The sequence below is a fragment of the Actinoplanes sp. NPDC051470 genome (assembly GCF_040682035.1).
In the GTDB taxonomy this organism is placed as follows: Bacteria; Actinomycetota; Actinomycetes; order Mycobacteriales; family Micromonosporaceae; genus Actinoplanes.
This window is the reverse complement of the sequence record NZ_JBFBAA010000038.1, coordinates 1-54937: the sequence shown is the minus strand read 5'-3', so window position 1 is coordinate 54937 and position 54937 is coordinate 1. Positions and strand designations below refer to the sequence as shown.

62 protein-coding genes and 1 tRNA gene (1 of these 63 cut by a window edge) are annotated in these 54937 nt (G+C 71.7%); 36 read left to right on the top strand and 27 right to left on the bottom strand.

Going from position 1 to position 54937, the window contains the following annotated elements; all coding sequences use genetic code 11:
- From AB0M54_RS41410 to AB0M54_RS41395, 4 genes are all read right to left on the bottom strand, one after another.
- Positions 1–473: the 5' portion of an aminoglycoside phosphotransferase family protein gene (locus tag AB0M54_RS41410; protein WP_364477679.1), read on the bottom strand. 481 nt of this gene lie to the left of the window's left edge; the window shows 473 of its 954 coding nt (coding positions 1–473); the start codon lies at positions 471–473; its stop codon lies off the left edge, out of view.
- A gap of 11 nt (positions 474–484) precedes the next feature.
- Entirely contained in the window at positions 485–937 is a 453-nt protein-coding gene (locus AB0M54_RS41405; RefSeq protein ID WP_364316742.1) for a DUF1990 domain-containing protein, read from the bottom strand.
- Positions 938–1075: 138 nt separating this feature from the next.
- On the bottom strand, positions 1076–2989 hold the full coding sequence (locus AB0M54_RS41400) for an N-acetylmuramoyl-L-alanine amidase (protein ID WP_364477676.1): 1914 nt from the start codon (positions 2987–2989) through the stop codon (positions 1076–1078).
- Positions 2990–3116: 127 nt separating this feature from the next.
- Positions 3117–4001, bottom strand: a complete 885-nt coding sequence (locus AB0M54_RS41395; protein ID WP_364316748.1) for an NADP-dependent oxidoreductase — start codon at positions 3999–4001, stop codon at positions 3117–3119.
- A gap of 196 nt (positions 4002–4197) precedes the next feature.
- Between AB0M54_RS41395 and AB0M54_RS41390 the strand changes: the two genes are divergently transcribed.
- The 3 genes from AB0M54_RS41390 (at position 4198) to AB0M54_RS41380 (ending at position 6943) form a co-directional block, all read left to right on the top strand.
- Positions 4198–5343 carry an MFS transporter gene (locus tag AB0M54_RS41390; RefSeq protein ID WP_364477673.1) on the top strand — a complete coding sequence of 382 codons (1146 nt, stop codon included), beginning with the start codon at positions 4198–4200 and terminating at the stop codon, positions 5341–5343.
- Positions 5344–5873: 530 nt separating this feature from the next.
- Entirely contained in the window at positions 5874–6638 is a 765-nt protein-coding gene (locus AB0M54_RS41385) for a DinB family protein (protein WP_364316754.1), read from the top strand.
- Between the two features lie 56 nt (positions 6639–6694).
- Complete coding sequence (locus AB0M54_RS41380) at positions 6695–6943, top strand: hypothetical protein (RefSeq protein ID WP_364477670.1); 249 nt, start codon at positions 6695–6697, stop codon at positions 6941–6943.
- A gap of 117 nt (positions 6944–7060) precedes the next feature.
- On the opposite strand, the gene AB0M54_RS41375 is transcribed toward AB0M54_RS41380, so the two are convergent.
- Positions 7061–7459 (bottom strand): MmcQ/YjbR family DNA-binding protein, encoded by a 399-nt coding sequence (locus AB0M54_RS41375; protein ID WP_364477666.1) that lies wholly within the window; start codon positions 7457–7459, stop codon positions 7061–7063.
- Between the two features lie 467 nt (positions 7460–7926).
- Positions 7927–8325 (bottom strand): NUDIX domain-containing protein, encoded by a 399-nt coding sequence (locus AB0M54_RS41370; RefSeq protein WP_364477664.1) that lies wholly within the window; start codon positions 8323–8325, stop codon positions 7927–7929.
- 270 nt (positions 8326–8595) lie between these two features.
- On the opposite strand from AB0M54_RS41370, the gene AB0M54_RS41365 reads away from it, so the two are divergent.
- The 4 genes from AB0M54_RS41365 (at position 8596) to AB0M54_RS41350 (ending at position 11259) form a co-directional block, all read left to right on the top strand.
- Positions 8596–9057, top strand: coding sequence for a GNAT family N-acetyltransferase (locus tag AB0M54_RS41365; RefSeq protein ID WP_364477661.1), 462 nt, complete (start codon positions 8596–8598; stop codon positions 9055–9057).
- Between the two features lie 117 nt (positions 9058–9174).
- Entirely contained in the window at positions 9175–9678 is a 504-nt protein-coding gene (locus tag AB0M54_RS41360) for a hypothetical protein (protein WP_364316766.1), read from the top strand.
- A gap of 22 nt (positions 9679–9700) precedes the next feature.
- On the top strand, positions 9701–10342 hold the full coding sequence (locus tag AB0M54_RS41355; protein WP_364316769.1) for a bifunctional 4-hydroxy-2-oxoglutarate aldolase/2-dehydro-3-deoxy-phosphogluconate aldolase: 642 nt from the start codon (positions 9701–9703) through the stop codon (positions 10340–10342).
- Positions 10339–11259 carry a sugar kinase gene (locus AB0M54_RS41350; RefSeq protein WP_364316771.1) on the top strand — a complete coding sequence of 307 codons (921 nt, stop codon included), beginning with the start codon at positions 10339–10341 and terminating at the stop codon, positions 11257–11259. The genes AB0M54_RS41355 and AB0M54_RS41350 overlap by 4 nt, the downstream gene beginning before the upstream one ends.
- Positions 11260–11275: 16 nt before the next feature.
- On the opposite strand, the gene AB0M54_RS41345 is transcribed toward AB0M54_RS41350, so the two are convergent.
- A complete protein-coding gene (locus AB0M54_RS41345; protein ID WP_364477658.1) occupies positions 11276–11998 on the bottom strand; it encodes an SDR family oxidoreductase in 723 nt (240 codons plus the stop codon).
- A gap of 133 nt (positions 11999–12131) precedes the next feature.
- On the opposite strand from AB0M54_RS41345, the gene AB0M54_RS41340 reads away from it, so the two are divergent.
- The 4 genes from AB0M54_RS41340 (at position 12132) to AB0M54_RS41325 (ending at position 16632) form a co-directional block, all read left to right on the top strand.
- Positions 12132–12674: a cysteine hydrolase family protein gene (locus AB0M54_RS41340; protein WP_364477655.1), complete on the top strand. Its 543-nt coding sequence runs from the start codon at positions 12132–12134 to the stop codon at positions 12672–12674.
- Positions 12671–13051, top strand: coding sequence for a hypothetical protein (locus tag AB0M54_RS41335; protein ID WP_364477652.1), 381 nt, complete (start codon positions 12671–12673; stop codon positions 13049–13051). The genes AB0M54_RS41340 and AB0M54_RS41335 overlap by 4 nt, the downstream gene beginning before the upstream one ends.
- Before the next feature lie 132 nt (positions 13052–13183).
- Positions 13184–15037, top strand: a complete 1854-nt coding sequence (locus tag AB0M54_RS41330; protein ID WP_364477649.1) for a serine/threonine-protein kinase — start codon at positions 13184–13186, stop codon at positions 15035–15037.
- On the top strand, positions 15034–16632 hold the full coding sequence (locus AB0M54_RS41325) for a VWA domain-containing protein (protein ID WP_364477646.1): 1599 nt from the start codon (positions 15034–15036) through the stop codon (positions 16630–16632). The genes AB0M54_RS41330 and AB0M54_RS41325 overlap by 4 nt, the downstream gene beginning before the upstream one ends.
- A gap of 6 nt (positions 16633–16638) precedes the next feature.
- Here AB0M54_RS41325 and AB0M54_RS41320 read toward each other — a convergent pair whose 3' ends face one another.
- Together AB0M54_RS41320 and AB0M54_RS41315 are read right to left on the bottom strand one after the other, a co-directional pair.
- Positions 16639–17526 (bottom strand): pyridoxal-phosphate dependent enzyme, encoded by an 888-nt coding sequence (locus tag AB0M54_RS41320; RefSeq protein WP_364316785.1) that lies wholly within the window; start codon positions 17524–17526, stop codon positions 16639–16641.
- Positions 17527–17542: 16 nt separating this feature from the next.
- Complete coding sequence (locus AB0M54_RS41315) at positions 17543–18460, bottom strand: DUF389 domain-containing protein (protein ID WP_364477643.1); 918 nt, start codon at positions 18458–18460, stop codon at positions 17543–17545.
- On the opposite strand from AB0M54_RS41315, the gene AB0M54_RS41310 reads away from it, so the two are divergent.
- Positions 18377–19618, top strand: a complete 1242-nt coding sequence (locus AB0M54_RS41310; RefSeq protein ID WP_364477640.1) for an MFS transporter — start codon at positions 18377–18379, stop codon at positions 19616–19618. The two genes, AB0M54_RS41315 and AB0M54_RS41310, sit on opposite strands and share 84 nt — an antisense overlap.
- Here the strand turns inward: AB0M54_RS41310 and AB0M54_RS41305 are convergent.
- Genes AB0M54_RS41305 through AB0M54_RS41295 form a run of 3 tightly spaced genes read right to left on the bottom strand, consistent with a single transcriptional unit; the run spans position 19615 to position 21553 of the window.
- Positions 19615–20721, bottom strand: a complete 1107-nt coding sequence (locus tag AB0M54_RS41305; protein ID WP_364477637.1) for an XdhC family protein — start codon at positions 20719–20721, stop codon at positions 19615–19617. The genes AB0M54_RS41310 and AB0M54_RS41305 overlap by 4 nt on opposite strands.
- Positions 20714–21265 carry a nucleotidyltransferase family protein gene (locus AB0M54_RS41300; RefSeq protein ID WP_364316795.1) on the bottom strand — a complete coding sequence of 184 codons (552 nt, stop codon included), beginning with the start codon at positions 21263–21265 and terminating at the stop codon, positions 20714–20716. The genes AB0M54_RS41305 and AB0M54_RS41300 overlap by 8 nt, the downstream gene beginning before the upstream one ends.
- A 24-nt stretch (positions 21266–21289) precedes the next feature.
- Complete coding sequence (locus AB0M54_RS41295) at positions 21290–21553, bottom strand: hypothetical protein (RefSeq protein ID WP_364477634.1); 264 nt, start codon at positions 21551–21553, stop codon at positions 21290–21292.
- Between the two features lie 369 nt (positions 21554–21922).
- On the opposite strand from AB0M54_RS41295, the gene AB0M54_RS41290 reads away from it, so the two are divergent.
- From AB0M54_RS41290 to AB0M54_RS41235, 12 genes are all read left to right on the top strand, one after another.
- Positions 21923–22129 carry a hypothetical protein gene (locus tag AB0M54_RS41290; RefSeq protein ID WP_364477632.1) on the top strand — a complete coding sequence of 69 codons (207 nt, stop codon included), beginning with the start codon at positions 21923–21925 and terminating at the stop codon, positions 22127–22129.
- A 251-nt stretch (positions 22130–22380) separates the two neighbouring features.
- Entirely contained in the window at positions 22381–23271 is an 891-nt protein-coding gene (locus AB0M54_RS41285; RefSeq protein WP_364316804.1) for a hypothetical protein, read from the top strand.
- Between the two features lie 58 nt (positions 23272–23329).
- Positions 23330–23758 (top strand): ABA4-like family protein, encoded by a 429-nt coding sequence (locus AB0M54_RS41280; protein WP_364477629.1) that lies wholly within the window; start codon positions 23330–23332, stop codon positions 23756–23758.
- Positions 23759–23777: 19 nt separating this feature from the next.
- Entirely contained in the window at positions 23778–24944 is a 1167-nt protein-coding gene (locus AB0M54_RS41275) for a histidine kinase (RefSeq protein WP_364477626.1), read from the top strand.
- Positions 24941–25567, top strand: a complete 627-nt coding sequence (locus AB0M54_RS41270) for a response regulator transcription factor (RefSeq protein WP_364316812.1) — start codon at positions 24941–24943, stop codon at positions 25565–25567. Before AB0M54_RS41275 ends, AB0M54_RS41270 begins: the two co-directional genes overlap by 4 nt.
- Positions 25568–25797: 230 nt before the next feature.
- A complete protein-coding gene (locus tag AB0M54_RS41265) occupies positions 25798–27177 on the top strand; it encodes a S8 family serine peptidase (protein WP_364316815.1) in 1380 nt (459 codons plus the stop codon).
- Between the two features lie 77 nt (positions 27178–27254).
- The gene (locus AB0M54_RS41260) at positions 27255–27548 is read left to right on the top strand and encodes a hypothetical protein (RefSeq protein WP_364316817.1); all 294 of its coding nucleotides are present in this window, start codon (positions 27255–27257) and stop codon (positions 27546–27548) included.
- A 105-nt stretch (positions 27549–27653) separates the two neighbouring features.
- Complete coding sequence (locus AB0M54_RS41255; protein ID WP_364316820.1) at positions 27654–28139, top strand: hypothetical protein; 486 nt, start codon at positions 27654–27656, stop codon at positions 28137–28139.
- Positions 28139–28825: a hypothetical protein gene (locus AB0M54_RS41250; protein ID WP_364477623.1), complete on the top strand. Its 687-nt coding sequence runs from the start codon at positions 28139–28141 to the stop codon at positions 28823–28825. Before AB0M54_RS41255 ends, AB0M54_RS41250 begins: the two co-directional genes overlap by 1 nt.
- Positions 28826–29423: 598 nt before the next feature.
- Positions 29424–29972 (top strand): winged helix-turn-helix domain-containing protein, encoded by a 549-nt coding sequence (locus AB0M54_RS41245; protein ID WP_364477620.1) that lies wholly within the window; start codon positions 29424–29426, stop codon positions 29970–29972.
- A gap of 635 nt (positions 29973–30607) precedes the next feature.
- Positions 30608–32323 (top strand): FAD/NAD(P)-binding protein, encoded by a 1716-nt coding sequence (locus AB0M54_RS41240; RefSeq protein ID WP_364477617.1) that lies wholly within the window; start codon positions 30608–30610, stop codon positions 32321–32323.
- A 200-nt stretch (positions 32324–32523) separates the two neighbouring features.
- Complete coding sequence (locus tag AB0M54_RS41235) at positions 32524–33552, top strand: S1 family peptidase (RefSeq protein ID WP_364316830.1); 1029 nt, start codon at positions 32524–32526, stop codon at positions 33550–33552.
- Positions 33553–33583: 31 nt separating this feature from the next.
- Here AB0M54_RS41235 and AB0M54_RS41230 read toward each other — a convergent pair whose 3' ends face one another.
- Positions 33584–34090: a helix-turn-helix domain-containing protein gene (locus tag AB0M54_RS41230; protein WP_364477614.1), complete on the bottom strand. Its 507-nt coding sequence runs from the start codon at positions 34088–34090 to the stop codon at positions 33584–33586.
- 171 nt (positions 34091–34261) lie between these two features.
- The gene (locus AB0M54_RS41225) at positions 34262–35041 is read right to left on the bottom strand and encodes a hypothetical protein (protein ID WP_364477611.1); all 780 of its coding nucleotides are present in this window, start codon (positions 35039–35041) and stop codon (positions 34262–34264) included.
- A 181-nt stretch (positions 35042–35222) separates the two neighbouring features.
- Here AB0M54_RS41225 and AB0M54_RS41220 point away from each other — a divergent pair, with 181 nt between their 5' ends.
- Both AB0M54_RS41220 and AB0M54_RS41215 read left to right on the top strand, forming a co-directional pair.
- On the top strand, positions 35223–35939 hold the full coding sequence (locus AB0M54_RS41220; protein ID WP_364316839.1) for a hypothetical protein: 717 nt from the start codon (positions 35223–35225) through the stop codon (positions 35937–35939).
- A 168-nt stretch (positions 35940–36107) separates the two neighbouring features.
- A complete protein-coding gene (locus AB0M54_RS41215; protein WP_364477608.1) occupies positions 36108–37034 on the top strand; it encodes a serine hydrolase in 927 nt (308 codons plus the stop codon).
- An 85-nt stretch (positions 37035–37119) separates the two neighbouring features.
- On the opposite strand, the gene AB0M54_RS41210 is transcribed toward AB0M54_RS41215, so the two are convergent.
- Both AB0M54_RS41210 and AB0M54_RS41205 read right to left on the bottom strand, forming a co-directional pair.
- Positions 37120–37689: a VTT domain-containing protein gene (locus AB0M54_RS41210; protein WP_364316845.1), complete on the bottom strand. Its 570-nt coding sequence runs from the start codon at positions 37687–37689 to the stop codon at positions 37120–37122.
- Positions 37686–38480: an MBL fold metallo-hydrolase gene (locus tag AB0M54_RS41205; protein WP_364477605.1), complete on the bottom strand. Its 795-nt coding sequence runs from the start codon at positions 38478–38480 to the stop codon at positions 37686–37688. Before AB0M54_RS41205 ends, AB0M54_RS41210 begins: the two co-directional genes overlap by 4 nt.
- 58 nt (positions 38481–38538) lie before the next feature.
- On the opposite strand from AB0M54_RS41205, the gene AB0M54_RS41200 reads away from it, so the two are divergent.
- Genes AB0M54_RS41200 through AB0M54_RS41185 form a run of 4 tightly spaced genes read left to right on the top strand, consistent with a single transcriptional unit; the run spans position 38539 to position 42658 of the window.
- Positions 38539–39510, top strand: coding sequence for a diacylglycerol kinase family protein (locus AB0M54_RS41200; RefSeq protein WP_364477602.1), 972 nt, complete (start codon positions 38539–38541; stop codon positions 39508–39510).
- Positions 39507–40466: a YihY/virulence factor BrkB family protein gene (locus AB0M54_RS41195; protein WP_364316853.1), complete on the top strand. Its 960-nt coding sequence runs from the start codon at positions 39507–39509 to the stop codon at positions 40464–40466. Before AB0M54_RS41200 ends, AB0M54_RS41195 begins: the two co-directional genes overlap by 4 nt.
- Before the next feature lie 29 nt (positions 40467–40495).
- Positions 40496–41896: a phosphatase PAP2 family protein gene (locus AB0M54_RS41190; protein WP_364477600.1), complete on the top strand. Its 1401-nt coding sequence runs from the start codon at positions 40496–40498 to the stop codon at positions 41894–41896.
- A gap of 6 nt (positions 41897–41902) precedes the next feature.
- Positions 41903–42658 (top strand): endonuclease/exonuclease/phosphatase family protein, encoded by a 756-nt coding sequence (locus AB0M54_RS41185; protein WP_364477597.1) that lies wholly within the window; start codon positions 41903–41905, stop codon positions 42656–42658.
- On the opposite strand, the gene AB0M54_RS41180 is transcribed toward AB0M54_RS41185, so the two are convergent.
- Both AB0M54_RS41180 and AB0M54_RS41175 read right to left on the bottom strand, forming a co-directional pair.
- A complete protein-coding gene (locus AB0M54_RS41180) occupies positions 42629–43255 on the bottom strand; it encodes a class I SAM-dependent methyltransferase family protein (RefSeq protein WP_364477594.1) in 627 nt (208 codons plus the stop codon). The genes AB0M54_RS41185 and AB0M54_RS41180 overlap by 30 nt on opposite strands.
- 30 nt (positions 43256–43285) lie before the next feature.
- Positions 43286–43981, bottom strand: coding sequence for a TetR/AcrR family transcriptional regulator (locus AB0M54_RS41175; RefSeq protein ID WP_364477591.1), 696 nt, complete (start codon positions 43979–43981; stop codon positions 43286–43288).
- Positions 43982–44081: 100 nt separating this feature from the next.
- Between AB0M54_RS41175 and AB0M54_RS41170 the strand changes: the two genes are divergently transcribed.
- Positions 44082–44501, top strand: a complete 420-nt coding sequence (locus AB0M54_RS41170) for an ester cyclase (RefSeq protein ID WP_364316864.1) — start codon at positions 44082–44084, stop codon at positions 44499–44501.
- Positions 44502–44504: 3 nt separating this feature from the next.
- Here AB0M54_RS41170 and AB0M54_RS41165 read toward each other — a convergent pair whose 3' ends face one another.
- The 3 genes from AB0M54_RS41165 to AB0M54_RS41155 all read right to left on the bottom strand — a co-directional run bounded on the left by AB0M54_RS41165 (position 44505) and on the right by AB0M54_RS41155 (position 47593).
- Positions 44505–44897: a GGDEF domain-containing protein gene (locus tag AB0M54_RS41165; protein WP_364316867.1), complete on the bottom strand. Its 393-nt coding sequence runs from the start codon at positions 44895–44897 to the stop codon at positions 44505–44507.
- 35 nt (positions 44898–44932) lie between these two features.
- Entirely contained in the window at positions 44933–45889 is a 957-nt protein-coding gene (locus AB0M54_RS41160) for a tetratricopeptide repeat protein (protein ID WP_364477588.1), read from the bottom strand.
- Positions 45890–46102: 213 nt separating this feature from the next.
- Positions 46103–47593 carry a fibronectin type III domain-containing protein gene (locus AB0M54_RS41155; RefSeq protein WP_364477585.1) on the bottom strand — a complete coding sequence of 497 codons (1491 nt, stop codon included), beginning with the start codon at positions 47591–47593 and terminating at the stop codon, positions 46103–46105.
- A gap of 167 nt (positions 47594–47760) precedes the next feature.
- On the opposite strand from AB0M54_RS41155, the gene AB0M54_RS41150 reads away from it, so the two are divergent.
- The 3 genes from AB0M54_RS41150 (at position 47761) to AB0M54_RS41140 (ending at position 50251) form a co-directional block, all read left to right on the top strand.
- Positions 47761–48777 (top strand): hypothetical protein, encoded by a 1017-nt coding sequence (locus AB0M54_RS41150; RefSeq protein WP_364316873.1) that lies wholly within the window; start codon positions 47761–47763, stop codon positions 48775–48777.
- Positions 48777–49139 (top strand): hypothetical protein, encoded by a 363-nt coding sequence (locus AB0M54_RS41145; protein ID WP_364477583.1) that lies wholly within the window; start codon positions 48777–48779, stop codon positions 49137–49139. Before AB0M54_RS41150 ends, AB0M54_RS41145 begins: the two co-directional genes overlap by 1 nt.
- A gap of 212 nt (positions 49140–49351) precedes the next feature.
- Complete coding sequence (locus AB0M54_RS41140) at positions 49352–50251, top strand: hypothetical protein (RefSeq protein ID WP_364477580.1); 900 nt, start codon at positions 49352–49354, stop codon at positions 50249–50251.
- Here the strand turns inward: AB0M54_RS41140 and AB0M54_RS41135 are convergent.
- The 4 genes from AB0M54_RS41135 to AB0M54_RS41120 all read right to left on the bottom strand — a co-directional run bounded on the left by AB0M54_RS41135 (position 50243) and on the right by AB0M54_RS41120 (position 52536).
- Positions 50243–50419: a DUF4236 domain-containing protein gene (locus tag AB0M54_RS41135; protein WP_364316880.1), complete on the bottom strand. Its 177-nt coding sequence runs from the start codon at positions 50417–50419 to the stop codon at positions 50243–50245. The two genes, AB0M54_RS41140 and AB0M54_RS41135, sit on opposite strands and share 9 nt — an antisense overlap.
- 65 nt (positions 50420–50484) lie before the next feature.
- A complete protein-coding gene (locus tag AB0M54_RS41130; RefSeq protein ID WP_364316882.1) occupies positions 50485–50940 on the bottom strand; it encodes an Rrf2 family transcriptional regulator in 456 nt (151 codons plus the stop codon).
- Positions 50941–51017: 77 nt separating this feature from the next.
- Positions 51018–51920, bottom strand: a complete 903-nt coding sequence (locus tag AB0M54_RS41125) for an AraC family transcriptional regulator (protein WP_364477577.1) — start codon at positions 51918–51920, stop codon at positions 51018–51020.
- A gap of 184 nt (positions 51921–52104) precedes the next feature.
- The gene (locus tag AB0M54_RS41120; RefSeq protein WP_014446635.1) at positions 52105–52536 is read right to left on the bottom strand and encodes an SsgA family sporulation/cell division regulator; all 432 of its coding nucleotides are present in this window, start codon (positions 52534–52536) and stop codon (positions 52105–52107) included.
- 274 nt (positions 52537–52810) lie between these two features.
- Between AB0M54_RS41120 and AB0M54_RS41115 the strand changes: the two genes are divergently transcribed.
- Together AB0M54_RS41115 and AB0M54_RS41110 are read left to right on the top strand one after the other, a co-directional pair.
- Positions 52811–53212, top strand: a complete 402-nt coding sequence (locus AB0M54_RS41115; RefSeq protein ID WP_364316887.1) for a TIGR02611 family protein — start codon at positions 52811–52813, stop codon at positions 53210–53212.
- A gap of 51 nt (positions 53213–53263) precedes the next feature.
- Positions 53264–53338 (top strand) — tRNA-Val (locus tag AB0M54_RS41110).
- A 232-nt stretch (positions 53339–53570) separates the two neighbouring features.
- Here AB0M54_RS41110 and AB0M54_RS41105 read toward each other — a convergent pair.
- Positions 53571–53705, bottom strand: coding sequence for a hypothetical protein (locus tag AB0M54_RS41105; RefSeq protein ID WP_364316890.1), 135 nt, complete (start codon positions 53703–53705; stop codon positions 53571–53573).
- A 472-nt stretch (positions 53706–54177) separates the two neighbouring features.
- Complete coding sequence (locus AB0M54_RS41100) at positions 54178–54789, bottom strand: HAD family phosphatase (RefSeq protein ID WP_364477574.1); 612 nt, start codon at positions 54787–54789, stop codon at positions 54178–54180.
- Positions 54790–54937: the final 148 nt, after the last annotated feature.

Sequence of the window (54937 nt, the reverse complement as noted above, 5' to 3'; positions counted from 1 at the left end):
CCCGCGTCGACCAGCGCGATCTTGCCGAAGGCGGGCGCCCGGTGGCGGCGCATGCGGGCCAGGTCGCCGGCCAGGCGGGCGATGATCGGCTCGGCGGTGGCCCGGTCGCGCTCCAGGAGCTCCTGCAGGTTGTCGCCGGGGAAGTCCTCCACGATCGCCAGGTGATCGTCCTCGACCAGGTGCAGCGCGGGGACCCGCAGCCCGAGCGCGGCCAGCCGGGCGTGGGCGGCCAGGAACAGGCGCAGGCCGGTGGCGGGGGAGAACGGGTCGAGGTCGTCGTTGTCGTGGGCCGTGGCCGGCCAGTAGTTCTCGGCGTCGGTCCAGACGTAGGCGATGGCCGTGGTCGCGTCGTCCAGCCTCAGGCGGTAGACGCCCTTGTGGCTGCCGCCGGCCAGGCGGTCGAGGCCGGTGAGCCGGCGGCCGGGGCCGAAGGCGGCGCGCACCGGCCCGGTCAGATCGGGCGTGGGGATCACGAGGCCGGACCCTACGTGGACCGGGCCGCCGCGAGGTAGCGATTTGTCGCCAGCGACTGCGCGACGCGGGTCAGCGGACCACCCGCCCGGGCCAGCCGCGTGGCGGGCCGGCTGAACGCCCGTATCTCGAACCGGGTGCGGGTGACCAGGAACAACTCTTCGCCGGACTCGGGATGCCCGGGCAGCGTGCCGTACGCGAAGCCCCGCCGGCCGGGCTCGTCGACCACGTACACGACACGGCACGGAATCGTCAGGAACGCGAGACGCATGACCACCGTGAGGCCAGGCGTAGGAGGCGGCGCCGAAATGGTTAAAAAAGCGCGGCGATGGATGGACCAGCTCATCAGGGCGCCGGCCACGCGCTCGAAGTCGGAGATCGGCACGGACCGGGTCAGGTGATGGAACCCCGCGGGCAGGTCGGCGTCACGGGTGGCGCCGACCTGTGGGTAGGTGAAGTGACCCATGCCCCGACGTTAAGCCCGGAACGGGCGCAACGGCCGCAACCCACCGCCTGGGTCGCCGAGTGGGAACGGGGCCGTGGTGTGCCCGTACCGGAAAAAAGGCCGGACCCGAAAGACTCGGGCCCGGCCACAACAAAACCCTTAGCGGAGAACGACCAATCCATCGACGACAATGCCGGGGCGAGTCCCGCTGCTGACGATGCGGACCGTGTGGCGGCCGCTCGCGCCCCAGTTCTTGGCCCAGATCGCCACCCGGTTGACCGTCTGGCGGCTGCTCAGGTCGAGCGTGCCGGTGTTGACGCCGTCCACGTAGATGGTGGCGCGGCCGCTCGCCGGTGTTCTGGTCACGGCCAGTGCGGCCGAGCGGCCGGTGAACGTCCACGCGATGCTGGAACCCCTGGTCGTGCTCTGGGAGGCGGTGCCGCTCAGGTACAGCGGGTTACGCACCGTGGCCCAGCGGCCGGAGTGGGCGGCCGTCGCGTCGTTGACCATCGACGGGGTGCGGACGATCTTGCCGACCGTGGTGTTGCCGGGACGGTCGACCGCCTTGATCGCCCAGGCGCGGGCGGCGTTCGGGACCGCGACCGTGTCGAAGGTGCGCCGGCCGACCCCGAAGAACACCGGCCGCGGGCTGGTCAGGGCCAGCGTCCGCAGGCCGCTCGGGTCGCCGACGCCCCAGCCCAGGCGCACCGGAACCGAGCCGTTCAGGCTGCCGGGCCGCAGGATCAGTGATGGACCGGACACGAACGTCGGCGGCGTCGCGTCGACCACCACCGTGCGGGTCAGGCGGGTCGTGCGGCCGGACAGGTGGATCGCCAGGACGGTCACCGTGTGCCGGCCGGGGCGCATCCGCAGCAGCGCGATGCGGCCGGCGCTCGAGGCCGAGGTGACGTGCCGGCCGTCCACGTACACGTCGAACCGGCTCATCATCATCGTGGGCGTGGCCAGGCCCCAGTACACCCGGATCGCGCCGCGCGCGTAGTAGACCGAGCCGCCGGCGACCGCCCCGTACACCGCGCGCATCCGCAGCCCGGCCGGCGCCGCGCCGGCCACCCGGCGGATCGCGGGCAACTGCCGGTAGAGCGACCCGCCGGGACAGGTCGTCTCGTTGGTGTCGCGGTGGCCGGAGATCCGGTTGAGTACCACCTTCGTGCCGCGCGCGAAGAGGTCGCTGCCGCTGGAGATCAGCGCCGACCGGCCGATCGGCGGCACCCGGTACATTCCCAGCTTGTACGCGGCGACCTGGGCGACCACGTTGCGGACCGTGGCCGGGGCGCCGACGCCGTCGTAGTTGCCGATCACGGCGATGGCGCTGCTGTACGAGTTGAAGCCGAGCGTGTGCGCGCCCAGCACCGGCCGCGTCACGCCGCCCCTACGGCCCTCGAAGAGCGTCCCGCACTTGTCGACCAGGAAGTTGTAGCCGATGTCGTTCCAGTGGTTGCTCTTCACGTGGTACGCCTCGATGCCGCGGACGATCCGGGCCGAGTCGGCGCAGCGGTAGTTGTTGGCCGTCGCGGTGTGGTGCACGAAGAACGCCCGCACCGACGGCGTGTACTCGGGCGCGTTCTTCACGATCGACTCGTCGGCGCCCCAGCCGGCCCGGCTCACGTAGCGCGGGATCGGTCGCGGCGGGAGGGCGGCTTTTCGCGCGACGTCGGTCTCGATGTGGCGGGTGTCCGGGTTGATCAGGTCGAGGCGCAGACCCCGCGGGAGTACGCCGTCCGTGGTGTGCGCCTCGACGGCGTCGGAGGTGTCCACCCACACCGGGTCGGTGCGGCCGCGGCCGAAGCTGTCGGCGCTGCCCGGCTCGGCGGGGGAGCGGCCGTCGCTCTCCAGCGGCTGCCAGGCCGACCACCGGCCGGTCGCCGCCGAGCGGGTGCGGACGGTGATGGTCGTGGCCAGGGCGGCCGCCGGGTCGTCCCAGGTGGCGCCGACCAGGGCGAACGGGCGGGTCTCCGGCGCGGCGGCGGCCCGGTTGGCCACGCCGATCGGCAGGGTCTGGAGCACCGGCGCTTCCGCGGCCAGCGCCGGGTTTGGAACGGACAAAACGGTCATCAGTACGACGGCAGCGGTCACTTTCGGAACGAGAGTCACACCTGTCCCCTCCGCAAGATAGGTACCAAGTTCCCCGAACAGGATGAAACGTCCGGGCGGCGGGCGGGGTGGCTTTCGGCAAAGGGGCCTACGGCTGCACGATCAGCACTACCTTCCCCCGCCCGTGCCGGGACTCGACCGCGGCGTGGGCGGCGGCCACCTCGGACAGCGGATAGGCCCGGACCGGCATGAGCAGGGCGCCGTCGGCGGCCAGCCGGGCGACCTCGGCGAGGCGGGCCGGGTCGCGCGGCGCCCGCACCACCCGGCCGCCGGCCGAGTCGTCGACGATGGTGCCGATCCGGTCGACGCCGAGCTTGATCGAGGCGGTGACCGCCTCCGGGCCGGCCGCGTCCAGTGCCACGGTCGGCACGAGACCGGTCGCGACCACATTCTCGACCAGACCGGCGCCGTACGCGACCGGCACGGCGCCCAGCTGCCGCAGGTAGTCGTGGTTCGCCGGGCTCGCCGTGCCGATGACCTTCGCACCCAGGCGCCGGGCCAGCTGCACCGCGACCGTGCCCACACTGCCGGCCGCCGCGTGCACCAGCAGCACATCGTCCGGCCGGAGGTCGAGTTCCCGCAGCGCCCCCGTGGCGGTCTGTCCCGCCGCGACGATCGCCGCCGCGGCTGGGAAGGACAGGCCCGGTGGCTTGCGCACGACGTTCGCGGCCGGGGCGATCAGGGCGGACGCCTGCCCGGCCAGCATGGTCGAGCCGAGCACCTCGTCGCCCACCTCGAAGCCGGCGCCCGGACCGACCCGGTCGACCACGCCGGCGTACTCCTGGCCGATCCCCGACGGGAAGGTCACGTCGAGCCACGGCATCCCGCCCGCGCGCACGGCCACGTCGAACGGCTGGACGCCGGCCGCCCGCACCCGTACGCGCACCTCGCCCGGGCCGGGTTCCGGATCGGGCCGCTCGACGACGTGGAGGACATCGGGCGGCCCGAAGCGGTCGAACACGGCGGCTCTCATGCCGCGAGCGTGCAACTTGAAGTTCGGTTGAGGTCAACCTAGGGTTCTGGCGTGACCCCGATCCTGGCCGCCTTCGCCCAGTGGGTCACCCCTGATCTGCCGCTGTACGGCAACGACCACGACCGCGGCGACTTCGCTCCCTGAGCGACACGGTCCCTCCGTGTCCCCTGAACCCCAGATCCGGGAGCGATCACCCATGCCCGATACCGGGATCCGTGCCGTCCTGCGTGCCCCGCAGGTGGCCCTCGTCCTCTCCGCCAGCCAGATCGGCCGGTTGCCACTGGGCTCGGCGCCGCTGGCCCTGCTCATCTTCGCCCGGCAGGCGCAGAGCCTCGCGCTGGCCGGGATCACCGTCGCCGTCTTCACCGCCGGGATGGCCGTGAGCGCTCCGGTGCTCGCCCGCACGGTCGACCGCTGGCGGCAGACGCCCGTCCTCTGGGGATCCGCGGTGCTGTCCGGCCTCGGCTACCTGCTGGTCGCGTCCGGCGGCCGGAACCTGGTGCTCACCCTGGCCGGCGCGGCCGTCGCCGGTCTCGGCACGCCGCCGCTCGAAGCCTGCCTGCGCGCGCTGTGGCCGGTGCTGGTGCGGCCGGCCGCGGTGCCGGCGGCGTACACCCTGGACATCGCCGTCCAGGAGATCATCTTCGTGGTCGGCCCGCTGATCACCGTGGCGGCGGTCGCCGTGGCCGGCCCCGCGGCCGGGCTGATCACCGCGGCCGTGCTCCAGCTGGCCGGCGTGGCCGTGTTCACGCTGGCCCCCGCCGTACGCGGCTGGCACGGCCAACCGGCCCACCGCCACTGGGCCGGCCCGCTGCGCGTCCACCGCTTCGCGATCATGGTGGCCGGCGTGGTCTGCGCCGGCGCCGCCGTCGGCAGCCTGCCCGTGACGCTGACCGGCTACGCCGAGGCGGCCGGCGACCGTTCCCTGACCGGTTGGCTGCTCGCGGCCCAGGCGGCCGGCGCGCTGACCGGCGGCCTGCTCTACACCCGAGCCACCCCCGGCGACGCCCGCCGCTTGCCGTTGCTGGCCACGGCGCTGGCCGTCGGCTACCTCCCGCTGCTGACGGTCCCCGGCGTAGGCGTGATGGCCGTCCTGGTCACGATCAGCGGCCTGGCCCTGCCACCCCTGCTGACCGCGGTCTTCCTCACCGCCGACCGCCTGGCTCCCCCCGGCACCGCCGTCGAGGCGTTCGCCTGGATCATGACCGCGTTCACCGTCGGCAGCGCACTCGGCGCCGCCCTGACCGGCACCCTGGTCGAGACCCAACTCTGGTACGGCTTCGCCTTCGCCCCCATGGCCGGCCTGCTCGGCGCCGCGTTCATGACCCGGGTGGCCCGATGACCATCCCACCAGTCCCTGAACCCCGCCCAGGTCGTAGGCGACAGCATCGACGACGCCCAAGCGACCCAAAGGGCCCGCGGAGCAGGTGCCAGACACCGTTGCCATTGGGAGGATCCGGCGGAAACGCCAGCCCCCGCAACCGCCGGCACCGACCCAGGGGCTCGATGTGCGGCGGGGTGGCAGGTAGGACGGATCTTCAAACCCGCCGCCCGGCACGGCGTGAACGGATCGGCCACGGGCCAGACGCGCGGCAGGCGGCCGACGTCTGCCACCAACTCGGCCTGGGCACCGAAGCCAAAGACACCGAAGGCGTCCGAGCCAAGCTGAAACGACTGGTCAAACGCAGTGTCCTGTCCGAACCCGAGGCCGGCCTGTTCACCCTGGCCGGCGCCGGCCGAACCGACCAAACAGCCCGCGACCAGCAGCCCTAACTCCTCACCAAACACGAAACACACCTAAAGCGCGCCTATCGCCCTCTCACGTTGTGCCATTCACTGGCGCGGGCGGGACGGATACGGGAAACTGCCCCGATGCCTGCTGAGTACACCCAAAGTGACCAGTTCCGTGGTGCCCGCATCCACCTATGCGACCTCTCCGGCCTCGAGATTCGCGATTGCGACGTCACCGGCCTGAAGATCGTGGACTGCTATGGGGGCAACGTCTCCCTCGGTGGCGGCTTCGAGCGTGTCGTTGTCAACGACGTCGACGTGACCGCCTACGTCGAGGCCGAGCTCGACCGGCTGCATCCCAACCGGGTGCTGGCCCGTGAGGCCACGTCCGCCGCCGAATACCGGGCCGCTTGGGATGCCATCGAGAAGCAATGGGAGGAGACGCTCGACCGCGCCAGGCGCCTACCCGAGGCGAAGCTGCACGAGCAGGTCGACGGCGAGTGGTCGTTCGTCGAGACGCAGCGGCATCTGCTGATGGCCAGCGATGCCTGGATCGGCAACGCCGTGCTCGAGGAGGACGCGCCGTACCACCCGTTGGGCCTTCCTGGCGGCGGGATGCCGGCCGAAGCAGCGGCGAAGCTCGGGCTCACCCTCGATGCCACCCCGACGCTCGACGAGGTACTCGCGCCGCGGCTGGCCCGCATGGCCACGATGCGCCGGCTCGTCGACGAGCTCACCGAGGCCGAGCTCGATCGGGTGTGTGGTCGCAAGCCGGCGGACCCATATCCGGACCGGGAGTACGTCGTGCGCCGCTGCCTCACGGTGGTGTGCAAGGAAGAGGCCGAGCATCACCGGTATGCGGTCCGCGACCTCACCGTGCTCGAGGCCGATGCCCGAACCGGGTGAAGGCGCGTCCCGGCAATGGACGGCGATCTCGCGATCCTGCGCTTGACCAGCCCATCTTGCTGTCGGAGCCCCTCATCGCACCCACACTGCCCAGCCAGGGCGCGGTGCCGGCCGGCGAGGTAGTCACGACCGGCTACGGAAAGACCAGCAATGCGGGCTTCCCCCACGAACGACGCGAGGTCTTCCTCGATGTCACGCCGCGGTGGACCTGCGAAGGCATCTACCAGTTCGTGAAGCCGATCACGCCCGGAACGAACTGCACCCGCAAATCCGGCCAGACGGCCGGAGCATGCGGCACTGGGTGATGTCGTCATCGGAATCGTCTCCTGAAATATCTCTGGCCAGTGCGGCAACCCGACCTATCCCACCGTGAATCAGCACCGAACCTGGATAAGCGGCAACGTGGGGAGGTAGCCGGCGGTTCATCCACCTGCCTTCAGCCGGAACGCGAGGCGGCGAGGTGCCTGCACGCGGTAGCTGTCCGTCACCAGCTCGGCAACCTCGACCCAGTCCGTCTCGTCGTCCAGCACCATTCCCACGACATTCACACCCCAGTCGGCCCGGAAGAACGGAGGGCCGGCATGCGCCAGCGCGGCCAACTCCCCGGGCGGCGCCCGGAAGGTCATCAGGATGGCCGGATCGTCCGTATCGATGTACGCCGACCGCCTCCCGTCGGTGGTGTAGACGTGCAGGAACGTCCGCCGGCGAATCCGCCACCGCAGGCCGATCCACGCCGGCTCCTCGTACGCCTCGGGCAGCTCCCCGCAGATCACCCGGAGCCGGCCCACAACGGCGGGTGGAACGTCCGCGATGTCGCCCATCTGTACCTCCCGCGCCCATCCTGCCCGCCGGTTAGGACATCAGCACATCAGAGCAAAGGGCCGAGGGCATCTACAGCCGGACCGTGAATTTGGTTGGTCAGATGGCGGCCGTCAGCTCGATCAACGACGGCATGTTCAACCAGGGCCGTGATAGTGGTGGGCGGCTGACGCGTATGGCGGCGATGTAGACCCTCGATTGCTGGGGGTCGGGGGGCCGTTCGTGGTGGCGAGCGTCGCGTCGGCCGATCCCGGCGAGGGTGCGTTCCACGAGCCGGTGGCGGGAATCTTCGACGGCATCGGCCCGCGCGACGCCACCCGCGAAGCCGGACAGGCCGCTACGACGCCTTCGTGCTTCGGCGCGGGTGGTTGGACAATGCGTTGGCGTTGGCGTTGGCGTTGGCGTTGGCGTTGGCGTTGGCGTTGGCGTTGGCGTTGGCGTTGGCGTTGGCGTTCGGGTTCGGGTTCGGTCAGTGGAGTTGGCCGTCGTCTCGGAGCTGGTCGAAGATCAGTTTGTCCACAGGGGAGACTCGGTTGCGGTCGGCGTAGGTCAGCCAAGCCAGCTCGGCGATCTCGGCGGCCGGGGTGAGGGTGCCGGAGTAGGTGGCGGTGTAACAGGTCATGCGGACCCGGATGCCCTGGGGGTGGGCGTGGGCCTGGGCCTCGAAGATGCCGGCGGGGGCGGCCGTGGAAGGGTCGATGGCTACGGTCAGTTCCTCGCGGATCTCGCGCACCAGGGTGTCCAGATCGGACTCGCCGGGCTCGCGTTTGCCGCCGGGGAGGTAGAAGGCGTCCCGGTGGTGGCTGCGGGTGCTGAGGATTGCGCCGTCGCGCACGTGGATCCAGGCGATTTTGTCGATGTCGGGCATGTCGGCCGTTCCTGTCGGTGAGCAGAGCCGGACAGGTTATCGCGTCGCCGCCGGCCGGATTGCTGCGACGGTCAAGGGCTGCCAACAAACGCGGTGCGCAAACGAGGCGGTTGGGGAAGGCCGCGGATCCGGTGGTCGTCGAGGTCGCGGCAAGGAGGGGGTCGCGTCGCCCGGCCGGATGAACACAGGGGTAGGGGCTCCGTGGAGAAACAACGCGGGCGAGAGGTGATCTTGTCGGGGGAAGGGCGGCGCGGCTTAGAGTCGGTGGTCATGGGTGTGGGGGTGGAAGTTGTCGAGGAAGCGGGCGACGAGGTTGTCACTGCGCTGGCTCGGCTTATGCCTCAATTGTCGCCTCTGGTGGATCTGATCGGTGTGGAAGCTGTGGGGGTGCTGGTCGCCTGGCCCGGTAGCCGGGTGCTGGTGGGGCGGCTTGACGGGGAGATTGTCGGGACTCTCACGCTTGTGGTGTTTCCTACGCCTACGGGGGTACGGGCACGGGTTGAGGATGTTGTGGTGGATGTTGGGTGCCGGGGGCGGGGAGTCGGGTCGGCCCTGCTGCTCGAGGCGGTTCGGTTGGCCAGCATTGATGGGGCCTACACGATTGATCTCTCGTCCCGGCCGTCGCGGGTGGCCGCCAATCGGCTGTGTGAAGAGTTCGGGTTCGAACTGGGGGACGATCGGGCCTATCGGCTGAATCTGCCTCGGCGGGGGCGGCGGCGCTCGGGAGAGTGACGGACCGGTCACGCCCGGCGGTCGCGGCACGGCCTGGACGGGCCGGTCAGGCCGCGGAGCGGGAACGGTGCCGTGCTCGTGCGTACCCGGAAAAAGGGTGACCGATACCGTTAGCCCGTGTCTCCGATCCCGTGGTGGGCGCTGCCCCTCGTTGCCGTCGTGTTCGCGCTGGCGGGCGCCGGTGTGGCGCTGCTCGTACAGGCCCGCACCGACTATGCCCGCAGCCGGTACCGCCGGACGAAGCGGTGGTACACCGAACGCAAGTCCGCGTACGTCGACCTGATGGCCGTGTTCGAGCGGGTCGTGTACCGGCTCCGCACCGAGGACAAGACCCCGGACGCGATGGCCTACCTGGGCGAGGTCGGTCCTCCGCTCGCGCAGGTGCGGCTGCTGGCCTCGGGGCCGGTACGCAGCGCCGCGCTCGCCGTGCACCTTCAGCTGGAACAGCTGCACGCGACCAACGGGCCGGCGCCGCCGGGGGTGGAACCGCAGAAACACGTCCGTGAGCTGCTCGCCCAGGTGCCGCTGGTCATGCAGGAGTTGGAGGCGGCGATCCGCGAGGAGCTGGAGATCCGGACCGAACCCCCGCAGCGGAACGTGGTCCGGCAGGATCGGAGCTGACACCGACCCTGAGGAGGGCGACATGTCGGAGATGGACAGCACCACCGCCGCGCTCGTACGCAGCGGGGTGGTCGCGGTGCTGCGGGCGGCGTCCGCGGACGGCTTCGCGGCGGTGGCCGACGTGCTCGTCGGCAACGGGATCACCGCGATCGAGGTGACGCTCACCTCGCGCGGGGCGCTGGACGCGCTGGCGGTGCTGCGGCGCGAGCTGCCGCCGTCCGCGGTGATCGGGGCCGGCACCGTGCTCACCCCGGACCAGGCCAAGGCGTCGGTCGACGCGGGCGCGGCGTTCCTGGTGTCGCCGGTCGTCGACCCGGCCATGCAGCAGGACTTCGGCGTGCCGTTCTACCCGGGCGGGCTCACCCCGAGCGAGATCCACCGCGCCGCGCAGGCCGGCGCCGGGCTGGTCAAGTTGTTCCCGGCGTCGGCGGTCGGCCCGGGCTACCTCAAGGATCTGCACGGCCCGCTGCCCGGCACCCGGATCATGCCGACCGGCGGCATCGGCCTCGACGACATCACCGCCTGGCTGAGCAGCGGCGCCTCCGCCGTGGGTCTGGGCGGGCCGCTGCTCGGTGACGCGTTCACCGGCGGCGACCTGGGTCAGCTCGCGGTGCGGGCGCGGCGCGCGGCCGAGGCGGTCGCGGTGGCCAGGTTCGCCGAATGAGCGGGCTCTTCACCTTCGGTGAGACCATGGGCCTGGTCGCCGCGGACGGGATCGGTCTTCTCGAGTACGCCCGGAGCTTCTCGTTCGCCATCGGCGGCGCCGAGAGCAACGTGGCCATCGGGGTGGCCCGGCTCGGCGGCCGGGCCACGTGGCTGGGGCGGGTCGGCCGGGACGCCACCGGCGACCTGATCGCGAACCGGCTGCGGCACGAGGGCGTGACCACTCACGCCATCCGGGACGACGCGTTCACCGGCCTGATGGTGCGCTACCGGCGGACCGGCGCGCTGACCCACGTCGACTACCACCGGGCCGGGAGCGCCGGGTCGCGGCTGTCACCGGCCGACCTGCCCGCGTCCTTCAGCGACATCGACATTCTGCACGTCACGGGCATCACGCCGGCCTTGAGCGCGGGCGCCCGCGCCGCCGTGTTCCAGGCCGTCGAGCAGGCCCGCGCCGACGGGGTGACCGTGTCGGTCGACGTCAACTACCGGGCCAAGCTGTGGTCGCGGTTCGACGCCGCGCCGGTGCTGCGTGATCTGGTGACGCGGGCCGACATCGCGTTCGCCGGCCCCGACGAGGCGGCGCTGTTCGTGGGCGACGGCGATCCGGTGGCCGGGCTGGCCGGGCTCGGTCCGGCCGAGGTGGTGGTCAAGGACGGCGCCCGCGGCTGCGCCGCCTTGATCGAGGGCCGGCGGTACGAGGTGCCGGCGCTCGCCGCGACGGTGGTCGACCCGGTCGGCGCCGGTGACGCGTTCGTGGCCGGCTACCTCGCCGACCGGATGGCCGGGGCGGCCGCCGGGCCACGCCTGCGGACGGCGATCGCGGTCGGCGCGTTCGCGGTCACCACCCCGGGCGATTGCGAGGGGCTGCCCTACCGGGACGACCTGGTGGCGGCGACCGACAACGTCACGCGGTGACCCCGCCCAGCCGCCTTCAGCCGCCCAGCCCGCCGCCGGCCCGGAGGTTCTGGCCGGTGATCCAGCGGCCGTCCGGCCCGGCCAGGAACGCCACGACATCGGCGATGTCCTCGGGCTGCCCGACCCGGCCGAGCGGCGTGTGCGCTTCGATCATCGCCAGCTGCTCGGGCGAGTTGGTGGTGCGGAGCAGGTCGGTCTCGGTGGCGCCCGGCGAGACCGCGTTGACGGTGATGCCGCGCGGGCCCAGCTCTCCCATGAGCGCCCGCCCGAACTGCTCGATCGCGCCCTTGGTGCCCATGTAGAGGGCGGCGCCGGGCGCGGGCATCCGGGTGTTCATCGTGGACAGTGTGATGATGCGGCCGCCGTCCCGCATGTGCCGCGCGGCGTGCTGCATGGAGAAGTAGACCGACCGGGCGTTGACCGCCATCACCCGGTCGTACTCCGCCGGGGTGACCTCGGCGACCGGCGCCGGCGAGAACCGCGCGGCCGCGTTGCACACCAGGATGTCGAGGTCGTCGACCCCGGCGAACAGCGTGTCCACGGCGTCGTCGGCGGCCAGATCGACCCGGACGGCCCGTGCGCCGGGCACCGCCTTCACCACCTCGGCCGCGTCGTCGGCCCGCGAGTGATAGCTGAACACGACGGTCGCGCCGTCCCGCCCCAGCCGTTCGACAATCGCCCGCCCGATCCCCCGCGAGCCGCCCGTCACCACCGCCGTCTTCCCGGTCAGATCCCCCATCGCCCAAACCTATCGCCCACCTTCGATATCCCGCTGCCCCTGTCCGATCAGCCCCGCAGGGTGACCGGATCGTTCCGGGAGGGGGCTCGAACGTGACTTCCGCTGGGGTAAGCGGGTGACCAGACTGTGCAGCATGACGAGTGCGTTGCTGGTGATTGACGTGCAGGAGAGCTTTCGACAGCGGAAGAACTGGGCGGAGGTGTCGAATCCGGGGGTGGCCGTGGAGGTGGGGCGGCTGGTGGATGCGGCCCGGGAGAAAGGGGGCGTGGTGATCTGGGTGTTGCACTCCGAGCCGGGGAGCGACACGCCGTTCGATCCGGAGTCGGGGCATGTGCGGCTGGTCGACGGGCTGGCGCCCCGGGACGGTGAGCCGGTTCTGACCAAGACGTCGCGGAACGCGTTCACGACCACGAATCTGCAGCAGCGGCTCACCGAGCTCGGGGTTCGGAAGGTGGTCGTCTGCGGGATCCAGACCGAGCAGTGCTGTGAGACCACGGCGCGGCTGGCGGCCGATCTCGGGTACGAGGTGGACTTCGTGACCGAGGCCACGGCCACGTTCCCGATCCGGTGGGACGACCGGGTGCTCGGCACGGACGACATCATCGAGCGGACCGAGTTCGCGCTCGCGGGGCGGTTCGCCACCATCCGGACGGTGAAGGAGCTGACCGAGGCGTGACCCGGGTCGTCTTCCTGTTGACGCCCGGTCTGCATCTGCTGGATCTGGCCGGGCCGGCGCAGGTGTTCGGGGCGGCGGCCGATGCGGGACATGAGTACGAGTTGCGGTACGTCGCGGGGCGGGCTGACGTACGTACCCATCAGGGTTTGACGGTCGTGGCCGAGACCGAACCGCCCAGAGTGACCACCGGCGATCTCCTCGTCGTGCCGGGCTGGCGGTCACCGCTGCGGTCGGGGGAGTTCCCGGACCGCTACCAGCAGTCCTTGCGGCTGGAGCGGGCCGAGCATCTGATCGGCCACGGATCCACCGTGGAAGCTGCCGCGAGGGCGGTCGGATTTGGCGACGCGCGCATGTTGCGGAGGCTTCGCAACCGTTAGGACACCTGGCGTCCACCTGCTCGGAAGCTGCTCTCAACGTTGTTCCGGCTTCATACCGTGAGCTGGGAGGACATGAGGTGGCTATGCGCGGATCGATCGGGCCCTACGAGCTCAAAACCATGATCGGCCGGGGTGGCATGGGCGAGGTGTGGGAGGCCGTCGACGCCCGCAACAACCGCCGGGTCGCCCTCAAGATCCTCACCGACGAGGCGTTACGGCAGGACGAGTTGCGGGCGCGGTTCCTGCTCGAGATGGAGGTGGCGTCGGAGATCGAGAACCCGTACGTGGTGCCGGTCTACGACTTCGGCATCGGGCCTCCGCCGTACATCGCTGCGGCACCGGGACGTGAAGCCGTCGAACATCCTGCTCCACGACGGTGTGGACGACGGCGTCGACCACGTCTACCTGACCGACTGGGGCATCGCGCAGCGGGTCGACACCAGCGACCCGGCGATCACCCGCGTCGGGCAGATGGTCGGCACCCCGCCGTACATCGCACCGGAGCGCCTGCTGGGCACCCAGGCCGACCACCGCGCCGACATCTACTCGCTCGCGGTGGTGCTCTACCAGGCGCTGTCCGGGCGGCTGCCGTTCGGTGCGGAGGGGCAGCCGTTCCCGCTCAAGGCGCACCTGTTCGACCCGCCGGCGCCGCTGCCGCCGACGGTGCCGCGGGCGCTGCGGGACGTGGTGATGAAAGGGCTGGCAAAGGAGCCGGACGACCGGCAGCAGGACGCGGCGAGTTTCGGGCGGGCGGCGTACGCGGCGTTGAACGCCGAGCCCAAGACACCGGCGCGGGCCAGGAAGCCCATCATGGGAGATCAAGATGAACCTGCTCCGTTTCCTTCTCGACGCCGCGACCCTGGTCCCGCCGGACCTGCGGTTGCTCGAACGATGAAGCCGCTCCGGGCGGTCGTCGGCACGATCGGCGCCGCCCTGCTGCTGGTCGTCGCGTTCGTGGTCGTGCGCAACGTGGTGACCGGCGGCGACGACGCCGGGTGCGCCGGCGACCCGCGCGCGGTGCGTGGCATCGTCGGCTCGGAGAAGGAGGCGTACCTGCGGGACGCCCGGGTCGCCGAGATCTTCCGGTGCGCCGGGTACGACCTGCGGATCGACGCGCGGGGCTCGCGCGAGATGATCAGCAGCCTCCGGCCGGGCAACGACTACGACTTCGCGCTGCCGTCGAGCACGCCCACCGCCCGCACGATCATGACCACGCTGAAGATCGACAAGTCGTACCGGCCGTTCTCGTCGGTGATGGTGGTGGCCACCTTCACGGAGACCGTGGACGTGTTGCGGGCCAACGGGATCGCGCGGCGCGTCAACGGCACGGACACGGTCAGCGTGGCCAAGCTCGTCGAGCTCGGGCGCAAGGGCACCCGCTGGCGCGACCTGAAGGGCAACACCGGCTCGCCGAACGGCAACGTCGTGCTGATGCGCACCACCGACCCGGCCGACTCGAACTCGGCGATCATGTTCGTGTCGATCGTGTCGTCGGTGCTCAACGGGGACAAGCCGGTCGCCGACGACGGCGCGCTGGCCAAGGTCATGCCCGAGCTGTGCCGGCTGATCTCGTACCAGGGCCAGAAGCCCAGCACCAGCGAGGTGCTCTTCGACGAGTACCTCACCGACGGGCCCAACCGGACGCCGATGGCCCTGATCTACGAGTCCCAGTACTACGACGAGGCCTCGTCGTCGCAGGTCCCGGAGGACGGCCGGCACGTGCTGCTGTTCCCGAACCCCACCGTCTACGCCTGGCACACCCTGGTGCCGATCACCGAACCGGGCGACGCCGTCGGCCGGATGCTGCGGGACGACAAGGAACTCCAGGACATCGCGGTCCGCTACGGCTTCCGCCCGGAGGGGCGCTCGCTGCCGGACCGCCCGGCCCCGCCGGTCGTCGTCGAGCCGCCCGAATACCCCCTCCTCGAGAAGATGATCGACCGGCTCGGCCCCTTCGACCAGCAGAACGGGAAGTGCGCGCAATGATCCGTCGCGTCCTGGCCGGGGTGGCCACGGCCGCCCTCCTCACCGCCTGCACCTCGGCCCCGCCGGAGAAGAAGCCGCCCGCTCCGCCCGCGGAAAAAGTCACCCTGCGCGTGCTGGCCGGCAGCGAACTGGCCGATCTGAAGCCGATCCTCGACGCGGCCGCGAAGGCCACCGGCGTGACCGTGAAGATGGACTTCACCGGCAGCCTGGAGGGCGCCGAGACGGTCGCCACCGGCCGGGCCGACGGCAAGTACGACGCCGTCTGGTTCTCGGCCAACCGCTACCTCGAGACCATTCCCGAGGCGAAGAAGCGGCTCGGCGCCGCCACCCGGATCATGGGCTCACCGGTGGTGCTCGGTCTGCGCGCCTCCACGGCCGAGCGGCTGGGCTGGACCGGTAAGCCAGTGACCTGGAAGGACATCGCCGCGGCGGCCGAGGCCGGCCGGTTCACGTTCGCGATGACCGATCCGGCCGACTCCAACACCGGCTTCTCCGCCCTGGTCGCGGTGGCCGCGGCGCTGGACGGCAGCGGCCGGGCGCTGGACGCGGCCGCCATCAACAAGGTCGCCGCCCCGCTCACCGGCTTCTTCAAGGCCCAGAAGATGACGGCCGGCTCGTCCGGCTGGCTCACCGACGCGTACGTCAAGCGGATGTCCGGCCCCGAGCCGATCGACGGCCTGATCAACTACGAGGCGTCGCTGATCGCGCTCAACAACACGAACCGGCTGAACGAGCCGCTCACCCTGATCTACCCGTCCGACGGCGTGGTCAGCGCCGACTATCCGCTCACCGTGCTCGCCGGCGCGCCGGCCGGGATCCGCGACGCCCACCAGCGGCTGACCGACTATCTGCGGACCGAGCAGGTGCAGAAGCAGATCGGTACGGAGACCGCGCGCCGCCCCGCGGTGGCCGGTGTGCCCCGCCCGGCCGGCCTGCCCGAGTCGCCGGTCGAGCTGAACTTCCCGGAGACCCGGGCGTCGATCGACGCGCTGCTGAGCGCCTACCTCGACAAGCTGCGGCGGCCGTCCCGCACGGTCTACGTGCTCGACCTCTCCGGCTCGATGGGCAAGAACGGGCGGATCACCCAGCTCAAGGCGGCCCTGACCGGCCTGACCGGTGTCAACCGGACGCTCACCGGGTCGTACTGCCGGTTCCGCAGCCGGGAGGAGGTGGTCATCCTGCCGTTCAGCGACAAGCCGGGCCGGCCACAGACGTACACCATCGACGCGCGGAACCCGCAGCCGTCCCGCGATCGGCTGCGCGGTGAGATCGAGAAGCTTCAGGTACGCGGCAACACCGCCGTGTACGACTCGGTGATCGCCGCGTACGGAGCGCTGGACGCGGCCGCCGACCAGGACCGCTTCACCAGCATCGTGGTGATGACCGACGGCGAGAGCAACCGGGGTCGTGATCTGGCCGCGTTCAAGAGGTTCATCGCCCCGAACGACGGCGCGGCGGCGGTGTTCCCGATCCTCTTCGGCGAGGCGCAGGAGGCGCAGATGCGCGAGCTCGGCACGCTGACCGGCGGCGAGACCTGGGACGCCCGCGGCGGCGACCTGACCAAGGCGTTCTGCCAGATCCGCGGCTACCAGTAGAGCGCGTCAGAGTTCGGGGTGGCCGAACAGCGCCGGCAGGCCGCCGGTGTGCATGAAGACGACGCGGCCGGTGCGGGTCAGGCCGTCGCCCCGGCCCATGGCGATCAGGCCGGCCAGGGCCCGGCCGGTGTAGGTCGGGTCGAGGAAGAGCCCCTCGGTGCGGGCGGCCAGCTTGATCGCGTCGCGGACCGGTTCGGTGAACGCGGCGTACCCCCGGCCGATCTGACGCTGGTCGATGGTGAGCGAGGACGGCGGCACCGGGAGCAGGGCGCCGACCGTGGCGTGCGGGTCGGCCACGGCGCCGACGTCGACCCCGTACACCCGCTCGGGGCCGAGCTCGCGCACCAGGCCGGCCATCGTCCCGCCCGAGCCCACCGCGACCACGACCCGGTCGAACTCGGGAACCTGCCCGACCAGTTCCTTGGCGCAGTCCACATAGGCCTGGACCGACGCCGCCGACGTGCCGCCGAACGGGATCAGGTGGGCGCCGTCGTGCCGGGCCGCCTCGGCCTGGGCCACCTGGGTGGGCGACTCGTCGCCGGCCCAGACCACCTCGGCGCCGGCCAGCGAGTCGAGGATCAGGTTGCCGGCCAGGGAAGCCGGCGGGTGCCCGGCGAGCACGAGGACGCAGCGCAGCCCGAGCCGCGCGGCGGCGGCCGCGGTCGACCGGCAGTGGTTGCTCTGCGGCGCGCCGGTGGTGATCAGCGTGTGGGCCCCGGCGGCGAACGCCTCGGCGCAGGTGTATTCCAGCTTGCGGACCTTGTTGCCACCGCCGCCCAGACCGACCAGATCGTCACGTTTCACCCACAGTTCGCGCAGGCCCAGCGCGGCGGCCAGCCGAGGGGCGCGTTCCACCGGTGTCGGCCAGGCGCCCAGGGCCAAGGGGGTGACCATGATCGAAGATTACCGGTTAGGCCCGCCGCCACGCGAGCCTCTGGACGAGCAGCGTCAGCACGCCCGCGGCCACGATCGCGGTGATGTTGATGAGCAGTTGCAGGGCCGAACCGGCCGCCTCGTCGGTGACGCCGTAGGCCAGGGCGACCGCCGCGTTGGCCGCGGCCGGGACCGTGGTCACCGAGATCAGCACCCCGACCAGGGTGCCCGCCTTGGCCGAGGTCAGCGAGAGCATGCCGGCCACCCCGGCCAGGAACCCGACCACCCAGCTCAGCGCGTCCGGCTGCCAGATGAAGCTGGTCAGTGGCCGCTCGTCGAGCAGCATCGCCTTGCTGACCAGGCCGGCCGCGTTGAGCAACCAGGTGGTCAGGACGGTCACCACGACACCCACCGCGAAGCCGGCGACCAGCGAGGTCACCGCGCGGCGGACCAGCCCCGGCCGTCGCCGCACCAGGCCGACGCAGAGCGCGGCCACCGGCCCGAACTCGGGGCCCACCACCATCGCCCCGACGATCAGGATCGGCTGGTCCAGCAGCACGCCGATGCCCGCGATCACGGTGGCCACGACCATGAAGGCCAGGTACGCGGCGGACAGTCGCGTCTCCTCGCCGGTGGTGTGCTCGATCTCGTCCCACACCACGGCGTCCACCCCGAAGCCGGGCGCCCGCCGCTCGGCCCGGTCGGCCGACGCGGACATCACCGCGTCGACGCGCTCCATCATGATCGAGCCGTCCTTCTCCAGGCCCAGCTCCCGGAGCTCGTCGAGCACCTCGCTGGCGCCCTCGCGGGCCACGTCGCAGGTGATCAGGTCGCCGGCCGGATCGCGGGCCACGCCGGGGAAGGCGACCACATGGGTGACCGCGGCGCTCGCGGTCAGCACCCGCTCGACCCGTTCGGTCCGATCGGTCGGCGTGATGATCCGCAGGTGCAACATCGCGCTATTCCATCACGGTGGGGCGGGTATGAAGATCGCGTGCCGTTTCTCGCGCTGTTCGCCGCCGTCCTCCTGCTCGGCATCGCCGACTCGATGGTCAACTCGTACCTCGTCCTGTTCGGCGCCGACGTGGTGGGCCTGACGCCGTTCCAGATCGGCGTGTGGTCGTCGGTGTTCGCCGTCAGCGGGATCACCATCGGCTGGTGGCTGGGCCGGCTGTTCGACCGCCGGCCCGCGCGGGCGTACGCGATCGTCGTGATCCTCCTGGGTTCGGCCGGATATCTCGTGCTGCCCCGGGTCGCCGGCTTCCTGGTGCTGCTCCTGATGGCGGCCACGGTGCTCGGGGTGATGGGCGCGGCCTTCCCGCAGTTGTTCACGCTGGCCCGCGCCGTGCTCGGGGAGGGCGCCGCCGGGCAGCGCTCGGCCCCGCTGCTGCGCTCGGCCTGGTCCCTGGCCTGGGCGGTCGGGCCGTTGCTGGGCGCGCTCGTGCTGTCCAAGGGCGGCTACTCGTGGCTGATGTGGACCGCGGCCGGGTTGTTCCTCGCGTCCGCGCTGACCGTCCTCGTGGTGCCGCGGCCCGGGCCGGTCGTGGAGGTGAGCTCGTCCCCGGGCCAGACCCCGGTCCTGCTCACCGCGGGCGTCGTCCTGTTCTTCACCGCGGTCTTCGGCGGCGGTCTGGCCCTGCCGCTGTTCGTCACCCGCGCCCTGCACGAGCCGCCGGCGTCGGTCGGCGTGCTGTTCAGCGTCTGCGCCGCGGTCGAGGTCGCGGCCACCCTGGCGCTGGCCGCCCTGCCCGCCCGGGTGAACCAGCGGGCCCTGATGCTCGGCGGCTTCGCCTCCCTGGTCGGCTACAACGCCCTGACCGTGGTGTCGTCCGGCCTGGTCATGCTGGTGATCGGCCAGGCCTTACGCGGCGTGGCGATCGCGGTCGTGGCCGGGGCCGGCATCCGGTACTTCCAGGACCTGCTCGCCCCGGCGACCGGCCGGGCCACCACCCTGTTCGCCAACGCGGCCACGGCCGGGATCCTGGTCTCGGGCATCCTCACCGGGCTGGCGGTCGAGCAGGTCGGCTATCGCACGACGTTCCTGCTCGCCGGCGTGGCGGCCGCGGTGGGCGGGGCCGCCTTCGCCCTCGGGTCCCGGCGCCGCACGCTCTAGGTGTCGGCGTGGATCGGGCCGTCGGTGGCGGTCAGGCGGTGGCCCGATCCGCTCCAGCGCATCGCGACGATCTCGGCGGCCACGCTGACCGCGGTCTCCTCGGGGGTGCGGGCGCCCAGGTCGAGGCCGATCGGGGAGGAGAGGCGGGCCAGCTCGGGCGGCTCGACGCCGGCCTCGCGGAGGCGTTTGAGGCGGTCGTCGTGCGTACGCCGGGAACCCATCGCCCCCACGTAGCCGAGCGGCAGACGCAAGGCGACCTCGAGCACGGGTACGTCGAACTTCGGGTCGTGGGTGAGCACGCAGACCACCGTGCGCTCGTCGATGTGCCCGGCCTCGGCCTCGCCCGCCAGGTAGCGGTGGGGCCAGTCGACCACGACCTCGTCGGCGGTGGGGAAGCGGCGCTTGGTGGCGAACACCGGCCGGGCGTCGCAGACGGTCACCCGGTAGCCGAGGAACGAGCCGATCCCGGCCACCGCGGCGGCGTGGTCGGTCGCCCCGAAGACCAGCATCCGGGCCGGCGGGGCGAACGCGCTGACCAGCAGCGTGGTGCCGGCGCCGCGGCGCTGACCGTCGGGGCCGTAGTGGAGCAGGCCGGTCCGGCCGGCGGCCAGCAACCCGCGGCCGTCGTCGGTGGCGGCGTCGTCGAGGCGGTCGGGGCCGAACGTGCCGGTCCGCTCGTCGGGGGTGATCAGCAGGTGCTTGGCGATCGGGCCGGCCACCCCGGTGACCAGCGCGACCGGGCGGTCGGCGGCGACCGCGGCGGCCAGCTCGGGCAGCTCGGGGAAGGTGTGCCGGTCGACCTTCTCGACCAGCAGCTCGATGATGCCGCCGCAGGTCAGGCCGACCTCGAACGCGTCGTCGTCGGAGATGCCGAAACGGACGGGCCGCGCCTCGCCGCTCTCGGCGACCTCGCGGCACAGCTCGTACACCGCGCCCTCGACGCAGCCGCCGGAGACACTGCCCGACACCGTGCCGTCCGGACCGACCAGCATCGCGGCGCCGGGCTGGCGTGGCGCGCTCTTCCAGGTCGCGGTGACGGTGGCGAGACCGACCGCCTCGCCCGCGTGCCACCAGCGCAGCAGATCGTCCAGGACATCACGCATGGCCCACACCCTGAGGAACATCGAGGTCGAAGTCGTCGGCGACATCGGAGACGTCGACCACCCGCACGTCGCGGGAACGGAGATAGTCACGGGCGCCGCGGTCGCCCACGGCGGCGGCGGAGGCGCCGGCCCAATGGTCGCGGCCGAGCAGCACGGGGTGGCCGCGCCGATCGCCGTAACCTCCCATGACCAGGGCGTCCGGCGCCGCGAAGGCGGCCAGGCGGTCGACCGCCGCGCGCGTGACGCCGGGCATGTCGACCAGCGTCACCACGGCGGCGCCGGCCTCGGGCACGGCGGCCAGCCCGGCCTGGAGCGACGAGCCCATGCCCGTCTCCCAGCGCGGGTTGTCGACATAGGTCAGCTCCGGAGCGACATTCCGGACGTCGGGGGCGGAGGCGCCGATCACGACGATCACGCGGGAGAGACCCGACAGCGCCACGGCGGCGTGGCGGACCAGCAGCTTGCCGTCGTACGCCACCAGCGCTTTGGGCATGCCGTAGCGCCGGCCGGCTCCGGCCGCCAGGACGACCCCGGCGATCTCCACACGATCGAGCCTATCCCCGATCGGTCAGCGGAACACCAACCCGCGGACCGCGGCCAGCGGCAGGGCGCTGCGCGGCCGGAACGGGACCCGCCACAGCCCGCCGTGCGCCGCGGCGTAGGCCTCGTCGGCCGGATGCGGTTTGCGCAGGCCGTGCACGAGCAGGATCGCCATCAGCTTGCTGGCCGTGGCCGGCTCGAAGATCTCCACGTCGAAGATGTGCGCGCCGGCGTAGGCCGCGGCGAGCAGCCGGTTGCTGGTCACCGATCGGGTCCGGGTGGACGGCGCCACCCCCGAACGACACCGGCGTGCCCTCCGACCGGGCCAGCGCCGAGCGCCACCGCAGGATGCGCTTGGCCAGCGCGTAGTTCGGGCCCTGGATCGGGAAGAGGCCGTCGCAGATCGGCGGGGAGCCGGCCGGATAGTTGGGGCTCAGGCCGCGGCCGGCCAGGAGGACGTTGCCGATCCGGGCGCGCGCCGACCGCCGCTGCCACCGGGCCCGGCTCTCGGCCATCGCGTCGGCCGGCACCGCGAAGGAGTCGGTCGGGGTGGCCAGGCCGGCCAGGGTGATGTCGTCGCGCCGCTGCCGCAGGTGTTCGCCCAGGGCGTCGACGGCCACGGCCAGTCGTGGGTACACCGCGCCGGGGGAGATCCACGCCGATGACCGTGCCGCCCCAGCCCAGCCAGGCCGGCAGCGGACCCATCTCGGCGCCCGCGCCCAGCACGACCAGGGTCCGGCCGGCGAGGTCGAGCCAGTCCGGGTTGGCGACCACCTCACGCACGGCGGCGGCGCAGGACGGCTCGATGATCCCGGCGGACACCCAGGCGTCGAGCCGCCGGTCCAGCGCCTCGCCCCGCAGCAGCTGACCGCGGTAGGGGAGGGTCACCTCGCGCTCGGCGGCCGCGGCGGCGGCCGGGTCGGCCGCACGCAGGGCATCGGCGACCACCGCCCGGCCGAAAGCCAGACTGCTGCGCCTGCCGTCGGCGTCGACCGGGTAATCGATGGGCATGCGCTCAGTATCGCCTCCTACCCAGGTCTGAGCCCGGCTCCTCCCGGCGGTCGCGAGTCGGGCCGCTGGGCGGGCGATTCCAGCGACGTTCGTCGACAGAGTCAGGGCATGGAAATCAAGACCTGGCACCGCCCCCTGATGGTCCTGGTGGCGGCCATGGCGCTGCTCACCGTCGGCACGGCGGTCGCGATCCTCGTCGACGACCGGGTGCTGCTCGGCGCGCCGGCCTGGATGAAGCCGTTCAAGTTCTCCGTCTCGATCCTGCTCTACTCGCTCACCCTGGCCTGGGTGCTCTCGCTGCTGCCGCGGCGCAGCCGGGTCGTCGAGTGGTCGGCGTTCGTCATCGTGCTGGCGCTGGTCGCCGAGATGGTGGTCATCGCCGGTCAGACCGTCCGGGGTACGACGAGCCACTACAACGAGTCGACACCGCTCAACGCGACACTCTGGGACATCATGAGCATCGCGATCATGGTGCTGTTCCTGGCCCACATCGTGATCTCGATCGCGGTGCTGCGGGCCCGCATCCCGAACCGGGTGGCCCGCACCGGGGTCGCGCTCGGCCTCGGCATCTCGGTGATCGGCCTGCTCGCGGCCACCCCGATGGTGGCCGCCCGGGACGTCGGGGCGCACACCGTCGGCGCTCTCGACGGCGGACCGGGCCTGCCCGTGGTCGGCTGGAGCACGGTCGCCGGCGACCTGCGGATCGGCCACTTCATCGGGCTGCACGGCCTGCAGGCGCTGCCGCTGCTGGCCTGGGCCCTGACCCGCTTCGCGGCGCGGATGTCCGACCGCACCAAGGTCCGGCTGCTGCTCGTGGCCGGCGCCGGCTACGCCGGGGTCACCGTCCTGACGACCTGGCAGGCGCTGCGTGGCCAGTCGCTGATCCACCCGGACGCGCTGACCCTGGCCGCGTTCGGCATCCTGGCCGGTGTGGTGCTCGGCGGCGCTGGACTGATCGTCCGCAACGACCGTCGGGAAGAGTTGGAGTTGGCGGCATGACCGAGCGAAGCGAGCGACAAGATCGCGTTCTTGTTCCTTCTCGGTTGGGCGGCACAGCATGACGGGGTTTCTGTTCTCGATCACGTTTCTGGTGGCGGCGCCGTTCTGGGCCCTGATGATCCTGCTGCCGCACTGGTCCTGGACCAGGCGCATCGCCGGCTCGCCGTGGATCGTGCTGCCGCCGCTGCTGATCTACGGCGCGCTGGTGGCCGGCGCGTTCACCGAGGTGCTCCCGGCGGTCGCTCAGCCCACCCTCGGCGGGGTACGCGATCTGCTCGGCACCGCGGACGGCGCGGCGGCGGGGTGGGCGCACTTCATCGCCTTCGACCTGTTCGTCGGGCGGTGGGCGTACCTGGATTCTCGCGAGCGTGAGATCCCCGCCCTGCTGATGGCCCCGATTTTGCTCCTGACCATCCTGCTCGGCCCGCTCGGCCTGCTGGTGTACCTGCTGGTCCGCACCCGGTTCGCCGTCAAGACAGCACCGTAGGCTGACCGGCGTGAGCTGGATGAGCAGGTTGTTCGACGCGCGGGACACCCTCGTGCGCCTGATCCTGCTCGACCTCAGCGGGCTCAGCTACCTGATCTTCGGCGGTGGTCACGGCGGCACGCCGGTCGCGGGCACCACCCAGTGGGTGCTGGCCGGGGCGGCGTTCGCCGGAACCCTGCTGCTGCACCGGCGCCCGCTGGTCAGCCTGGTGGTGCAGGCGGCCCTGCTGGCCGCGGCGTTCGCCCTGGTCGACGACGCGACGATCAACATCGTCGGGGCGAGCTGGATGCTCTTCGAGGTCACCATGTGGGCCGGCCGGCTGCGTACGGTCGGCTGGTGTGTCGCGCTGGTCGCCGCGGTCCACGTCAGCGACACCATCACCGACCCGATCGGCCAGCTGCGGTCCAACCTCTTCGGCCTGACCGCGGTGATCGGCCTGCCGCTGCTGGCCGGCATGGTCGTGCGGACCACCCGCGAGCTGGGCCGGCAGGCCGCCGAACGGGTGGTCCAGGAGCAGCGCCGGCACGAGTCGGAGAGCCGGGCCGCGCGGGCCGACGAGCGCAACGCCATCGCCCGCGAGCTGCACGACGTGGTGGCCCATCACGTGGCGTCGATGGTGCTGCGCGTCGGCGTGGCCCGGCACGTGCTGCCCGGCCTCGACCCCAAGGCGGCCGAGGTCTTCGACGACGTGCACCGCAGCGGGACCACGGCCCTGGCCGATCTGCGCCGGCTGGTCGGGGTGTTGCGCGACCCCGATGGCGTACGCGGGGACGCCGCGCTGACCGCCATCGACCCGTCCGCCCTGCCCGCCGCGCTCGACGGCGCCGTGGAGACCGCGCGCCGAGGCGGCCTCGTGGTCGACGCCGAGGTCTCCGGCCCGCTCGCCGCGCTCGACGCGGTGCGCGGGCTGGCCGTGCTCAGACTGACCCAGGAGGCGTTGACCAACGTGGCCAAGCACGCGGGGACGACCGCGCACGCCCGCCTGATCGTGGCGGTGACCGCCGACCGGGTCGAGTGGGAGGTGTCCGACGACGGCGGCCCCGGCGTGACCGAGCCGGCGCCGCCGGGCGGCGGGCACGGGATCATCGGGATGCGGGAGCGGGTCGAGGTGCTCGGCGGCGAGCTCGAGGCCGGACCGTACGGCAACGGGTGGCGGGTGCGGACCGCGCTGCCGGGCGCCGCGTGATCCGGGTCCTGCTGGTCGACGATCAGCAGATGATCCGGGCCGGGTTGCGGATGCTCTGCGAGGCCCAGCCCGACCTCGAGGTGGTCGGTGAGGCCGGCGACGGACGGGAAGCGGTCACGCTGGCCGCCCGGCTCACCCCCGACGTGGTGGTGATGGACCTGCGGATGCCGGGGGTGGACGGGATCACCGCGACCGGGCGGATCCTGGCCGGGCGGCCGGCCACCCGGGTGCTGGTGCTGACCACGTTCTCCGACGACGACCACCTCTATCCGGCGCTGACCGCGGGCGCGACCGGCTTCCTGCTCAAGGACGCGCCGCCGGCCGAGCTGCTGGACGGCATCCGGCGGGCGGCGGCGGGGGACAGCCCGTTCAGCAACGAGGTGTTGCAGCGGCTGGTGCAGCGGGCGGTGGCCGCGCGTTCCGGCACGCCCGGCCCGGTCACCGGGCTCACCGACCGGGAGCAGGACGTGCTCGACCTGATCGGGGAGGGACTGTCCAACACGGAGATCGCCGACCGGCTGCACATCGGCGTGACGACCGTGAAGACGCATGTCACGTCGCTGATGGCCAAGACCGCGGCGCCCAACCGGGTGCGCCTGGCGCTGCTGGCGAGGGGTCTGTAGGCGCAGCGAAAGGCCGGGAACCCGTGGCGGCGGATCCCCGGCCTTGTCCGTAAACGGTAACGCCCTGGAGACCGCGTAGCCCAGCCATGGCCACCACCCGAGTCGCCGGCCCGTCGCCGGATGGCGTCAAACTAGGAGCTTTCTGTTACGTATTCATGACCGTCGGTTACGCAACTGCTTCGCACCCCTCACACTCCCGATTCGCACCCGGGGGTGCCGACTGTGAACGCGTGACTCGTACCCCCTGGGCCGTGCTGGCCCTTCTCCCCGGTCTCCTGGTCGCCCCCGTCCCCGCGTCGGCGGCTTCGACAACCCACGAGGGCGTCGTGATCGGCGCCGATTCGCCCGGCGCGGTCCCCGGCCGCTACATCGTGACGCCGGCCGTCTCGGCCGACTCGCTCGGCGCCCCGGCGAGCTACACCGCGTCGATGACGGCCACCGAGGCGCGCCGGCTCGCGGCGTCGCCGGACGTGCGTACCGTCGAACAGGACCGCGTCGTCCGCGCCTTCGCCACCCAGGCCAACCCCACCTGGGGTCTCGACCGCATCGACCAGCGGAGGCGGACGCCCGCCTCGAAGACCTACACCGCCTCGGCCGACGGCGCCGGCGTGTACGCCTACGTGATCGACACCGGCGTGAACATCACGCACAGCCAGTTCCGCGGCCGCGCCACCTACGGCTACGACTTCATCGGCAACGACGCGGTCGCCGCCGACTGCGCCGGCCACGGCACGCATGTCGCCGGCATCATCGGCGGCTCCACCTACGGCGTGGCCAAGAAGGTCCGGATCGTCTCCGTCCGCGTCCTCAACTGCCAGGGCATCGGCTACCTGTCGCAGATCATCGCCGGCGTCAACTGGGTCACCGCGCACGCCCGCAAGCCCGCCGTCGCCAACATGAGCCTCGGCGCGGACGGTGTCTCGCCGTCGCTGAACTCGGCCGTCGCCCGCTCCATCGCCAGCGGCATCACGTACGCGGTGGCGGCCGGCAACGACAACCGCAACGCGGCCGGTTACAGCCCCGCGTCCGTACCCACCGCCCTCACCGTCGGCGCCACCACCAGCGGCGACCGGCGCGCGTCGTTCTCCAACTGGGGCTCGCGCGTCGACCTGTTCGCGCCGGGCGACACCATCCGATCGGCCTGGGTCGGCGGCAACTCGGCCTCGGCCGTCCTGAGCGGCACCTCGATGGCGGCTCCGTTCGTGGCCGGCGCCGCGGCCCTCGTCCTGGACGCGCACCCCGCCTACAAGCCCGCCTCGGTCACCTCGGTGCTGCTCCACAACGTCACCACCCGCGCGATCGCCGACGTCAAGGGCTCGCCCAACCGCCTCCTGTTCGTGCCCCGCCCGCCGGCGCCTGCGGCGATCAAGACCGTCAACCTTCCCGCGGGTACGGTCGGAAAGGCCTACGCCGGCCGCATCGAGCTGACGGCGGCGCGCACCGGCAGCTGGAAGATCAGCGCCGGCTCGCTCCCCTCCGGGATGCGCCTGTCGTCGATCGGCCGCATCGTGGGCACCCCGCGGGCCGCCGGGACGTACCGGGTGAGGTTCGCGTTCACCGACTACGTGCCGCAGACCAGCGTGCGGACGTTGGTCCTCACGGTTCACTGAAGTTTCGCCGGGGCCGGCCGATGGCCCCAGGCCGTACGGGCCGGCCCCCGGCTCTGGAGAGAAGGAACCCGTCCACCATGACGTCCATCACCAGCATCAGTGCCGCCTCGGCGGCCGCGGCGTACCGGGTCGAGCCGGCGCCACCCGCCCGCCGCGACCTCGCGCCCCCGACTCCCGACCCGGGCACGCGTAGCGGTGTGCCTGATCCCGATCGGCTCGACCGGGTGAGCTCGCTGCTCGACCTGCCTGTCGCGGAGGTGGCCGCGCAGTCGCCGGCCGAACTGGTCACCATGTTGCAGAATCGGGGGCTCGACGTGGGGGAGCTCCGCAATGTGATGTCCAGCGGAGATCTGCTGGACGTACGCGTCTGATCCTGTTCCTTCTTCTGGAGGGGAAGCCGGCTCTCGGCTTCCCCTCCTTTCTGTTTGTCGCCCCCGGATTGACAGTAACCCCCGGGGTGACACATGCTGTCCCTCGTGAGCAGTCAACCCCGGGGTGACATCGGCTGGGACGTGGTCCTGGCCCATCGGTCGCCCGACATCCGAGAACAGGTTCGGGAACGCTTCGAGTCGTCCGGCGTCACGGCCGCCCAGGTGTGGGCCGTGCTGGCCGACGGGGGCGACAAGCTGTTCGCCGCCGTCGCCTCCGCTCCTGCTCTTGCTCCCGCTTCCGCTTCCGCTGCCGCTGCTTCCGCCGCTTCCGCTTCCGCCTCCGACGTCGCCTGGGCCGAGCCGTTTGGTGGGCCCCTCGCGGTCGCGTTGCTGGCGGCCGAGGTCGGCGCCGTGACCGCCCACCTGACCTCGCGCAGCTCGGCCATCCGCGCCGCCGCGGTGGGCGCGCTGCTGGACGAGTACAGCGCCGTGACCGTCGCCCGCCGCCTGGGCGTGTCCCGGCAGAAGGTCTACGACATCGCCCGCCCCGGCACCGGCACCTACATCCCGCGAACCCCTTGGAGCTCCTGATGAACGCCGCCGACGAGATCCGCGAGGACGTCACCCTGCCCGACCCCGCCGTCCAGCCGCTGGTGCATCCGCTCGACCTGCCCGAGGCCCGGCCCCTCTACCGCAACGCGCGGCTGTTCGCCGCCTTCACCGGCTTCCCCGTCGCCGCCCTGGTCGCGGCGATCATCGCCTACCTGACCCGCCACGTGATGCCGCCGCTGGTGGTGGTCCTGTCGCTGACCATCCTCGGCGCGCTGTCCGAACGCTGGTACACCGCACGCGCGTGGGACTACATCCCCCGCAAGCGGCAGGACCGCGACCGCCCGCCGCCGAAAGCCTGGGAGATCGGCTCGTCCGCGGTCCTGGCCCTGGTCCTGGGCGTCGCGCTGCTGCTGGTCGTCGTCCGCCTGGACGACCCCGACGTGACCCTCCCGATCCGGTCGTTCACCTTCGGCGGGTGCGCGGTCGTGGCCTTCTTCGTGGTCGTCGACGTCCTGGCCGGCCTGCTCCGGCGCTCGGCGCGGCGGCGGGCGCTGGCCGGCCTGGCCGGAATGCTCGTCGTGGTCGCGGCCACGATCCTGGCCTGGACCCGGTGGTTCACCGGCGACGCCGACACCGTGCAGGTCTTCTGGGGCGCCGCCACCTTGACCGGCGTAGCCGTCGTCGCGGGCGCGATCAAGCTGTGGGGCCGCCGCCGCGCCGCCTGACCCGTGCCCTTCCTGGCCTTCCCTCCTCGCCGCGCGTGGCCGTCATCGGCCGCGCGCGGCTTCACATCTGTTGCGCGGTGCCCGAAGTCACACTATTCCCATATGGTGGACATGCTTTGACGGGCGGTTGGGGGACTGGTGACGATGGGTTCATGCAGCGGCGTGAGCGACTCACCACGCGCATTGCCATCGACCTCCTGCGGTGCGCAAGCGCCCGGTGTCCGCGCTGCCTCTGACCCGCCCAGGGTCCTTTCGCGATCTCCGCGCCCGCGCACAGAAGCGCCGCAATCCCTATCCCGCATATGGGAAATATATCTAAAGCCACCGCCGCACAACGGCGGCCCGCGCGCTCCCCCATCCGACCACCCCGGAGGACCAGATGTCCGCACCCGCCGTAGCCGACTTCACCACCACCGAAGCCCGCCCCGCGCGTCCCCACCGACGCCCCCGCCTGCGCGCGGTCCCCGACCCTTCCCATGCCGCCTCCGAGCCCAATGCTCCCGAGCCCACCGCCTCCGCGTTGTCGTCCGGTGTTCCAGCTCGTGCCGTTCCTGTGCCCGTTCCCGGCGTTCCCGTTCCCGCAGTGACCTTCAGCGGCGTGGCGCAGCCGGCCGTGGCCACAGTCACCGGCCGCAACCTCCCCACCGCGGCGCCCACCGCCAGTTCGTCGATGACCGCCGCCGCAGACCCGGCAGCCGCGAACCCAGGCCCGTTGACGGTGACGATCAGCATCGACGGAGGCGAGGGCGAGAACCGCGAACGCGTCCTGACCGCCCTCCGCGAACTCCTGGCCGTGGCCGGCCCCGCCGCCGACGTAGCCCTCCGGGCCCCCACCGAGATCCCCACCGGCGAGCCCGGCGTGATCAGCCTCGACCCGGCCCCCCGAGCGGCCTTCCGCGACGGCAAACTCCTCGACCTGAGCCGCCTCGAGTACGACCTGCTCCTCTTCTTCGCCGAACACCCCCGCCAGGTCTTCACCCGAGCCCAGCTCCTGTCCCGGGTCTGGGGCCACGTCCACACCGGCGTCCGCACGGTCGACGTCCACATCAGCCGCCTGCGCACCAAACTCGACGACCCCGAACTGATCACCACCGTCTACGGCGTCGGCTACCGCCTGGCCGACTCCGCCCCCGTCCGCGTCGTCTGACCCCCCTCGGGTGTGCGCCCGCGGCGACCCCGCCGTGGCGCGCGTGCCTGCGTCCCTGCCGTGGCGCGTGCCCGCGGCCGTGCCGTGGCGAGCGTCCCTGCCGTGGCGTGCGTCCCGCGGTGGCGTGCTTCCCCGTTGGCCCCGCGGTGGCGTGCGTCCCCGCCGTGCGCACCCTGCGTTCGGCCGACGTCCACCCGCCGGCCCCACACCGCAGAAACAGCTGCTCGCGGTCAGGATCGTGTCGCCCGTCCCGCAGCCCTTGTCGTGGCACGCTCTGCGTTCGGCGGGTTTCGCGCGTTGGGTTCGCTCCGCGACAGCAGCTACTTGCGGTGGGGCTCGCACGGCCCGCGCCGCAGCTTTGCCGTGGCGCTCTGAGTTCTGCCACCGCCGGGGCTGCGCCGCGAAACAGCCGAGTTGGGCCGTCACAATTCAGCGACTTGTCTGATTTGTCGCGCGCCCACCACCGCCACCCCCACCCCTCTGGGTGGGCAGGAAATGTAGCGGGTGGGTGTGACATTTCGCGCTGGTTATCCACAGGTGGGGGCGTGTAACCGGCAAATCGACCGAACGGCACCGGATAAAGTGTGGCTCCGAGATGGCTTGTCTGGACCGGCATAGCCTTCATTGCCTATCGTATGGATAGGAGTTCGGTCGAGGGGGCGCGGATGTCCGGACGACGGGTTGTGGCGGTTGTCGGTGGCGGGGCGGCGGGAGTGTTGGCTTCCGTGGCTCTGTTGCGCCGGACCGACGCCGATGTGGTGCTGATCGAGTCGGGCGAGCTGGGTGGCGGGGTCGCCTATGGTGCGTCGGCTCGGCCTTGGCATCTGCTCAACTCGCGTGCGGGTGCGATGAGCGCCTACCCGGATGACCCGGGGCATTTCGTGCGGTGGGCCGGGGTGGAAGCGTGTGACTTCATGCCGCGGCGGGCCTACGGGCACTACCTGCGCGAGGTGCTGGATTGGGCCGCGCTGGCCCACCCGGGGCGGTTTCGGTGGGTGCGGGGCCGGGTTTCCGATGTACGTACGGACCCGCTCGTCATCCTCGACGACGGCCGGGAGGTCCGGGCCGACGACGTGGTGCTGGCGCTCGGTAACCCGGTGAGCGGGCAGCCGCCCGGCCTTCCCTCGGCCCTCGGCGAGGATCCGTCCTTTGTGGCCGACCCGTGGCGCCCGGGCGCTCTCGACAACCTTCCGCACGACCGCCCGGTCCTACTCATCGGCACCGGCCTCACCGCGGTCGACGTCACACTCACCCTCGCCGCCACCGAACCCGCGCGCACACCAGGAACCAGCGGCGCCGCCCGGACAAACGCCACGCCACCCGCAGGCGCCACGGCTCACGCAGTCGGCGCGGCAAACATGAACGGCACGGCCCAGGCAGGCGGCACGGCCCAGGCAGGCGGCACGGCCCAGGTGAGTAACGCGCAGGTGAGCAGCGCAGCCGACAAAAGCAGCGCGGTGGGTGGAAGCAGCGCGGTGGGTGGAAGCAGCGCGGTGGGTGGAAGCAGCGCGGTGGGTGGAAGCAGCGCGGCGCCGGCGTGGGGCCAGAAGCCGGCACGCGACCCAGCCGCCCAGTCCTGGGAGGAAGTCCTCTGCGGCGAAGCCACGGTCGGCGACCTCGACGCCGGCCCGGGCGCATTCTGGGACGGCCCGGTCTGGGGCGGCCCGGACCGTGAGCAGGCGCGCGGCCTGAACACCACAGGCGCGAGCGACCGCGTGATCATCGCCTACAGCCGCCGAGGCATGCTCCCCCTGGGTCACGTCGAGCGCCCGGCCGACCTGGACTTCCCCGACCTCACCGGCAAGAGCACCCTGCGGGAGATCATCCGCGCCGTACGCGAATCGGCCTCGACCGCCACCGACTGGCGCGCCGTCGTCGATGGCTTGCGCCCACAGACCGATGCCGTCTGGGGCCGCCTGGCCGACCGGGACCGGGACGCCTTCCTGCGCCACCTGGCCCGCCTCTGGGAGTGTCACCGCCACCGGATGGCGCCTCCGGTCGCCGCGCGCATCGCGCACCTGCGGGAGACCGGGCGGCTGATCGTCCGGAAGGGCGCGCCGCCCGAGGGGCTGCCGAAGGCGGCGATCGTCAACTGTGCCGGCCCGGGGCGGCTGCCGGGCGCGGCCACGGGACTCACCGCGACGCTGCTGCGCAAGGGGCTGGCCCGGGTCGGCCCGTACGGGCTGGGGCTCGACGTCGACCACGACGGGCGGATCCACCGGAACATCTGGGTGCTCGGGCCGTTGCGGCGTGGGGTGCGCTGGGAGACGACGGCGGTGCCGGAGATCCGGTCGCAGGCCCGGGACCTGGCCGAGGAGATCGCCACGACGGGTCTGGAAAGGGCAGCCTAAGCCGGAGCATCCCGAATGAGTAATAAGACCGACGTATGACATCCATGAACGCCCAGCTCAAGGCTTGTTTGACGGGTATCGACGAAACATTGTGTAAACCTTAACGAGCCTTGAGGAACGTATCGACGGCGTTCAATACTGCGTGAGCACCTCCGGCACACCGAACTCCCGGCGTGCCACCCACCCCCCTGGGAGGAAACGTGCTCAACCCGAAGCTTCGCCGACCGATCGTCGGCCTGGCCGTCGGCATTCTCGCCAGCGGCGTCTTCGCCTCACCGGCTGTGGCCGCCCCGCTGAGCGCCGACGCGGCGGTCGCCGCGACGACTCTTTCGCACACCCTCGAGGCTCAGCTCGGCGAGCGCAGCGCCGGCTCGTACGTCGGCACGGACGGCAAGCTGATCGTCAACGTGACCGACGCCGCCACCGCGAAGACCGTCTCCGCGGCCGGCGCCACCCCCCGCATGGTGGAGCGCGGTGGCGCGGTGCTGGCCGCCGCCAACGACTCGCTCAGCAAGGACCTGAAGATCGCCGGTACGTCGTTCGGCCTGGACCCGATCGCGAACCAGATCGTGGTCACGGCCGACAGCACGGTGAAGGGCGCCAAGCTGACCAAGGTCCGCGAGCTCGTCGCCGGTCTCGGTGACACCGCCCGGCTGGACATCGAGGCCGGCACGCTGAGCACGCTGATCTCCGGTGGCGACGCCATCTACTCGGGCGGCTCCCGCTGCTCGCTCGGCTTCAACGTGCAGTCGGGTTCCACGCAGTACTTCCTGACCGCCGGTCACTGCACCAACATCGGCACCACCTGGACCAACGGCTCGCAGACGATCGGCACCCGGGCCGGCACCAGCTTCCCGGGCAACGACTACGGGATCGTGCGCTACACCGGCTCGATCTCGCGGCCGGGCACGGTCGGCGGCGTGGAGATCAGCAGCGCCTCCACCCCGGCGGTCAACACGACGGTCACCCGCCGTGGCTCCACCACGGGTACCCGCAGCGGCCGGGTCACCGCGCTGAACACGACGGTGAACTACTCCCAGGGCAGCGTTTCCGGCCTGATCCGCACCACGGTCTGCGCCGAGCCCGGCGACAGCGGCGGCTCGCTCTACTCCGGTTCGACGGCCCACGGCCTGACCTCCGGCGGCAGCGGCAACTGCTCCTCCGGCGGCACGACCTACTTCCAGCCGGTCACCGAGCCGCTCTCGGTCTACGGCGTCTCGGTCTACTGACGAACCAGAACCGCAGGAAGGAGAGCCCCGCTCACCCGAGCGGGGCTTTTTCCTGAACCAGAGCCAGGTACGCGGCGGTCAGCGAACCGAGGACCGACGGGGTCCCCGAAGGCCGCGGCACCCCGAGATGCAGCTCCCGCAGCTCGTCCATGAACGCGTCCCACAGCGGCGGCCCGCCCTCTTCGAGCAGCTGGGCGCGGATGGCCAGCTCGGGCGACACCGGCAGATGACGCCGCCCCCACGCGCCCAGGTGGGCCATCACCGGCACCAGCTGGATGGCCGGCTCGGTCAGGCTCAGCCGTACCCGCTGCTTGTGGGACGGATCGGGCGCCGACGTGATCAGCCCGAGCTCGGTCAGCTTGCCGATCCGGTCGGCCAGGATGTTCGAGGCGATGCCCTCCTCGGACCGGGTGAGCAGGGCGCGGAAGTGTCGCCGGTCGCCGAACATGATGTCCCGGATGATCAGCAGCGACCACTTGTCGCCGAGCACCTCCAGCGAGAGGTTGATCGGGCATCCCGACCGATGCGCGTCGCCCACGAAACCCCCTACGGATGCGAGACCACTTGCAGTCTACAACCGGTTCGAAAGGGGGTGAAAGTCACGAGGTCCTGGATCGGAACGCGAACAGCCGCTGATCACGGGGGCGGTCGGCGTTTTTCGCGCTTCGCCGCCTGCCCAAAGTATGGGCCGATCGGTCCGAATCGGGCGTTAACGCCCATTGGCCGCCCGATCGTCGGCTTCCTTCTCCTCGCCGCGCCGCTTGAGCATCCGCAGACCGGGCAGTCCGGCGATGGCCAGGTGGAGGTCTTCGGTGACCCCGAGCAGCTTGTGCAGGTCGGGGCCGACCTGGTCGAGCTTGCCGAGCAGCGGCAGGATGTCGTCGACCAGGTGCCGGCGCAGCTCGGGGAAGGTGTCCACCATCCGGATCGCCGCCGAGATCTCCTCCGGCGACAGCTCGTTGACGAAGCGCTCGGCCAGCGGGGCGGCCTTCTGCAGGGTCGGCGCGTACGCGTGCAGCAGCGCCTCGGCCTCCCCGGTGGCAGTGGCCGCCCGGACCACGACGGCCGAGGCGGCGCCGGTGGTGGCGGCCGCGTCCTTGATCACCGCGGTGGCCGCGTCGGTGGCCGCGGCCGCGCCGCCCACCACCCTGGCCGCGCCCGTGGCCACGTTGTCGGCCTCGATGACCAGCTGATTCGCCCCGGCCGCGACGCTCTCCACCTCGGCCACGAGCCGGGCCGCGGCGCTGGCGATCGTGCGGATCTCCAGCATCGCCGCCTCCGCCTCGGCGACCGAGTGGCCGGCCCGGTCGACCAGCGTGTCGGCCTTGTCGGCGACGACCGCGATGCGGGCGGCGAGCAGTTCGGCCTGGCCGAGGACCGCGAGCACCCGGGCCGGCACGCTGACCAGCGTCGCGCCGATCTCGATCACCTGGCCGGCGGTGGTGCGGGCGAGGTCGACGGCGGCGCGGGCGAGATCCAGGATGGCCATGCTGTTCATTGTGCCCACGAGACGCTCGAGTTCACCGGCTGAGCGCCGATTCCGACGCGGTCGGGCACCGGAAGATCAACGTTGACAGCAGGTTAACGAGAATCATACGAGGGGTATACGGCCCTGGTCCTGGCCATCACGTACGGTTGTCGATGCACAACGAAGAGAAGGGACGTGCTAGGTGACGACGGGATTCTGGCAGCCACATCCGCTGCGGACCTTGGCCGGCCAGGCCGGCGAGGTCGAGCTGAAGATCGTGGTTCCCGATCACCGGAGCCGGTCGCTCGGCATCGACACCGCCCGCGGGCCGAACCGCCGCGTCTACTACCTGGACACCCCCGACCTGGCGCTCTACCAGCACGATCTGATCGTCCGGGTCCGCGACCGCCGGCTGGGGCGCGACGACGCCGTGGTCAAGCTGCGCCCGGTCGACCCCCGTCGGGTGCCCGGCTGGCTGCGTTCGGCCGACCGGTTCCAGATGGAGATCGACGCGCTGCCCGGGCACGCCGTCTGCTCCGGCGCGCTCAAACGCCGGCTGCGGCGCGGCGACGTGAGCCGCGCGCTCAAGGCGGGCCGGCCGCTGACCAGCCTGCTGTCCGCGCGCCAGCGCAAGCTGTTCGCCCGGTACGCCCCGTCCGGGGTCGGCCTCCGTGACCTGGTCGTCTACGGGCCGGTCGACGTGCGGAAGCTCAGCATCAAGCTGCGCGGCATCAAGGGCGGGCTGACCGCCGAGCGGTGGCGCTACCCCGACGGCTCCGACCTGTTGGAGCTGTCCACCCGGTGCCCGGTCGACGAGGCCGAGGCGCTCGCCTCCCGGGTGTCGAGGACGCTGCGGGCCTACGGCGTGGCTCCGGCCGAACTCCAGCGCACCAAGACCGAACTAGCCCTCCTGGCCTAGGCGTGTTGCCTATACGCGCTCAGAGCAGCTCTGAGCGCGTGTAGGCAACAGCGGTCAGCGTCACTCAGCGTGAACGGCATGCCGCCCTGCGTCGAAAGTTGGGGCCAATCTTGATCGGATCCCGCCCACGGGTAACGATTCCGGCATCGGGCGCGGCAATATGCATGGGTGCTTCGGACGAAGAGCGTGATTCTGGCCGTTGCCGCCGTCGGAATTCTGGGGGGTGGCGCGCTGGTGGCTGTCGGCATGACCCGCGACAGCGGGGGCGAGGGCGGTGGCGTCCTGTCGTCCGGCGTCGTCGGCGGCCCCTCGAAACCGGCGGCCAGCCCCACGCCGACCGGCCCGAGCCCCGAGGAACTGCGCAAGATCGAGCGCGCCAAGCAGGTCAGGAGCCTGAACGCGGCGTTGAAGAAGTACTCCGCCACGGTGCCCGAGTTCTCGGTGGCCGTGCTCGACCGGAAGACCGGCGAGACGTACGCCTTCCGCGGCTCGGAGGCCTACGAGACCGCGAGCGTCGTCAAGGTGCAGGTGCTGGCCTGCCTGCTGCTCGACGCCCAGGGCGACGAGCGTGAGCTGACCGCGAGCGAGAAGGAGCGGGCCGGGCGGATGATCCGGGCCAGCGACAACGCCGCCACCACCTCGCTGTTCACCCAGCTGGGCGGGGCGAAAGCGATCGGGAAGTGCAACAAGAAGCTGGGCCTCAAGTCGACCAAGGTCGTCACGGCCTGGGGCCTGACCAAGACCACCGTGAACGACCAGGTGAAGCTGCTCAATCAGCTGGTCAACGCCAAGGGGCCGCTCGACGAGGGCTCCCGGGCGTACGCGAAAGAACTGATGAGCTCGGTCAACTCCGACCAGAACTGGGGTGTGCCGGCCGCCGCCGCGAAGGGTGAGAACTTCACCGTGAAGAACGGCTGGCTGCAACGCTCGACCGAGAAGAACCGCTGGATCATCAACACGGTCGGACGGGTCAGCGGCGGCGCCAAGACCGACGTCTCGATCGCGGTCCTCTCGCACAACCACGTCGAGATGCCGGGCGGGATCGCCGTGGTCGAGAAGGTCGCCAAGATGACCCGGCAGTACCTCAAGTACTAACGCCCTCAAGTACTAACGCCCTCAAGTACTAACGCCCTCAAGTACTAACGCCCTCAAGTACTAACGCCCTCAAGTGCGGGCGACCTCAAGTGCTGGCGGTCGCCTTGCGGCGCTTCTGGACGAAGCTGATCGCCCAGTTCACGATCAGGATCAGCAGGACCGCCGCGACGACGCCCTGCCACGGCTCGGGGAAGATCGAGCCGCCGGCCAGGCCGACCCCGGCGTAGACGACCGACCAGAGCGCGCAGGCCGGCAGGTTGGCGATCACGAAGGTGCGCCACGGCAGGCCGGCGAAGGCGGCGGCGAGCAGCACCGGCACCCGGCCGCCCGGAATCAGCCGCGACACCAGCAGCACCTGGACCTGCTTCTCCTTGAGCCTCTCCTTGACCGTGGCCAGGTGCTCCTCGTCCCGCAGCCAGCGCAGCCGCCGGGCCAGCTTCTCGCCACCGGCGCGGCACATCGCGTACATCACCAGATCGCCGACGTAGGCGCCCGCCGCGCCGAACGCGACCACCAGGACCAGCACCAGCGGCTCGGTGTGGAAGGCCAGCGCGGCCGCGCCACTGACCGCCGCGCCGGTCGGCACCACGGGCACGATCGCGCCGAACGCGACCACCCCGAGCAACCAGAACAGTGAGCCCAACCAGGCGATCACGCGGCGTCCCCGGCCGGTGTGGCGGGGCGGAAGGTCAGCGTCTCACCCTGGCGCAGCACGCGGACCTGGGCGTCCGGCGCCTTCTCGGCGGCGAACCGGGCGAACGCGGGCCCCGGGTCGCCGAACATGTGCTGCCGGACCCGGCCCAGGCCGACCGGCCAGAACGAGCCGTAGTGCACCGGCACGGCATGGGTGGCGCGGACCCGGCGCAGGGCCTCGGCCGCCTGCTCGGGGTCGAGGTGCTCGTGCGCGTGCAGGGTCGGTCCCCACCCGCCGACCGGGATCAACGCCAGGTCCAGCGGCCCGAGCGCGGACATCTCGTCGAAGAGTCCGGTGTCCCCGGCGTACCACGTCTTGGAAGTGCCCTCGACGACGAAGCCGAGCGCGACCGACCGCAGGTTGGACCACGGCCCGCGGTCACCCGGATGGGCGGCTTTCACCGCCCGGATCGTCACGTTGCCGACCTTGGTCTCGTCGCCGGGCGAGAGCTCGACCACGCGCTCGGCGGCGGCCCGGCCCAGTCCCTTGGCGATGAAGGCGGCCGACCCGCGCGGCACCACCAGCGTCGGGTGGCCGGGAACCATCCGCAGCGAGGTGAGGTGGAAGTGGTCGGCGTGCAGGTGGGAGAGCAGCACCGCGTCGGGCGGCCCGGGCAGCCGCGGCGCGGGACCGGCCATGCGGCGCAGATGGGCCAGCCGGTTGGTGAGGACCGGATCGGTCAGCACGGTCGTGCCCGCATCGGCCAGCCACATCGTGCTGTGCCCCCACCAGGTGACGCTCGTCTCGCCCACCAGTTCACGGTACTCACCTCGACATGCGGTCGTGACCTGGCTCCGCCAGACTGGCGCCGTGACTGGACCCCGCTCCGCCGTCGTCGTGAACCCGTCCAAGGTCGACGACATGGATCAGCTGCGCCGCTTGATCACTTCAGGGCTGGCCGAGGCCGGGTGGCCCGAGCCCCGGTTCCTGGAGACCACGCCGGAAGACGCCGGCCGCGGTCAGGCCGAGCAGGCCGTCGCCGACGGCGCCGAGCTGGTCTTCGCCTGCGGCGGCGACGGCACGGTGATGGCGGTGGTCACCGCTCTGGCGGGTACGGACGTCGCGATGGCGGTGCTGCCCGCCGGCACCGGCAACCTGCTCGCCGCCAACCTCGGGCTGGCCGGCGACGCGGCGACCGGGGTGCAGGTGGCGATCGAGGGCGGCCGCAAGCGCATCGACGTCGGCCAGGTCGGCGACCAGTGTTTCGCGGTGATGGCCGGCATGGGCTTCGACGCCGAGATGCTCGACGCCACCTCCGAGACGGCCAAGAAGCGGCTCGGGTCCATCGCGTACGTCGGCGGTGGCCTGAAGAAGCTGCTGGCCAACCCGATGCGGGTGCGGGTGGTGATCGACGGCGGCCCGCCCATGCCACGTCACCCGCGGACGGTCATCGTCGGCAACGTCGGCCGGTTGCAGGGCGGCCTGCGGCTGCTCGAGGAGGCCACGCCGGACGACGGCAAGCTGGACGTGGCGATCCTCAGCCCGAACAACCTGTGGCACTGGCTGGCCATCGGCTGGGGGGTGCTGAGCCGGCGCAAGCGGATCCCCCGGATGGAGACCTACCGGGCCGAGCGGGTCGAGATCCGCAGCAACCGCCCCCAGCCGCGCCAGCTCGACGGCGACCTGATCGACCCGGGCAAGAGCATGCAGATCACCATCAAGCCGAAAGCGCTGCTGCTGTGCGTGCCGCGGCCGGCGTCCGACCCCGACCTGGCCTACGACGTCAGCGTGACCCGCGACGCGGCCGAGGGGGTGCGCGCCGCCGCCAAGGAGGCGGAGTGAGCTCCACGGAGCCGGTGCCCGAGACCCGGATGATGCCGGGTGACGAGCTCTCCGCCGACGACGCGCTGGAGGCGATCCGGCACTACGGCCGGTGGCCGCTGGTCCGGGACGCCTTCGTGCGGTTCCGGTACGGCGACGGCTTCAGCCACTCCCGGGCGCTGGCGCTCCAGCTCTGCCTGGCCATCGTGCCGTTCCTCATCGCGCTGTCCGGCCTGGCCACCGACCTGGGCGCGGAGGAGGGCGGCACGATCGTCGCCGACACGGTTGTCGCGCTCACCCCCGGCGCCTCCGAGCCGCTGGTCCGCGACCTGCTCCGGGCCGGCGAGGAGGACGAGGACCAGGGCGAGTTCGCGCTGGTCGTCGGCCTGATCACCGGTCTCGTCGCGCTGACGCAGGCGATGGCGCAGATCGAGCGCGGTGCGAACCGGATCTACGGCGTCGAACGCGACCGGCCCGCCCGGCCGAAGTACATCCGCGCGGCGATCCTGGCCGTGGTCGCCGGTGTGCCCGCGCTGATCGGCTTCCTGCTGCTGGTGGCCGGGGGAGCGGCCGGCGACTCGCTGGCGCGGGAGCTGGGGTGGGGCTCCGCCCTGCGTACCGGGTGGGACTGGATCCGCTGGCCGCTCAGCCTGGTGCTGATCGTGGTGGCCGTGGGCGTCCTGTTCGAGCAGTCGCCGCGGCGCAAGCAACCGGCCCTGTCCTGGCTGCTGTTCGGCGCCGGGGTGGCCACCGTGCTGTGGTGGCTGGCCAGCCTCGGGCTCGGCGGGTACGTGCGGATCAGCGACGACTTCAACGCCACGTACGGCCCGCTGACCGCGATCATGGCCCTGCTGATCTGGGCGAACCTGACCGGCATCGCGTTCTTCCTCGGGCTGGCCTTCGCGGCCCAGCTGGAGGCGCAGCGGGTCGGCGTCACCCAGCCGGCGCCGCCCGACCGGTGGCAGCCGGGAGATTGATTTTCGTGGCGGCCGGGTAACTGGCGGCCGTGTCCGTGTCACGTCGTTTCGGTATCGGCGCCTTCGCCGGCTTCCTGCTGGTGGCCGCCGTCGGCTTCGGGTTCGGCCTGCTCCTGCTGCTGGTCCGGGGCCGGTGGGCGCCGCTGACCGGGTTCGATGTCGCGATCGCCGACGGTCTCAACGCCGTCGTCTCGCCGTACGTCGGCCTGCTGAGGTGGTTCTCCCAGCTGGGCGGCCGCCCCTTCATGTTCTGGCTGGTCGTGCTGGCCGTGCTGGTGCTGCTGATCCGGCGGCGCTGGCGCCTCGCGCTCTACCTGGTGGTCACCGGCGTGGGCGCGCTGCTGCTCGACCCGTCGCTGAAGGCCCTGGTCGGGCGGGTACGCCCGGTGGTCGAGACCCCGGTCGCCCACGCGCCCGGCAACAGCTTTCCGAGCGGGCACGCCCTGGGCTCGATGGTGGTGTACGGCGCGCTCGTCCTGGTCTTCCTGCCCGCCGTGCCGCCCCGGTGGCGCAAGGTCTTCGTCGGGTTCCTGGGCCTGATCGTGCTGCTGATCGGCTTCAGCCGGGTGGCTCTGGGCGTGCACTACACGACGGACGTGCTCGGCGGCTGGCTGCTCGGGGTGGCCTGGCTGGGCGTCACGGCGTACGCGTTCCGCCCCGACTTCATGGACCGTGGCCTCGAGCCGTCGTCCGCCGCCGACCTGCGTCCGGCCCCGGCCCACCACGGCTCCGCCCACCCGTGGCGCGCGGTCTTCCAGATCGTCACCGGCTGGGTGCTGACCTTCGGCCTGGTGTACGTCCTCGGCGTGCTGGTGCGCGGACAGCACGACGACGGGGTGAACCGCTGGCTGCAGAGCTTCCGCACCCCGTCCCTGGACGACCTGAGCTACTTCTGGAGCAAGGCGGGCGACACCCACGCGATCACCCTGGTGCTGCTGATCTCCTGCCCGCTCGCCCTGGCCCTGTGGCGTCAGTGGCGCCCGGTCGTGTTCCTGCTCGTGACCATGGCCGGTGAGATCACCCTCTTCCTGTGTACGGCCGCAGCCGTCGAACGCCCCCGGCCGCGGGTCGAGCAGATGGACGGCCAGATGCCGACGTCGTCCTTCCCGTCCGGCCACATCGCCGCGACCCTGTGCCTGTGGACCGCGATCGCCATCCTGGTCATCGGCCGGGGCCGGGGCTGGTACCGCTGGCTGGCCCTGGTCCCGGCGATCGTGATGCCGGCCGGGGTGGCCCTGTCCCGCGTGTACCGGGGCATGCACCACCCGACCGACGTCCTGGGCGCCCTGCTCCTGACCGCCCTCTGGCTGGGCGTCCTCTGCTGGGCCATCCGCCCGCTGCGCACCGCCGACCCGGTCGAGACGAACGCCGGCTCCGCCTCGGCGCCCGCGCCCGCCGCACCGGAGTCCCCGCCGCGCGAGAGGGTCTGACGGCCGATGCGGGTCATGACGTGGAACATCCTGGTCGGCGGGCAGGACCGGCTCGGCGCGATCCTCGACGTGGTGCGGCGGGAACGGCCCGATGTGCTGGCGTTGCAGGAGCTCAAGGGGTGGAGCGCGAAACGGGTCGGCGAGGTCGCCGGTGAGCTGGGGATGACCGCGCACCTGGCGCCGTCGGTGTTCGGGCAGCCGGTGGCGGTGCTGGCGCGGACGGCGCTGACCCGGACGCGGTCGATCACGTGGCGGCTGCACCACGCCGCGGCGGTGGCCACGGTCGGCGATCTGACCGTAGTCAGCACCCATCTGAACCCGTTCTCGCCGGAGCGCCGTCGCCGGGAGGCCACCTGGCTGGCGGCGTGCTTCTTCCGTACCCGCCGGAAGGTCTTGATCGCCGGCGACCTGAACTCGCTGGACCCGGGCACCGACCACGCCGAGGCGCTGGCGGTCATCGACCAGCGGTATCAGCGTCGTCACCTGACCCCGGCCGGGACCGCCGACACGCGGGCGATCCGGGCGCTGCTCGACGCCGGGTTCGTGGACGTCGGGCGGGGCATCGGGGCCACCGTGCCGACGGCCCGCTACCGGGAGAGGGAGTTCGGGGTATTCCGGCTCGACTACCTGATGGCGAGCCCGCCGCTGGCCAGGCTGACCCGCTATGTGTCGGTGCGGCGGGACGAGGTCACCGATCGCGCCTCGGACCACTATCCGGTGGTCGCTTCCTTTTCAGACGAAACTGAACAGCCGGCGGGATGACAGCCGGTTCAGGCCGACCCGGAAGTGCGCGTCGTCCGGCCGGGTGAAGGCGAGTTCCTCGAAACCACAGTCCTCGAAGTGCGCGCGCAGGTCCTGGGCCGGGTCGCGGTCGTCGTCGGGGAAGTGCCCGCGGGTCCAGATCACCAGGCCGCCGTCGGCGAGCAGCATCGGCATCGCGGCGATCGTTCGGCGGGCGTCGGCCATCGTGACGTTGCCGAAGACGCCGCAGGCCATCAGGATGTGCGCCGGCGCCAGGTCGGCGTAGGTGGCCGGGTCGCCCGCGTCCGCGACCCGGACCCGCACGCCGGACAGGCCCAGCTCGGCGGCGGTGGCGCGGGCCGTCGAGGCCAGGCCCGGATCGAATTCGACGAGTACGGCCGACACGAGCGGATCGCCGGCCGAGGCGAGCACCGGCAGCACGTCCCGGCCCTCACCGGCGCACATCGCGACCAGGCGCAGCCGGCCGTCCGCCCGCGGCGCCTCGGCCAGGGCCCGCCGCAGGTCGCGCTGCACCACCCGCAACCGCCCGGCCAGGGATGACCCCGGGTCGTCGTAGTGCTGGTGCCACTCCTGCCAGTTCTGCTCACCTTGGGCCATGAGCAGGAGTCTGCCCGCACCGGGCGGGCCTCAACCGGGCAGGCGGCGGTGGACGCCGGCCAGCAGATCACGCATCGCGCCGCGGAAGATCTCGGCCTGGAACGGGGCGAGGAAGTCGGTGTGCCCGAACGCCTCGAGCACCACCAGGCCGTGCAGGTGCCCCCAGACGCTGACGAAGAGCGCCCCGGCCGCCGGCGGGAGCGCGCCGATCGCCTCGGCCGGCAGCCGGTCGAAGCGTTCCCGCAGCCCCGCGCTCATCGGCGGCAGCTCCATCCGGCTCAACCGGTCGGCGCCGAGCCCCGCGAACAGGGCGTCGCAGACCACGACCGCGAGCCGCTGGGCGGCGCCGGTGGTGCGGCCGTCGTCCGGCGCCCGGTAGTTCCGCAGCGGCGTCCCGTAGATCAGCTGGAACCGGGCCGCGTTGGCGATGGCCCAGCCCCGGAAGCCCTCGGCGGCGGCGATGAAGGCCGGATCGCCGGGCCGCGCCGGGTGGTCGACCGCGGCCCGCACGGCGGCGGTCAGGTCGTCGTAGGCCTCGACGATCAGCGCCGTGACCAGCTCGTCGCGGTTCGGGAAGTAGTGGTAGAGCGCCTGTACGGTCATCCCGAGATCGCGGGCGACCGCCCGGAGGGCCAGACCGGCCGGACCGCGCTCGACGATCTGCTTGAGGGCGGCGTCGAGGATCTCGCGGGTGGCCGCGGCGCGGCGGCGATCTCTCAGCGACACGCGCCTCACCTTAACGGTGTCAGTTTAATCTGGCACTGCCAGAGGGCGGCTCTTCGTCGCTAGTTTCGGTTCGCTACTCACGTACCTTCAGGAGGACGACATGAACGAGCTCATCGACGGATGGCTCCAGCTGTGGAACGGCGACCTCGGCCGCGCCCAGCAGATCATCACGCCCGGCTTCCGCCTGCACGCGGCAATGATGGACGGTGGTGACGGGTCGGCCGTCAAGGGCCCCGACGGGCTCGCCGAGTGGATCGGCCAGACCCGGGCCGCCTTCACCGACCTCACGTTCGCCATCGAGGTCGGCCCGATCGTCCAGGACGACCACGTCGCGCTGCGCTGGACGGCTTCGGGCACCTACGGCGGGGGCTTCCCCGGCGCCGCGGCCGAGCCCGGCACCCAGGTCGCCTTCACCGGCACCGACCTGCTGCGGGTGGCGGACGGCCAGTTCGCCGAGTACTGGGTCAACTCCGACATCCACGTCCTGCTGGCCCAGCTCCGGGTGACCCCGCCCGCCTGACGATCAGAGGGTGTCGACCACCACGCGGTCGCGGCCGGAGCGCTTCGCGGCGTAGAGGTTGCGGTCGGCCTGGGAGAGCAACGCGCTCGGCGTGCTCCGGCCCTCGGCCGCGGCGGTCACCCCGATGCTGGTCGTCACCGGCAGCGTCCCGGTCACCGGGGCCCACGGGAAGGCCCGGATCCGCAGCCGCAGCGCCTCGCACCGCCGGGCCGCCTCGGCCAGGTCGACCCCCGGGAAGACCAGCAGGAACTCCTCGCCACCCATCCGCGCCGCCAGGACCGGCCCGGTGGCCACCTCGGCCAGCATCGCCGCCACCTCGACCAGCACCGCGTCGCCGGTGCTGTGCGACAGCGTGTCGTTGACCCGCTTGAAATGATCAAGATCGACGATCGCCACGGCCAGCGGGGTACGCCGGACGACGGCCTCGCCGATCAGGGCGGGCAGCCGCTCGCGTACAGCAGCGCCTGCTCCTCGCGCACCCGTGCCCGGATCGCGTGCAGCCCGCGCTCGTCGCACATCCGCAACGCCGCGTCCAGCGCCTCCTGGGTGGCCTCGTGGCGGCCCGCCGCCCGCCGCGCCTCGGCCAGCGTGAGCAGGCACTCGGCGAACGCGTCGCCCTCGTTGCCGAGCACCGCGGTCTGGCCCGCCTCGAGCACCGCGCGCAGCGTCGCCTCGACCGCGTCGTGCCAGCCGGACATCATCTCGACCCGGGCGATGGTGTCCAGCTCGTTGGCGCTGAACGGGGCGCCGCTCCGGGCCTGCACGTCGCGCATGTGCTCGATGTAGCCGCGCGCGGCCGGCTCGTCCCCGGTCTCGGTCGCGGTGTAGGCCAGGTTGTTGAGGATGTAGAGGGTCAGCTCGTGGTCGCCGACCGCGGTCGCCACCTGGAGCGCCTCCCGAAACCGGCGCTCGGCCTCGGCGCTGCTGCCGGTCTCGTCGAGCGCCGTGGCCAGCGACAGCAGATGCCGGGCCCGGATCACCGGCGCCACGTCGTCGGTGAGGTGCGCGACGCACTGCACGGCATGGGTCAGCGCGGTCGCCGAGTCGCCCACCTGGCGATAGAAGATGGCGATCTCGCGGTGGGTGCGGGCGATCAGGTACGGGGTGCCGTTGCGCTCGGCCCAGGCGAGCACCTGATGCGCGGCGCGGCCACCCTCCCCGGACCGCCCCTCGCGCAGCAGCGCCCCGGCGACCAGCAGCCGCGCCCGGTTGGCCAGCTCGTCGTCGCCGATCGCCACGGCCCGGCGCTCGGCCGCGGCGGCCGGCTCGGGCAGCGTGCGGAACTGCGACATCGGGCGGCTCTCCAGCTCCGCCACGAGGGCGGCGAGATCCGCGCGCCCGCCCGGATGAACGGCGGCGCTCGACGTCGGTGCCGCCTCCGTTGTCACCGAACCTGCTTTCCGTGATGGCTCCCTGTCCGCCCACGATGCCGGGCCACGGGTTCCACCACGGTGTGTTCGGGGTGCAGAACGGTTGCGGGACGCTTTGCTGTTCCCATGCCGGGTCGTGCTCGCCTCCAGCAATCAGCCGCCGGCCGCTACGAACGCTCGGACGCGTCTGGGTTGGTGCTTCAGCGGTCGGTGCTTCCAGAGGGCGGTGCTTCAGCGGTCGGTGCAGATCGGGTCGGTGGCGGCCACCCGGTCGGAGGAGTAGACGACGGCCACCGAGAAGCAGTAGTCGAGGCGGTCGTTCAGGCCGTACGCGATGTAGTCGGAACTGCCCGGCGGCATCTGCTGGAAGACCTTGCGCTCCTGGCCGGCCCGGCCGCCGGAGATCAGCACGGGACCGTCGGCGCCCTTCGGGTAGACCCAGGAGATCACCACGGCGTCGCGGTTGTCGCGCAGCTTCAGCCCGGTGGGCGCGCCGTCGCTGCCGCCGGCGCCGGTCGGGCCGGACGGGCTGGGCGTGGGCCGGCCGGACGCGGTGACGGCGGGTGCGCTGGTCGCGGTGGCCGGTGCGGCCGCGGGCGGCGTCTCGTCGCCGCGGGGGAGCGTCGCCGCGACCACGGCCGCGGCCACCCCCACCCCGGCCACCAGCACGGCGGCCAGGATGAAGGGCTGCCGGGAACCGCCCGACTCCGGCTTCTCCCGGCGTACGGGGAGCAGGTCGCCGGCGGGGGCGCTGCCGGTCGGGACGCGGCGTCCCTCCGGCGTGTACTCGGGGATGCGAGCGCCCGGCATCGGCAGCGGCGTGTCCGCGCGCGCGTGCCGGCCGCTCAGGTCGCCGGGCGCCTGATGCACGTCGCTGAGGTAGAGCGGTTGCTGGTAGAGCTTGCCCTTGGGGTCGGTGGGCCGGTTGTCCGGCTCGGGCTCCGCGGGCGCCGGCTCCGGCGGGGCGTCCGGGCGGTACGTGGTCTGGTCGGCGGCCGGATCCGGGCCGTCCGACCCGGTGACCCGGCCGCACACGTGCTTGCCGGTGGCGGGGGCGCCGGCCAGCCGGTCGACCTGCTGCACCAGCGGGTGGCCGGCCGGCAGGTAGCGCGCGCACAGCTCCTGCGCCATCGCCACGTGCTCGGCCGCCTCGGTGCGCCGGCCACACTCGCGTTCCATCACGGCCAGCCGGGCCAGCATCTTGATGCCGGCCGGGGCCGAGTCGCCGTACGCGTCCCGGTGTCGCGTCCAGGCGCTCTTGATCCGGTTGCGGGCCACCGTGCACTGTCCCGAGTGGTGCTCGGCGGTGGCCAGATCGGCCTCGGCCGCCAGCACCCGGGCCGAGTCGGGCGGGTCCACCGCCTCCAGCGCGGCCAGCAGGTCGCGGTAGACCTGGGCGGCCCGGCCGTGGTGACCGATCCGGGAGAGCACCGCGGCGTGGGTGGCGGCGGCCGCGACGGCCCGCTCGTCCCGGGCGCCGTGCAGGCGTTCCTCGGCGGCGTGGGCGAAACCGGCCCACAGCTTCGCGGCGTGCGGGTCGCCGAGCGCGATCAGCACCCGGGCCTGAAGGGCGGCGGCGGTGGCCAGGTCGGGGGAGGCGCGGCGCGGGTCGGTGTCGGACTGGTCGAGCGCGCCGCCCAGCACATCGCGGGCCGCTTCCAGCTCGCCCGCGGAGGTCAGGCTCTGAGCGCGGGCGGTCACTTCGGCGAGCGGCGGGGCCACGTGCCCATAGTGCTGGCATGGACACAGTAAGTACAAGTCTCGCTGGTCGATGTCGTCGGCGCCTTAAGGTTGCCTCTTGGTGCACACTCCTCGCCACCCGGCCGCCGGATGCCGCGGGCGGGGATACTGGAGCCCGGTCTGGCAGCGCGCAACCCAGGGGGTCGGCCGTGGCATGGTACAGCTCGCTGATCGAGTCCGAGCAGGTCAGCGCCGCTCCGGAGCAAGCCGGTGGGCAGCCGTCGCCGCCGGCGATCAGTGGCCGCGCCCAGGCGCTGTTCGCCCTCCAGGGCTCCGCCGGCAACCGGGCGGTCGCCCGCCTCATGGAGCCCGCGGGGCACCCGGAGAGCGAGGAAGCGACGGTGGCCGAGCCGGAGCCGCCGGGCGAGTTCAACGAACTGTCCCCCGAGGAGTCGGAGCCGATGTCGGCGCCGGCCGCCGAACCGGCGGGCACGGACACGGCCGCGCCACCCGTGTCGGCGCCGTCGGCCGCTCCGGCCGCGCCGTTCCACATCGGCGGGCCCACCGGTCTGTGGTGGCTCGACGGTTTCTCCCCGGCGGGCTACAAGACCAGCGCCACCCTGAGCACCAACACGCCGGCCGCCGGGACGTTCGCCTGGACCGTCGTCGGGCCGCTCGGCCTGAGCGACCCGGCCGTGGCCACCCCGACGGTCACGACCACCGGCGCCAGCACGGCGCGGCGCGACGCGAAGATCTCGGTGACGCGGACGGCCGGCGGCAAGACCCAGAAGGCGTCCTACAAGCTCACCGTCCTGGCCCCGGACGCCCTGGGGCACCTGCGGAACGTCGACGCCGCCGACGGCGCCTTCGGCTACGTCAGCCACGTCCACTACAAGATCCTCGACCAGTTCGGGACCACCCTGCCGAGCGCCGTTCCGATCAACGAGCACTTCACGGCCGCCCCGACGGCCGACGCGGCCGGCATGGACTGGCGCCGCGGCAACGAGGGCGCCGTGCTGGCCGGCCCGGCCGACTGGATGGACGTCATCCAGGGCGAGTCGTCCACCCACACCCCCACACCGGTCGGCCCGGCCCACGCCAACGCCGGCGACGCCGTCTACCACTGGCCCGGCGAGTGGCGGGTCGGCTCGCTCAGCATCGGCCTGGGCCGGCGGGTCAAGTCGGTGACCTGGCAGAAATACCGCGGCCGGGCCAGGCACACGTGATGAGCGACCCGCCGTACGCCTGGGGGCCGCCGGCCTCGTCCTGGCAACTGGGCCTGCGTGCCACCCGCCCCGGGCACCACGTCGAGCTCTACGCGGCCGTCCGGCGCACCGGAGAGGCGATCCTGCCCGCCGGCACCCTCACCTTGCAGACCCGGACCAGCGACGGCGCCATCACCGAGGACGGCAGCGGCCCGCGACCCACCACCGCGCTGCCGCTCGCCGAGACGGTGACCGAGATCGCCGGCTGGCGCCTGCCGCCCGACGACGGCGCGACCTACCGCGCGACGTTCATCGTCCCGGACGGCGGTCACGCCCTGGAGTCCGGCTGGGTGAGCGTCGCCGAGAGCCCCGGCACATCGTGACGAGGCGGCCCGGTTCGCGACGCGGCGGGCACGCTGCCTGAACCCGGCATCTCGTTTCCGGGAGACGCTGAGGAGCCGCGGTCCGCACGATCCGGCGGAACCTGCCGCCGAGCCCCAACTCGAGACCGGTGAGCCGATCGCGGCCGCGGGGATCAGCCTCACGACATTGAGCCGGATGGCCGAGAACCGGCCTGGCCACGGTAGAAAGGGGCATGACTGTCGGCGAGCTTAAGCGCGAGGTGCTGGTCCGGCACCTGGAGACCTGGGCGCCGGCGGCGCTGCACAAGCGGCGGGCGACCTATCTGCACGGTGGGGCGGACGCTGACGGCGGGGCGCTGGCCGAGGCGGCGCTGCGGGTCTTCGCGGAGCAGTCCGACCTGGTCCGCGGGCGTGAGCTGACGATGGTGGCGGTCGGTGCGGACACCGCGGAGGTCGAGCGGCGGCTCGCGGCGGTGGGCGTGGACAGCCCGGGCCTAACCGTGCACGTCGTCGCGGGTGGGACGGATGCGCGGCTGACAGCCGCGCTGAAGGCGGTGGGTGCTGCGCGCGTACCTCTGCTTGGATTTTTTGAAGCTCTTGATCCGCTTTCGCCGGAATCGGTCGCGGCGCTCGCGTCGGGCAAGCCGGCGGAGGCGATCTTCGCGCTGGCGCCGGGGGCGGTGACCGACGTGGACGCCTATCGGTCGGCGCTCGGGGAAGGCGGGTTTCCGCTGGTCGCGGCGGTGGAGCTGGCGACCGGGGACGAGCCGGGGGAGTTGTTGGTCTTCGCGACCACGCAGGGTAAGAGCCTGGAGGCCTTCAAGGAGACGCTGTGGGCGGTGGACGAGTTCGCCGGGGTGCGCTATCGCGACCCCGGCGACCCGGAACGGCATCTGATCGACATCTCGCTCACGCCGCACCCCGGGCCGCTACGCCGTGAGGTGCTCGCCCACCTGGCTTCCGTGGGTGCCGCCACGGTCACCGAGTTGCGGACGTTCGCGCTGACCGAGACCGTCTATCGCGCCGCCGACGCCGCCCAGGTGGTGCAGAAGCTGGTGGCGGCGGGCGCGGTCACCCGCGACCCGCCGGCCGGGCGGCTCGGCGGCGACGTGGTGATCCGGCCGTCAGCGTGACTTGTCCTGCTTCCAGGACAGCGGGCCGGGCAGATCGACGCGGTGGGCCTTGGCGCGTGAGTTCCACGACCAGCGGCCGATCTTGATGCTCCAGGACGAGAAGCCGTTCTGGGTGAAGTTCAGGATCAACGGGCCGAACTTCTTGCGTTGACGGAACAGGACAGCCATCGGAATGTCCTCCTTGGACTTCGCCTCGATGGATGTCTCTTTCCCGATGCTCCTGATCTACAAACTCACCGCGGCTGCCACGCGTCCGGGCGGGTGGTCAGCTTGCGCACGTGGGCCGGCATCCGGCCGCTCAGCAGCTCGGCCAGGCTGACCTCGTCGACCACCTCGCGGACCGCCGCGCGGACCGCCACCCAGAGGTTCGGCAGGTTCTCGGCGGCGCCGGAGTACTGCGTCTCCTCGGGGCGCATGCCGCGGACCCCGGCCAGCGGACCGTCGACCGCGCGCAGGATCTGGCCGATCGTGACGTCGCGCGGCGGCTGCGACAGCGTGTAACCGCCCTCGGCGCCACGCTGCGCACGGACCACCCCGGCTCGGCGGAGATCGGCCAGCACCGCTTCGAGGAACTTCCGCGGCATCTCCTGGTCCTGGGCGATGGCCTGGGCGGACATGAGGGACGGATGAGCTTTCGCCAGGCTCAGAGCGGCCCGGACGGCGTAGTCGCCACGCGCGGAGATCTGCACCCACCCATCATGCCGCGCCGGTTCCACTGCTGGTAATGCCACCCCCAAAACCATGGGGATATAGGGATTACCGGTGGTTACCCGCCGGCGACACGCTGCTGTGGGACCTGATGGTTCGAGCCGTCCCGGACCGCCAGCCGGAAGTTGCCCGGGCTCTGCCCGACCTCCCGGTGGAAGAACCGGCCGAAGTTCGTCGGCTCGGGGAAGCCCAGCGACCGGCCGACCTCGGCGACCGAGTCCTCGGTGCACGCCAGCAGCCGGCGTGCCTCCAGCGCGACGCGGTCGTCGACGACCTGCTTGGCGGTGCGGCCGGTGATCGCCAGACTCGCCCGGGTGAGGGTACGCACGGAGCACCCGAGATCCTCCGCGTAGTCCTCGACCCGGCGGCTGCTCGCATGACCCTCCTCGAGCGCCCGGCGGAACCGGGCGAACGTGCGGGCCTCCGCGCTCGGCGGTGACTCACCGTCCGGCCTGGTCAGCAAGGCCATCCGGAGCAGCAGCGCGGCCAGCTCGTGGCGGACCAGCGAGGCCGCCACCGGGCCCGGTGGCAGTCGCTCGAGATCGTCCGCCAACCGGGTGAATCCGGCGCCGATCACGTCCGCCTCGTCGCCCGCCAGGTCGCGGCTGGCGGTCGGGCCGGCATCTTCGACGGTGAGGCCGGGCAGCTGCTCGCCGCTGAGCAGGTCGCGTTCCCAGGAGACCAGGCTCGCGTCCAGGCCGGGCTGGCCACCGAAGCGCAGGGCCTGGCCGGGCCGGATCCAGACGACCGTGCCCGGATGGCAGCGGCGGGTGTCGAAGTCGATCTCGATGGTGCCCTGACCGACGGTGGTCAGGACCAGAAGGTGATAGCTGAGACGCCGCGGGGTGGGCTGCCGGACCGCCAGGTCGGTCTCCGGCAGAGCGCAGGCGCCGACGCCCGCCCAAGCCGGGGCGGGTGGCGTTCCGGCGGGTCGCCGGGTGCGGTGGCCGATCGAGAACATCGAGGCGACCGTATCCGCTGGTGACAAGGGATGCACGTGCTACTTGAAGAGAGATCGTTTTGCTGAGCGGAAACGGTCGATAACCGTACGTCTGGGCGTTTTCTGTTTTTGACAGTAATGACCGTTATAAGCAAAAGGCCCGCATGGAGCGGCAGTCTCCACACGGGCCTCATGCAATTGCGATTTATCTCCCGGCGAGCAGCCGGTTCACCGCCGCGTCCACGTCGAGATGGTCGGATTCGCGCCCCCGGGGCACCACCACATAGGTGCGACGGAGGAACCGGACCAGAACGCTGCGTGGTACTTCGAACAACGCGTTACCGTCCGGGGATGACAGCGCCAGAGCGACGAAATCACCCCTCGGTGTGGCCCACGGCCACACCCGGACGTCACCGATCCCGGCCGGCTCATCGAGCCCCGTGACCAGCAGTTCCCGTGCGAAGGACCAGCTCACGGCTTCCCCACCGGCTGATTCCGCGTGGAACAAAACATGGACCGCATAAGGATCAGCGGGGTCGTAACGGAGACTGGCGCGCACGGGCAGAGCCGTGGCGTCAGGCGCTACGAGCCGCAGCGAGGTCTCTACCTCGACGGTCGTCGGACGAATGGTACTCATGGACGAACTCCCCCCGGCACCGCTGCGAGGTCGGTAACCCCGCGTTTCCCATACTCAGGTGATCCCTGTCGTTACGCTCCGCCATACGCTGATCTCACCCAGTAGTGGGAAGACGGTGCCGAATCCGTCCCGAAACGGGTCGAAGAACGCTATCTTGTCGGCCCTGCCCAAGTACTCGGTTCCGCCCGGTGTCGGGTGGTCCAGTCGTTGACTTACTCCGGTAACGTCCATTCCTCCCGGGTAGTGACGGGGCTCCGGAACACTGGGGGATGAAATGGTCGCGAAACCCGACAAGCAGGGCCACTCCGTGGGAGTCCTGGACAGAATCCGTTCCACTCCCGCCGGCCGCCACGCCCTCAAGGTCGGCGTCGGCATCTTCGGCGGCCTCGTCGTCGCCATCGGGATCGTCCTCATCCCGTTCCCCGGCCCCGGCTGGGCGATCGTCATCCTGGGCCTGGCCATCTGGGCCGTCGAGTTCGCCTGGGCCAGGAACCTGCTCGTCTTCACCCGGCGCCACGTGCAGTCCTGGACCCACTGGATCGGCCGCCAGTCCTGGCCGGTCCGGTGCCTGGTCGGCATCGCCTGCATGATCTTCGTGAGCGCGATCGTGTATGTGTCGGTCCGCCTCAGCTTCGGCATCGACCTGATCCAGGTGGCCCGCGACTGGCTCGCCTGACCCCTGATTAGGAGGCGGTGTCAGGGTTCCGGTATTGTTCGGTGCGTTCCCGGGCGATTAGCTCAGCGGGAGAGCGCTCCGTTCACACCGGAGAGGTCACTGGTTCGATCCCAGTATCGCCCACCAGCGTCTGTGCAGGTCAACAGCTCGTTACCGCAGTTCAGGTAACGGGCTGTTTGCTTGTAGCTCCTTACGTTGGGAGCACAGGGGGAGCGCAAGATCATCTTGAGCGGTCCGGGTCAGCGGTCTGGTCATCGACGGTGCGCAGGCGGGCGATGCATCTCTTCGCCACCGATCCCACCATTCCTAACGTGAGCCGGATGCGGCGCCGGGCTGGATGGGCGGCGTGCGCTGTTGCTCAGGTTCCGCAGAAGGTCCGGTAGGCGCCGAAGTCGGGCGGCAGCGGCGTACCGCTCGAGGTATGACGGGCGAGCACGAGTTGGCGTTCTGTGTCCCGGGCAGGCTGCGCCGGCGGCGTGATCAGATCGTGCATCACCGACGACGCTGGCTGTCGGCCTGGTGTTGGTGCAACCGACGACGTCGTCGATCTTCTGGCTGGATTTCACCGCCACTGCGGGTTGACCTTAAGACGCTCATTGACGTCCAGGGAGCCCGGACCGCAGCGGTGGACCGGGCTCCCGGCGGGGATGGCCTTCCTGCGGGTGTGTCAGGCCGCGTGGAGGTGTCGTTTGGGCGTGGGGCGGGTGGCGTGGCTGTTTTTCTAGCGGGTTTGGAGGCTGGTGGTGACCGCTGAAGGTGGGCGTCCGCGCCCGACCGGGACCTCACGCGGGCCCTCCTATGCCAGAACTCGCCGGGCGGACGAGGTTCGGCTACGTGCTCGTTGGCCCCGCCGCTCCGCCCGTTGACGGCCACGCTCCGTCGATAGCATCCACGTGAAGGGCGAGACTCGGCGCGTTATTCTGCCGATGAGAGGGTGTCCACTAGCACGCCGGTCGACCGTGGAGTCAACCCCGTTGATCCCGAGGGATGTGGAGTTTTTCCAGAGCTCGCCGAACCTGATCACTGTCTCGAAACAAAACAGTCTTCATTCCGATCCGCTCCGCCGGCGCGAGCGCCCATTCCTTGTCATCCACGAACAAGACCTGCTGAGGCTCCGCCCCAATTTTTTCCAAGAGCATCTTGTAAATATCGAGGTGCGGCTTACGAACGCCTACCTCATGCGAGAACACGCCGCCTTTGAACAGCCGGAGGAAGTGGTACCGCCGCTCGATCGCCTCAACGCGTTCCGCCACGTTGTCAGACAGATAGTACAGGTCATAGTCCTGCGAGAGGTCTTGGATGAGGTCCCAGGTTCCTTCGTTCAGGCGGTAGCCGTCTATCCACCGCGCCGCGAGCTCGGGCCCTGACGCCGATAGCCCCAGCGCCCGCCGGAAGGCAGCCCAGAATTCGTCCCGGCTCATCCCGCCTTCGCGGTACCTGCTTCCGAGACTCCCGTTGAGAAGCTCACCGGCGCGTGCCGGGTCGACACCGGATGTTCGGTTGAGGTGCTCGATAAATTCTCTGGTGCCGTCACTGAAAAGCACACCGCCAAGATCGAAGGCCAACACGCTAATCACCGGCACATTCTACTGTAAAGGCGCCTCAGATCGATCGAAGTCCATGCACTGAACTGCCGTTGCGACACGAGGTCGCACTTTGCGAGTGGACTCGCAGTTAGGAGGGTCGACATGGTGTCGGCTGTGTAGTTCCGGGCGCGTGCTCGAT

Coding starts and splice junctions, on each gene's coding strand:
- AB0M54_RS41105 (WP_364316890.1), bottom strand. CDS start 53,705: ATGCACGATCTGATCACGCCGCCGGCGCAGCCTGCCCGGGACACAGAA.
- AB0M54_RS41345 (WP_364477658.1), bottom strand. CDS start 11,998: ATGGGGGATCTGACCGGGAAGACGGCGGTGGTGACGGGCGGCTCGCGG.
- AB0M54_RS41395 (WP_364316748.1), bottom strand. CDS start 4,001: ATGAGAGCCGCCGTGTTCGACCGCTTCGGGCCGCCCGATGTCCTCCAC.
- AB0M54_RS41170 (WP_364316864.1), top strand. CDS start 44,082: ATGAACGAGCTCATCGACGGATGGCTCCAGCTGTGGAACGGCGACCTC.
- AB0M54_RS41355 (WP_364316769.1), top strand. CDS start 9,701: ATGTCGGAGATGGACAGCACCACCGCCGCGCTCGTACGCAGCGGGGTG.
- AB0M54_RS41350 (WP_364316771.1), top strand. CDS start 10,339: ATGAGCGGGCTCTTCACCTTCGGTGAGACCATGGGCCTGGTCGCCGCG.
- AB0M54_RS41250 (WP_364477623.1), top strand. CDS start 28,139: ATGAACGCCGCCGACGAGATCCGCGAGGACGTCACCCTGCCCGACCCC.
- AB0M54_RS41390 (WP_364477673.1), top strand. CDS start 4,198: ATGCCCGATACCGGGATCCGTGCCGTCCTGCGTGCCCCGCAGGTGGCC.
- AB0M54_RS41340 (WP_364477655.1), top strand. CDS start 12,132: ATGACGAGTGCGTTGCTGGTGATTGACGTGCAGGAGAGCTTTCGACAG.
- AB0M54_RS41225 (WP_364477611.1), bottom strand. CDS start 35,041: ATGGCCATCCTGGATCTCGCCCGCGCCGCCGTCGACCTCGCCCGCACC.
- AB0M54_RS41115 (WP_364316887.1), top strand. CDS start 52,811: ATGGTCGCGAAACCCGACAAGCAGGGCCACTCCGTGGGAGTCCTGGAC.
- AB0M54_RS41370 (WP_364477664.1), bottom strand. CDS start 8,325: ATGCCCGACATCGACAAAATCGCCTGGATCCACGTGCGCGACGGCGCA.
- AB0M54_RS41260 (WP_364316817.1), top strand. CDS start 27,255: ATGACGTCCATCACCAGCATCAGTGCCGCCTCGGCGGCCGCGGCGTAC.
- AB0M54_RS41285 (WP_364316804.1), top strand. CDS start 22,381: ATGGAAATCAAGACCTGGCACCGCCCCCTGATGGTCCTGGTGGCGGCC.
- AB0M54_RS41400 (WP_364477676.1), bottom strand. CDS start 2,989: ATGACCGTTTTGTCCGTTCCAAACCCGGCGCTGGCCGCGGAAGCGCCG.
- AB0M54_RS41385 (WP_364316754.1), top strand. CDS start 5,874: ATGCCTGCTGAGTACACCCAAAGTGACCAGTTCCGTGGTGCCCGCATC.
- AB0M54_RS41135 (WP_364316880.1), bottom strand. CDS start 50,419: ATGGCTGTCCTGTTCCGTCAACGCAAGAAGTTCGGCCCGTTGATCCTG.
- AB0M54_RS41120 (WP_014446635.1), bottom strand. CDS start 52,536: ATGAGTACCATTCGTCCGACGACCGTCGAGGTAGAGACCTCGCTGCGG.
- AB0M54_RS41180 (WP_364477594.1), bottom strand. CDS start 43,255: ATGGCCCAAGGTGAGCAGAACTGGCAGGAGTGGCACCAGCACTACGAC.
- AB0M54_RS41125 (WP_364477577.1), bottom strand. CDS start 51,920: ATGTTCTCGATCGGCCACCGCACCCGGCGACCCGCCGGAACGCCACCC.
- AB0M54_RS41240 (WP_364477617.1), top strand. CDS start 30,608: ATGGATAGGAGTTCGGTCGAGGGGGCGCGGATGTCCGGACGACGGGTT.
- AB0M54_RS41140 (WP_364477580.1), top strand. CDS start 49,352: ATGACTGTCGGCGAGCTTAAGCGCGAGGTGCTGGTCCGGCACCTGGAG.
- AB0M54_RS41365 (WP_364477661.1), top strand. CDS start 8,596: ATGGGTGTGGGGGTGGAAGTTGTCGAGGAAGCGGGCGACGAGGTTGTC.
- AB0M54_RS41325 (WP_364477646.1), top strand. CDS start 15,034: ATGATCCGTCGCGTCCTGGCCGGGGTGGCCACGGCCGCCCTCCTCACC.
- AB0M54_RS41290 (WP_364477632.1), top strand. CDS start 21,923: ATGACCGTGCCGCCCCAGCCCAGCCAGGCCGGCAGCGGACCCATCTCG.
- AB0M54_RS41320 (WP_364316785.1), bottom strand. CDS start 17,526: ATGGTCACCCCCTTGGCCCTGGGCGCCTGGCCGACACCGGTGGAACGC.
- AB0M54_RS41145 (WP_364477583.1), top strand. CDS start 48,777: ATGAGCGACCCGCCGTACGCCTGGGGGCCGCCGGCCTCGTCCTGGCAA.
- AB0M54_RS41405 (WP_364316742.1), bottom strand. CDS start 937: ATGGGTCACTTCACCTACCCACAGGTCGGCGCCACCCGTGACGCCGAC.
- AB0M54_RS41315 (WP_364477643.1), bottom strand. CDS start 18,460: ATGTTGCACCTGCGGATCATCACGCCGACCGATCGGACCGAACGGGTC.
- AB0M54_RS41305 (WP_364477637.1), bottom strand. CDS start 20,721: ATGCGTGATGTCCTGGACGATCTGCTGCGCTGGTGGCACGCGGGCGAG.
- AB0M54_RS41310 (WP_364477640.1), top strand. CDS start 18,377: ATGGGTGACCGCGGCGCTCGCGGTCAGCACCCGCTCGACCCGTTCGGT.
- AB0M54_RS41280 (WP_364477629.1), top strand. CDS start 23,330: ATGACGGGGTTTCTGTTCTCGATCACGTTTCTGGTGGCGGCGCCGTTC.
- AB0M54_RS41375 (WP_364477666.1), bottom strand. CDS start 7,459: ATGGGCGACATCGCGGACGTTCCACCCGCCGTTGTGGGCCGGCTCCGG.
- AB0M54_RS41275 (WP_364477626.1), top strand. CDS start 23,778: ATGAGCAGGTTGTTCGACGCGCGGGACACCCTCGTGCGCCTGATCCTG.
- AB0M54_RS41185 (WP_364477597.1), top strand. CDS start 41,903: ATGCGGGTCATGACGTGGAACATCCTGGTCGGCGGGCAGGACCGGCTC.